Source organism: Bartonella sp. F02 (assembly GCF_026929975.1).
GTDB lineage: Bacteria > Pseudomonadota > Alphaproteobacteria > Rhizobiales > Rhizobiaceae > Bartonella.
The window spans coordinates 1-50,097 of the sequence record NZ_JANHOK010000006.1; the positions used below are offsets into that span (position 1 = coordinate 1).

Below are 50,097 nucleotides of genomic sequence, written 5' to 3' on the forward strand. Positions count from 1 at the left end.
TGATTTTTTAAAAGTGTTGATTGCATCTTTTGTGGCTATGACAGTTAAAAAATCTGTTCCGCTTATATGTTTAAAAGAAAAATAATTGCTTTTATAGAGAGGTTTGAAATGGCAATAATATATTTAGAGAGCTACAGAAAGAAGCGCTAATCATTAAATTTTGTTATGTGTATTAAGCACAAACATGAGGTAAAATTTTCTGGTAAGAGAATGAAAAGAGTTTAAAGCCATTTAAAAAAACATTTGCAATACCAAAAAATCATAAGAGAATTATTAATTGTTTTATGATTTTTTGTGTTTCTGTATTTATAGTTATTGAAGCTATCTGTTTTTGTAAAAAATCGAAAGAAAATACTTCACGAAAAAATGGTGCTCAAAAGAGGCAGTGCGGGCTTTATTAGTAAGAGTCAAATAACATAAAAATGTGCAATAATATATTGATGTCTATAACTGTTTATGTTCCAATAAAGAAATTAAGAATTAAAGAAAAAATCTCAAATCAAAAATCAAAGGTGGTCTAAAAGGTGGACGAGAGGGGCGTTGAGTGAGAGCGATCCATCGGTTTCAGCATCATTCATAAAGTCATCTCCACAGGGTAAATATTGTGATGGGGCAGGTCTGTGGTTAAATGTGCGAAAAGACAATACGCGTTCTTGGTTTTTCCGTTATACGCACCACAATAAGCGCCATGAAATGGGGCTTGGTTCTGTTACGAAACTTTCTTTAAAAGAAGCGCACGAGCTTACTAGGCGTTATAGTAATATTCTTAAAGAAGGCAATGATTCTATTGTTTTTCGACAACAGACTATACATTAAGGCTTTGATTCATTGTGTGCTTGTAGCATACAATAGGTATGTCGGGTGTGGTTATGCTATACAATACTCTTTATGAGAAAAGCGTAACGACGGACTATCGACCGTGTTTCTTAGCGCCCGGCATTTCTTCGGAATGTCAATAAGAAACCTTTAATCGATAGGAGTTCATCATGAACACTTTTATAGAAACTACGGGAATCACTTCTAATAGTGCAGCCGTTCAGACTATGTCTAGCCATGAAATCGCAGAATTGTGCGATAAGAAACATAATCACGTTATGCGCGATATTAGAAATATGTTGACTGAATTAAAGGAGCAAGGAGGTCAATCCAAATTGGGATCGACCTATCTGGATAAGCAAGGGAAGGTTCAAAACTGCTACCATCTACCTAAGCGTGAATGTTTAATTCTTGTCTCAGGTTACAGTACTGTTTTACGAGCCAAAATAGTTGATCGTTGGCAAGAATTAGAATCGCAAATAGCAGCTTCGCGCATTGACTATTCAAGTCCTGAGGCGATGATTGGCTTTTTAATACATTTGCAAGGACAGATTGAACAGAAGGACGCCATCATTGCTGAATTAGAGCCAAAAGCCAAGGCACTTGAAGGTTGAAAGCGTTCTGATGGTTTGTTCGGTTTGATTGAAGCAGCAAAGATGCTTGAAGTACGGCCAAAAGATTTAACTGATTATTTGCGTCAAAATGATTGGGTGTATCGACGTGCTCCAAGCGGTTATTTGTTACCGTATCAAGATAAAATAAAGAAAGGTCTTATGGATTGTCCAGCTATCACTATTCAAAGACCGGATGGAACAGAAAAGGTGCTTCCTTCAACAAAGATTACATCCAGAGGTTTGGCTTGCTTGAGAGAGCAAATCCATGGAGGTACACAATGAACAGAATAGATATTAGGAGCATGGATGCCGAATTTCTGTGTGATTTATGGATGAAACTGTCTCAATTTTCTAATCATGAAAGCATTGGAGAGGAAGAATGCATTATTTTGACAGATATTATGGAGAAAGTAGAGCAGGCTTTAATTGTCAGGCTTCAAAATGAATTCCCAAGTTTTGTGAAGGTTATAACCGTTTTTGCAGATTCTGGAGATTCAGAACTTTCCAAAAGCTTGGATCCATTATTGAAAGATTATGATCTGAGTTTGAAAAGCCCTATTAAGAAGATGGCTTAAATTTATCATGAAGTTTACATCTTTCCATTAGTTAAAGTGGGAAGGTGGTTAAACCGTACATTTAAATTTATTAATTTTAGCAAATTCGTCTGCTTTTTCAGCTTGTAATATACTCACGTCGTAAGCAGCTTGCATGTTAAGCCAAATTCAGCAGTGGTATCAAAAAAATAGGCTAATCTTAGCGCTGTATTGGGAGTTACCGGACTGTTTTCAGCAACAAGACGTTCTATCCTCGTGCGTGGAACATTCAATGCTTTTGCAAGAGCATAAACAGAGAGAGAATATTCTTTTAAATATTCTTCCCGTAAAATTTTTCTCTTAAAGACGATGATAATGTCAATCAATGCATGCTGTTTTTGTGTAACTGTTGTGATCATTATGACGAAAATAACCAAGTCCTATAGTTCTAAATTTACCGCAACTCAGACAAAAATCACATTAAAAATTTAAGTATTCTTTCACGCAGCGAATGTTTTCTCAATTGTAAATTTAAGTACAAAAGAAGAAACTATGTTTTTAAATTATATGCAATGAAATTTTATCCATATAAGTTTTTAAGTGCAATATCTGGAATGATGGTTATGTAAATAAATTATTGTGGTATATATTTTTCTTATTATGGATTTTATAATAAAAACTTCAAAATCCGCTGATCATAAAGCTTTTGTATGAACAGACTCTAGAAAAGTAAAGCATTTTCATAGAAAATAAAGCAAATAGTTACTGTTTCTTGGTTTTTATAAAGAAATAAAGAAATAAAAAATAGACACGATAAGAAGGATTATAGATATTTATAAATACAAAATAAATATTACTAGATTGACAATTATAATGAAATGTGTTTTATTATATTCTGTATGCTAGTGTCCTCTGAGAGGATCATGATCGTATATTTCATTTTAATTTTTATATGAAATGTTATTGTTTTTATAGGAGATGTATATTATGAAACGTATTATTTTAGCTGCGGCTTTATTTTCAATGGTGTCTTCGATGTCAGCTCATGCTCTTCCTAAAGGAAATGCAGGTGGTTGGAATGCAAACTATATAGCGCGAAACCTTGCAGCGAGGGATGGCTTGGATGAATCATTGATTAGTAAAATTGCAGCATTAATTTCTCCTAAAACATTTTACTGGAATCGTTATGATGTAACGCCTTCTGAGCATAATAAATTGAGGGATTTAGGAGTTAAGCCTGTGTGTAATCAGCTTATTGTGCAAAGTAATGGATATGCATACAGAGAGTGTTTCGTAAAATAGTTACATGACACATTAAATAAGTGGGGTTTTTATGCAAATATTGATTGTGTAGCTATTAAGTTGCATCTTTAGTTTTGGCTGCTCTGTAATCTTTGTTCCTAATGTATAACTTTATTTGGTTTTTAATAAAAGGGGCTTCTTCTTAATTCACTTGAAGAATAGAAAGGGTAGATGAGGCATCAAGAAAAATAAAAACCTCCGCTTTATTTGAGTTGTGAAGAAAAACGCCTTATTATGTTCTTCTGTAAGAGATTTACAGTACTTTTGAGGGCGTTTTTTTAGGGATTTATTATGATCATGGACTGACTATTTTTATCTTCTTCTTATTATGTGAAGTGCTCTATCTAAAGTGTGTTATTTGATAGATACTGAAATTCAAGGCGAAAAAGCTGTTAAGTTTATGGTGAGTGGCAAGAAGTTATGTAGAGATACGTAAGCTTATAATTTACGAAATTGCAGATAAGTTTTAGGTTGTTTTTAAGAATATGAGATAGAGTTACTTGAGTTTTATTCAATTGATTCATCACCCTTTGTAATTATATAATAATTCGACTGCATTGATTAGATTATTGTAAAGCGCTTTGGCAATAACTGCTTTGTAGGTTTGTTTTTCAGAGATTTTTTTCTGTGTTTAAGTCTTGCTTTGTCAGTTATTTCGGATGACGCAGTTATGCTAATAGCTGTTTATTTGTCTATTAGGTGTTCTCTTTAATTGCTTGTTGTCGGTGTAAATTGGTGTGGTTTACTTTCGCATAAAAGATACACCACTTTTTGCATCGCTAGATACTCTCATGCAGATCTAGCTTTGCGATCAGGCATTAAGATTGCGGTTATTTTTGTTGATGTAGTGTCTCATTTTCTATAATGAGCTATGCTATCATTTAAATGAAATAATAATCATTGTGTGGCGACCTTTGCTGTTCAAATTATTACCGCATAAGGTCTTATGAGTTGTCCTGCTATTATTATTAAAAGGCCGGATGAAACAGAAAAGGTGCTTCCTTCCACAAAGATCACATCCAGAGGATTGGCTTGCTTGAGAGAGCAAATCCATGGAGGTGCATAATGAACAGAATAGACCCTAAGAACATGGATGCTGAACTTCTGAAAGGTTAGCTTATTTTTTTGATACGACAGCTGAATTTTGGCTTAACATGCAAGCTGCCTATGATGTTCATGTATTACAGATGGAAAAAGCAGAAGAATTTGCCAAAATAAACAAAGTTAAGCATATTCTTGGTTGGATAATGAATGAATAGGAGAAATGCTTTGTTGAAGGCTTATAATTTGATATCAACTGGATATTAAAAAGAATGAAAAGATTTTTTTCTCTTGTTCAGAAAGATAAAGATTCTACTTTTGGTGTTCAGTTTCCTGATTTTGAAGGTCTTTTTTCTGCGGCCGATGAGGAAGAACAGTTAATGGCTAATGCAACGGAAGTATTGTAACTTTATTGTGAAGAAATGCACACAGTGCCTGAACCATTAAAACTTCAAGAAGTTATGCAACAAAAAACTGTTAAAGCGACTTTGTCAGAAGGTAGCTTTTTGATGCAAGTTCCATTGATGGAATAATGAATCAAAAGTTATATTATGCACGATAAAAGCAAGGCTGGAATGGGATTCCGGCCTTTTTTCATATTAGAGCTAATAGAAGTTTCTAGAACTACAGGAGCATTTATGCATTCCAGAGAAACGATAAGAGAGACATTTGTTGAGCTTATAAAATTAGCCAAGACACTTGCTGGCGATAATGTCTTCAATATGCGTGATTTCAATTTTTTCCTTGAGAGAATGCCTGCTATTAACGTCTCAACACAGAGCGAGAATATTGAAGATGCTTATCAGCATGACTATGGGATACGGCGACGCGTTTTAACCGTTGATGTTGAGTGCTATACAACCTGTGAAGATGGGGCACGTTTTGTTGACGAATTAGCGTGGGCTGTTGAAGAGATTTTTCAGGATAACCCAGATTTAAACAATACCGTTGAGACATGCCATTTGCAAAACATTGCTATGGCTTTTGGCGACAATGGTTTTGTGGCACTTCATGGGGCTATTTTAACATTTGAAGTTACTTATGTTGACCAATATTCCGCATCAAGAAGAGCAAGCGTGTATTAAGAATCAAAATTCTCTCTCTCCGCTAGACATCAATAAGAATCTCCAATTCAAATGTTTTCATCACTGTTCACTATTTTGCTATTTCCTCAATATTTTTTACTAACTCCCCAATCTTTTTATAACATCTTCAAGCTTTTATTTCTGAACAAGCGTGAGATATCTAGAATGCTTTCTCGCTGTTTTTTCTTTCAGTGCTTTCTCTCGTGTATTTTCAATCGCTCTACGCACACTTATGACTTTTGAAATAAGGGTATTTTCTATTTTTTGGCAATAAGCTAAAAGTTCTCCGGAGGTTGGCATAAATGTTTTTGACACTCCATTTGCTTGACCAGTTACGATATCTTCAACACCCTTTTTCAAGGTATATGCTGAAATCCGTTCCAGCATCATGCCATAAGACAGTATATTGGCGCAGTAAAAGATACTCGTGCAAAATACCGTTTTGCTTTGTTTTTTCATATTAAAAGTCAAACCGCAACAAATGTTACTATAGAAGTAACACTGTCTCACCCTTCGGGCAATCAAATCTCAACAGAAGGAACATTTTCAATTGATGGGCAAGGTAGCAAAAATCACATTCAATCTGTTGGCTCTACTATCATTTATGCACTCAGATACCTATTAGGCATGTTTCTTAATGTAACAAGTGAGGAAGATGATACAGATGGCAACATGCTCATCGCAGATATCACACCTAAGCAAATGAATGAAATCGAAGAATTAATGGAACAGACACAATCGGAGAAAAACAAAATGCTCTCTTTCATAGGAGTAAAAAATCTAACAGATATGTCTTACTAAACAAGCACAAACTGTTTTGTTTACTTTGAAAAAGAAGCAACGCTCACAAATGGCTAAAGCTCGACAATCTTTATTGCAACAAGAGCAACAAACGACGGTGTAAAATGGAACAACGAACAGCACAATGGTTTTAAGCGCGTTTAGGCAAAGTCACTGCTTCAAACGTTTACAGTGTCGTCAATAGAACGGCTAAAGGATTGCCGACAGGCAAATATGACGAATACAAAATCAAACTCCTTGCAGAATGTTTAACAGGAGAGATAAGCCCACATTATGAAACAGAAGATATGCGACGGGGCATTGAGCATGAAGATGATGCAATCGAAGAATATAGCTTCATTTATGATGCCAATGTAACAAGGTGCGGTTTTGTGCCTCACCCAATAATTGAGATGGCAGGTGCAAGTCCTGATGGTCTCATTGGAGAGTATGGATTAATCGAAGTCAAATGCCCCAAATCAACAACCCACATACGCTTCTTTATCAATCACGAGATCAAGCCTGAATATGTAGCGCAAATGCAATTTCAAATGGCTTGTACAGGACGAAAATGGTGTGATTTTGTAAGCTACGATCCACGATTTACTGGCCAATCGTCGAATTTACGTCTTAAAATATGCCGCATCCACCGTGACGAGGAACAGATTGCACACATCAATAAAGCTGTTGAAGCGTTTTTAGTAGAGATAGAGCAAGATATGAAAAAGATCATGACTGAAGCCGCTTAATTCTATGGGGGTGCTCTCTCTTCCTAGCGTCTCCACCCATTTATAACATAAAAGATAGAAAGATAATGATATGATATTTGATGATGGCGATAGATATGTAACGACACGTGAATGTGCACAACTCTTTAGCGTATCAACAACAACTATTCGCAATTGGGTGATGCAAGGAGCGTTTCCTGAACCTTATAGGCTAGGGAGGGCAGTGAGGTGGAGAAAAAAAGAGATCTTGGCATTTACTCCAAAGAAAAATAAGGAGCAAATAGAAACAATATAGGTAAAGTTGTATAAATTCCAGAAGGTGGTCTAAAAGGTGGTCTTAAAATTGTAAATTATAAAAAAATTCATATATTTCAATAAATTAAAAATGAAAAATGGTGCCCAGACGCGGATTCGAACCACGGACACGCGGATTTTCAGTCCGCTGCTCTACCTACTGAGCTATCTGGGCACGTTTCAATAAAATATGAAACGTTTGGGTTATAACATTAAAATTTTCTCTGTCTAGCCATCAAAATAAAAATAATTGATTTTTTATAATTTTATCTTTATTATTCAATATGTTAAAGATTTTTTATATTTCATAAAATCAATGTGTAAATCTTTGATTATACGCTAAGCATAGTATGAGAGAGAGTTTTTTGTAATAAAAACGAAAAGTAATTGGTTTTTAAGAATCAATTGAAGAGTGTTGTGAATTGTAGTTTTCTTCATAGAATAGCAGTGTATTTATATTCTATAAAATTAAGTGGACATATTTTTTATATTTATAGAAAATAAGCTATTAGCGTGGGTTCTTTCGTACATTGTTTTATTTTTTACTATAAATCATCTTATCTAAAAGGAATAGAATAATGATAGAATTGGAGGCACCGGATAGTCGTCCGAGAAATCCTAATTTTTCTTCAGGTCCTTGCAGTAAGCGACCTGGTTGGACGGTTGAAATTCTTAAAGATGCGTTGCTTGGGCGTTCTCATCGATCTAGACTAGGAAGATTAAAGCTTGCTGAAGCAATTGATTTGACACGTGATGTTCTCGAAGTGCCTCTAGATTATCGTATTGCTATTGTTCCTGCTTCAGATACAGGAGCTGTTGAGATGGCTCTGTGGTCTTTGTTAGGAGAACGGGGTGTGGATGTGGTCGCGTGGGAGAATTTTGGTTCATGTTGGGCCGTAGATGTTATCAATCAATTAAAACTTTCTGATGTGCGTTCGTTAGAAGCATCTTATGGAGAATTACCCGATTTAACACAGATTAATTTTGAACGTGACGTTGTATTTACGTGGAATGGCACAACTTCAGGTGTTCGTGTTCCTAATGCAGATTTTATTCCTGATAATCGTAAAGGCTTAACAATTTGTGATGCTACATCAGCTGTTTTTGCACAAAAGCTTGATTTTTCAAAATTAGATGTTGTTACTTTTTCGTGGCAAAAAGTTTTAGGAGGAGAAGCAGCACATGGAGTTCTTATTCTAAGTCCTCGCGCTGTTAAACGTCTTGAAACTTATGTTCCGATTTGGCCTTTACCAAAAATTTTTCGGATGACACAAGATGGAAAATTGAATGAAAATCTTTTCAGAGGAGAAACGATTAATACGCCTTCTCTGCTTTGTGTTGAAGATTATCTTGATGCATTAAAGTGGGCAAAATCACTTGGTGGTTTGCAAGCATTGATTGCACGAGCTGATAAAAATTTTTCAGTTTTTGATGCTTTTGTTCGTCAATCACCTTGGTTAGAGTATTTAGCAAAAATTCCTCAAACGCGCTCTAATACATCGGTTTGTTTGAAGATTGTAGATCCGGTTATTGTTGCTCTTGATTTTGAAATGCAAGCGTCTTTTGTCCAAGCAATAGTGATGCGTCTTGATAAGTTAGGAGTTGCTTATGATATTGGTGCATATCGAAATGCTCCTCCAGGGTTTCGGATTTGGACAGGGGCAACAATAGAAGCTTCTGATCTTGTGCTGCTAACAAAATGGCTTGAATGGGCTTTTCAGGTTGAGAAAGTTCAGTGTGGTTATTAAAACAGCTTTGATAAGGTTGTTTAAAGTATAATAAAAAAAATGATGATAATAATTTTTATATTTTGAGCGTGTAAAAATTGTGAATGAATACTGCATACTAAAGATATATTTTATATTAAGACAGATTTGTTGTGAGTATTGGGAAATTTAAAGCCGAATAATATAAAAATTTGAAATGAAGAGTCGCACTTACTATAAGGTTCCGTTATAAAGAACCGTTTGTTTTTTAATATGGGTGTTATTTTACCAAATGCAACGGAGAAAATTATGGCCAATGTAGTAGTTGTTGGTACGCAATGGGGTGATGAGGGTAAAGGTAAAATCGTCGATTGGTTGTCTGAACGTGCAGATATTGTCGTGAGATATCAAGGCGGTCACAATGCAGGTCATACATTGGTTATTGATGGAACGAGCTATAAATTATCGCTTCTACCATCTGGTTTAGTCCGTGGAAAATTATCTATTATCGGTAATGGAGTCGTTGTTGATCCTCATCATTTTGTTGCAGAATTAAAAAAATTACGTTCTCAAGGTTTGAAGATTACTCCTGAAATTTTGCGTGTGGCTGAAAATGCTTCTTTAATTCTTTCATTGCATCGTGATCTTGATGCTATTCGAGAAAATAATATTTCGGGTTTAAAAATTGGAACAACACAACGAGGTATTGGACCTGCTTATGAGGATAAAGTAGGGCGTCGGGCTATTCGAGTGATTGATTTGGTAGAAACTGATACGCTTATGGCTAAAATTGAGCGACTCTTAATTCATCATAATTCTATACGCCGTGGAATCGGCGTTGAAGAAATTAATGCGCAAAAGCTTTATGATGAATTAATGCAGGTGGCAGATGAAATTTTACCTTTTGTAGATTGTACGTGGAGTCTTTTGGCAGAGCGTTGTCGAATGGGGCAGCGCATCCTTTTTGAAGGAGCTCAAGGAGCGTGGTTGGATAATGATTTTGGAACTTATCCTTATGTAACATCATCCAATACAATTTCAGGGCAAGCTTTGACGGGTTCAGGTATGGGACTGGGTGCGGTAAATTATGTGCTGGGTATTGCTAAGGCTTATACAACACGTGTAGGAGAAGGGCCATTCCCGACAGAACAGATTAATGATGTTGGAGAGTTTTTAGGAGAACGTGGAAACGAATTTGGTGTTGTAACAGGTCGGAAGCGTCGTTGCGGTTGGTTTGATGCAGTTTTAGTCCGTCAGATGGTGAATGTTTGTGGTATCCGTGGTATTGCATTGACAAAACTTGATGTTTTAGATGGTTTGGATGAAATTAAAATTTGTACTGGCTATGAGCTTGATGGCAAAAAGATTGATTATTTACCTTCTGCTATGGGAGCTCAAGCTCGGGTGAGACCAATTTATGAGGTTTTAGAAGGCTGGAAAGAAATAACTGCATATGCACGAAGCTGGAACGAATTACCAGAGAAAGCTATCAAATATGTGCGCTGTATTGAAAAACTAATTGATGCACCGGTGGCTCTATTATCTACTAGTCCTGAACGTGAAGATACGATTCTTGTAACGGATCCTTTTGCGGATTAATTATTTTCTTTTATTTTTAAATAAAAGTAGATTTTTAGAGTATAACAGAAAATATGCGAAGTAACATTTTGGTATTCGTTGTATGCTATTGCGGTATTTTTGTACAAATACAAATTAATAATTCATTTAGAGAATTAAAATTAAGAATGCAAAAATACTTTATGTTTAAATTTTTTTCTCTAAGTTTGAAAAGATTAAGATAAGATATGGTAGATTTCGTTGGAATCTTGAGAAAAGCAATTGATGCACAAAATAATGCGACATCTCAATTACGTGAACAAATTTATGAGCGTGCTCTTGAAACCTTAGAATATAAATTTGTAGAAGCAAAAATTTCAAAAACATTAGCAGATACACAAAGAAAAGCTTTGGAAGATGCTATTAAAACGGTTGAAGAAGAATATGTTAGGATTGAAAAGAGAAGGCTTTCTTCATTAATTGGCTGGCAATCTGCAGATGAAATGAGCGATAATAAAAGTACGCAAGACTCAATATCGCTGCAAAATAATCATACTTCATTTTTAAGAATAGAAGATAAACAACAATCGTCTACAACTGATAAAACATCGGATACATTGTCTATAAAATCAGATGTTCCAGATGCAGAGTTTGTTAATATGGATAATGTTGTGACTTCTCATTCGTATGATGGACATCATGATGTTGAAAAAAATACATCTGAAAACTCAGAGTCATTTTCTCTCGGACAAGTGGATAGCTCTCATATTGTTTCGCATATTTTTTCTCAAGCTTTGAAAAGAGCTAATCGACCATTTGTACGAAAACGTATTATGATAGGGACTGCAGCTTTTTGTAGTTTCGTTATTTGCCTTATCAGCATTTTTCTTCTTGGTGAGCGTGTATTTTTATCAAATGATAATCAGTTACAAAGAGAAAAAGTTGATGTTTCTGGAATGCCATCAAAAGTATCTATCTCTAATAAAAAGCTGACGCAGCGTTTATTGGAAAATGGAAGTGAAGTTGATGTTGGTTTGGTTGATAATACAGAGTTTGTGAATGATAAAAAAATGTCGACAGCTGTTTCCACTGATTTGAAGACAATTAAATCGCTGGGTGAAGCCATCCTTTATCAATCTCGTACAGATTATGATGAAGAAAAAGTGGCAACGGGAAGTGTACAATGGTCAGTGATAAAGGAAGCTTCTGCTACTCAGGGGAAATCAGTGGAATTAGCGCTACGAGGTGATCTAACGATTCCTGATGAAGGGTTGTCATTACAGATGACTTTCCGACGTAATACTAACGCATCTTTTCCTGCTGCTTATATTATAGATTTTATTTTTATTACTTCTGATCAATTTTCAGGTAAAGCGATAAGCGATATTAAAGCATTAACTTTTAAGGCAAGTGAGCAATCTGTTGGTCAAAGTTTAACGAGAACTGTTTCAGCTAAAATTAATGATGATTTTTTTATTTTTGCACTAAGTGGCAATCCTCCATTTTTTTATCGAAATTTACAGCTAATACGTCAGTTAAATTGGATACGTTTGGTGATGAGTGATAAAAATGGTCGGATACACGAACTTACCTTTGCGAAAGGAGCGGAAGGTGAAGCTATTTTTAATGATGTGATTGGAACGTGGCTTACGCAAAAAAATAAATCAGAAGTTCTCTACTAGAGATAGTAAAGTACTCATACAAAAAAATATAGGGCGATAAATTTGTGATAGTTTTCTTTAACAGACTTAGCGCACAAAAAGAGCATATATGATATATATGCTCTTAGTTTGAATGAGTTTCATAAGTTTGATAGCAGAGTTGATTTTGTGTTTTTTTGTTGCAATGAGATCAACTCGTTCATAGCATTCTGAACTTTTTCAAACGCACGAATTTCAATTTGTCTTATACGTTCTCGGCTAACATTGAATTCGTTTGAAAGTTCTTCTAGTGTTGATGGTTCATCATTCAGACGACGTGCCCAAAATATACGTTTTTCACGCTCATTTAAATTATTTATTGCGTGCATTAACATAGAATGGCGTTTTTTAAATTCATCTTGTTCAATCAAAATTTGCTCTTGACTGCTAGAATCATCAACCAAGCAATCTTGCCATTCACGGCTCTGACCTTCATTGGTTCGTAAAGGTGTACTGAGTGAAGTATCACCGCTCAGTCGATGATCCATTGAGATAACTTCATCTTCTGATACCTTTAAATGCGTAGCAATTTCTTTGATTTGTTCAGGGTTGAGACTATTATTATCAAATGTTTGAAGTTTATTTTTCAATTTACGCAGGTTAAAAAATAAGCGTTTTTGATTCGCGGTCGTTCCTATTTTGACAAGGCTCCAAGAGCGTAAAACATATTCTTGTATTGATGCTTTAATCCACCACATTGCGTAAGTTGCTAAGCGAAATCCTTTTTCTGGTTCGAAGCGTTTTACAGCTTGCATAAGACCAATATTACCTTCCGAAATAACTTCTCCTATAGGTAATCCATAGCCACGATACCCCATTGCAATTTTAGCGACGAGACGGAGGTGACTTGTTACAAGCCTATGCGCAGCTTTAGGGTCGTTATGTTCACGATAACGCTTAGCTAACATATATTCTTCTTTTGGTTTTAGCATTGGGAAACGGCGTATTTCTTCTAAGTAACGATTAAGGCCGCCATCACCTAACGTTACTGATGGTAGACTTACATGGGCCATATAGCACCCTCCTTATTATTTGAATTCCCATAAGGCAAATTCTATTCACGAACATTATATAGGTACTCTTGTTCTTACTTACATTACCATAATTTGAAATTTTGTTCAAAAAGAGATATTTCATTGTAAAGTCATGAAGTGGTTAAAAGTTTCAACAAAGTTTTTTAAAGTGATTTATGAGTTCAGCCATATCTTTTGGTAATGATGAAGAAAAAGACATGACCTCATTTTTAATTGGATGTTCAAAAACAAGACTAGTTGCATGAAGTGCTTGTCGATTGAATTGATCGATTGTATCTTTTATTATAGAATTAAATATATTTGATTTTGTTTTAAAAGCGTTTCCATACACGGTATCACCTATAAGCGGATGTCCGATATGAGCCATATGAATACGGATTTGGTGTGTGCGTCCTGTTTCTAGACGACATTCTAAAAGACTGGCTACAGGTGCTCCGTTTGCACAGGCTCCATATTTTTCAAGCAAAGAAAAATGCGTAATGGCGCGTTTAGCACCGGTATGCTCCTTATGAACGACAATTCGCTTTGTTCGATCATAAGGAGATCGACTGAGGAATGTATCTATTGTTGTTTTATTGTGATGAGGTGATCCCCAAATGAGAGCATGATAACGTCGATCTAAAACACCAGTGCGTCCATGGTCAGCAAATTGTGCGCTGAGACTTTTATGAGCAAAATCACTTTTTGCAATAACCATAACACCGCTTGTATTTTTATCAAGACGATGAACAATACCAGGTCGCTTAACACCACCAATACCCGATAAGCTTTCACCACAATGGTAAATCAGAGCATTCACTAACGTACCGGTCCAGTTGCCATTTCCTGGATGAACAACAAGACCGGCTGGTTTATTAATGACGATAATGTGATCGTCCTCAAATAGGATATCAAGTGCAATGGCTTCACCTACAGGTTTTGCGTCATGAAGAACCGGTATTGTTAATTCAATCAGTTGGTTGGCTTTCAATTTTGTTTTTGGTTCTTTTACTGGATGTCCATCAATTGTAAGGTGACCTTCGCGAATTAGAGTTTGTAAACGTGAGCGTGATAGTTCGTCTGGATATTGTTTAACAAACCACTGATCGATGCGTTGTCCAAAAGCATTTTCATCTGTTCTCTTTTGCACTATTACACAATCCTATTTTTGAGTTGTTTAATGGATTTTACCAATATGAAATTGCTTTTGTATCTAGGAACTCTCTAATTCCCCATTGTCCACCTTCGCGAGCACGTCCAGAAAATTTTACGCCTCCAAAGTAACTTCCATCAGGTAAGCCGTATCCATTAACTTCTATCATCCCAGAACGCAATTGTGTAGCAATACGTTGACATTTGCTTCGATCTTGAGACTGTATATAGTTTGTGAGACCATATGTTGTATTATTGGCTAAAGTAATAGCTTCATTTTCGGTATCAAAAGGAATAATTGAGAGGACTGGACCAAAAATTTCTTCTTGGAAAATGCGCATATCAGGTTTCACATCTGCAAAAACTGTTGGTTGTACATAATAACCATGTTTCATTCCTGTTGGTAAACCACAACCACCTGCAATGAGTGTCGCGCCTTCATCAATTCCGGATTGGATAAGAGCTTGAATTTTGTTATATTGTTGTTGTGATACAACAGGACCGATATGATCTCCTTCTTGATGATTTGAGCCTACTTTTGTGTTTTCAGCAATGTCTTTTGCTATTTTTGTGGCTTTATCATAGATTGAGCGCTCTACGAGCATCCGTGTTGGAGCATTGCAGCTTTGTCCACTATTATAGAAGCAGTGATGGACACCACGTGAAATAGCATCTGCATCGGCATCAGCAAAAATAATATTTGCTCCTTTTCCACCGAGTTCTAAGCAGACTCGTTTTAAGGTATCACTAGCGTTTTTAGAAATAGCTTTTCCTGCTCTTGTTGAACCTGTAAAACTGATCATTTCTAAATCTGGGTGAGTGGATAAATAAGAACCTACATTGGCTCCGTCACCATTAATTAAATTAAAAACGCCAGCAGGAAGAGCGGCTTCATCTAAAATTTCTGCAAAGAGCATAGCAGAAAGAGGAGCAATTTCAGAAGGTTTTAAAACCATTGTACAACCTGCTAATAGCGCAGGAATTACCTTAAGAGTTATTTGGTTCATAGGCCAATTCCATGGGGTAATCAATCCTACAACGCCGATAGGGTCATATTGAAGTATTGCATGGTTATTGTCTTCAATTAAAGATTCTTGAAAAGAAAATTCTTTAAAAGCTTTAATAAAATTGCGAATATGGCGGCTTCCAGTTGCAGTTTGTGCATTGCGTGCCATATCAATAGGAGCTCCCATTTCCATTGAAATGGCTTGAGCCATATCTTCAGAACGTTTTTCATAGATCCCAAGGATTTTCTCGACGAAGGAAAGGCGTTCATGAGGTGTGGTCATTTTCCAGTTTTGAAAAGCTTTTTTAGCTGCAGCAATTGCTTTATCAACATCTGCGGTATCACCAATACTAATAACAGCGCAAACTTCTTCCGTTGATGGGTCAATGACGTGTAGGTCATTTGTTGTGATTGGGTTATCCCACAAGCCATTGATATAAAATTTTCGCTTATTTAGCATAACCTTATTGCTCCTATTTGCATAAATAGTTTTGGTTTTAAAACTGTACTATTTTTAAAACTATATATACTAGTGATTAAAACTGTTGATAGCAACATTCTTTACGAATGATGGGTAGATTTGAGTTGCATTTAAAACGTGCTTTTTAAAGAATCTAAAATGGTGATGTTTACATTGAGAATTATATAATGATGCAAAAAAAACTTTGAAACTAAAAGAGTTAATAATTTTAGCGAGCACATTATAAGATAATTTATTGTTTAATATTTGGTTATATGAAACCTTCATTGAAGGTCACAATGTAGGACATTTCAGAATGTGTAGATTGCTCAGGAAGCTTAATACATTAAATATTGTATTCTTTTGCTTTAGAGAAAAAAGTTAATAAAAATATTTTTTGTTTTAAATTGATTGTTAGCAAAAGGTTATTAACCTTCATGATGTAAGTTCTATGTATCTTGTTTAAAAAATCTTTCCGTTATTATTACATAATGTCATAGGTATCATGCGTAATCTGAATATAAAATCTACTTTTGCGTCTTCTTTTCTTGACAAAAATGCAGAAGGCCAATCAGAACAAACTTCATCTACAGAGGTTGCTGAAATGTTTTCCTATCCAACTGTATGGAAAAAAGCATTTTCTCTTGGACAGAATGTACGTTTCACACGAACGCCAGAAGTTGAAATTTTACGGCGTCGCATAGAAACGGATCCAGTTTTTGCACAACAGTTTCAGGCTTTGTCAGCAAAAGAAAAGAAAAAGCTTACACATGTTCCAACATTTGACAAAGAATCGATCAAATCTCAATTGATTGAAAATGAAGAAGCACTTTATTGCTCAACAGCTTTAGAGCCGGTTTCTCAACAAACTGTTGGTGAGTTAATTGAAAAAGATACAGAGAAAAATTTATCTTCTGTAGAGAATGTAAAACAAAAAATAGAGCCTGTTTTTTATCTTTCTGATAACGCATTTTTTGAATGTGAACCTTTTATGATAGAGCAAGTTAGAGTGAAAAACTCACAAAAAGAAAAAACATGTTGTGATTTAGCAGAAGAAACAGTTTTCCAGAAAAGTGACGATTTATTGGATATTTGTTCTGCTTTTGATGAGTCTATTACTACTCTTTATCGTGTGCTTGAAGGTGGTTCTGCACAATTGTATCATTCAACTGCGTCAGAAGTTTTAGAAGAAAATATTAAGAAAATTTCTGATGCAAATTCTTTAAAAAGCGAAAAATCCGAAGGAGTTTTAGCGCATAACGCTCATTCTATTTTTGAGAAAATTGAAACAAATCAAGAATCCTCTATTTTGAAAAAGTCTGCTCAAGAAACACGTGACTTTTCTAATTGTGTTGTAAGCGATGATTGTAGAACAGTGGATGTTGCAAAGAGTGCAGCTGATTTGTTTGTGAAAAAAACAAAAAAATATTCACAACAAGCTGTTGATATGCCGTTATACAACAATCATTCTGATTTTATGCTAAGAACTCAATTTGCTGAGGATCACGTTTATAATTTTCCATCGATTGATTTATTGCAAGAGCCTATTTCTCACAGTGATACAAGTATTTCACAAGAAACATTAGAACGTAGCGCTGGACTTTTGGAGAGCGTTCTAGAAGATTTTGGGATTAAGGGTGAAATTATTCATGTGCACCCAGGTCCAGTGGTAACAATGTATGAGTTTGAACCTGCTGCTGGGGTAAAATCGTCTCGAGTGATTGGACTTTCTGATGATATTGCTCGTTCTATGTCGGCTATTTCTGCACGTGTTGCCGTTATTCCTGGGCGGAATGTTATTGGCATTGAATTACCAAATGCAGCTCGTGAAACTGTGTATTTACGTGAATTAATACAATCAAGTAGTTTTTGCGATAGTCAATTTAAATTAGCTCTTGCTTTGGGAAAAGGAATTAATGGTGAGCCTGTTATTGCGGAATTAGCGAAGATGCCTCATTTGTTAGTGGCAGGAACAACAGGTTCAGGAAAATCTGTTGCAATTAATACAATGATTTTATCAATTCTGTATCGAATGACTCCAGAGCAATGTCGTTTGATTATGGTTGACCCTAAAATGTTAGAGCTCTCTATTTACGATGGCATTCCACATTTGTTGACACCTGTTGTGACTGATTCAAAAAAAGCTGTAACAGCTTTAAAATGGGCGGTTCGTGAAATGGAAGAACGTTATCGCAAAATGGCTAAATTGGGTGTGCGGAATATTGATGGTTTCAATGCACGGGTTGCACTTGCGGCAGAAAAAGGTGAAACAATTATGTGCACTGTGCAGTCTGGGTTTGATAAAGAAACGGGAGAGATGCTTTATCATGAAGAAGCAATGGATTTAACACAACTTCCTTATATCGTTGTCATTGTTGATGAAATGGCTGATCTTATGATGGTTGCTGGTAAAGAAATAGAAAGTGCCATTCAGCGCTTAGCACAAATGGCACGCGCGGCAGGTATTCATCTTATTATGGCAACGCAACGTCCTTCTGTTGATGTGATTACAGGAACGATTAAGGCAAATTTTCCAACGCGCATTTCTTTTCAAGTAACATCAAAAATTGATAGTCGTACAATCTTGGGAGAACAGGGTGCTGAAACACTTTTGGGACAGGGAGATATGTTGCATATGATTGGTGGTGGGCGGATTATGCGTGTACACGGACCTTTTGTTTCTGATAAAGAAGTAGAATCTGTCGTTGAGCATCTTAAAATGCAAGGAAAGCCTGATTATTTAGCAAAGGTTACAGATAGCGAAGATGATGAGAAGAATAATCAAGAAGCTGACGATTCGGTTTCTGAGTTTGTTGCAGCAGGAAAATCTGGAGGAGAAAGTGAAGAACTCTATGCTCAGGCTGTGAAAATTGTTATGCGTGATAAAAAATGTTCAACGTCTTATATTCAACGTAGACTTTCAATTGGTTATAATAAGGCGGCTTCTCTCGTTGAAAAGATGGAAGAAGAGGGTATTGTCGGCGCTGCTAATCACGTAGGAAAACGGGAAATTTTACTCAGCGGATGTGGTGAATAAAATATCCGAATGGTTAAAAACATACGACAAAAATAATTTGGAAGAGTATAGTGTGGTTGTTTTGTATAAAAGCGGACATTGTTCCGCTTTTTTTATTATGAGCTATTAAGATAGTTTATTTAATAGTGAGCAACATAATTCAAAATGTTACACTCTATGAAAATGATCGGAAGTATCGCTATTAGTGTAATTTTAAACAAGAGAAAGATAAGGAAGTGCCTTTGACATTTTTGGATTATTTGGAATGTAAAGAAATTAAACAAGCCTTTATCCGTGGACAAATGGCGTTTGTTCTTTCATCTGATGGTAAAAATATTCTTTGGTCGAATGGTGCTGCTGCATATTTTTTTGGTTTTTCTTCTGTTGAGGATGCAACTTCACAGCATGGTTTTTTTGATCAAGAAGTCTCTTATAAAATCCTGAAGAGTGCTCAGTCTTCACGTTTTATTATGTTAAACGGTGTGAAGTATTGTGCTGAATTTTCTATTTTTTCAGTTAACATTTCGAGGATTGGTCAAGTATTTTTATTAGAAGCGATCCTTACAGAACACATTTCTATCATTGCCGGTTTAGATAATGCGACAAGGTCTGTGGCTGTAATTGATGCAGATGCAATCATATTGGAATCTTCTTCACATTTTGATTGTGTTGATGAAACGGTTAAAATTCTACTGCAAACTATTAATGATGATTCACCGGTAAAGACTGTCTTATCTGTAGAAAATGGCAATATACACGTTGGTGTTATTCGCTTGGAAGTGAATCCTGAAAATTTTCTTATTTTATGTGTGCAATTAAATAAAGAGCAGTTAATAAAACAAAAGAGATCTTTCAGTTTTTCATCTAAGCTTTTACCAAGGCGTTTTATTTGGACAATGGATGCAGATGGTTATTTTTGTGATGTCTCAGAAGAGTTATATGAAACTGTTGGCCCCATATCTTCTCATATTGTAGGAGCTGATTTTGATCAACTTGCCAAACAATTTAATGATGAGCGTTATCGTACTCTAAGTAGTTTTATTAAGTCGACTATTCCTTGGAGTGCGCAGAAAGTTGAATGGCCTATAGATGGTTGCTCGGACAAACTTGATGTTGAATTATCTGCTTTGCCAATTTTTGATCTTGGACATCGGCTTAAAGGGTTTCGTGGATTTGGTATTTTAAAACTCAGAGAAAAAGTACAAGATACACAAGATGCAAAGCGATCTGTAAACACATCAACTCTTTCGGAAGTTGAATGTTTAGCTTTTCGTGAAATAGCAGAACGATTGCGGAGTGAATTACATTCGTCTTTAGAAGAAGAATCGGTTGTTGAGGATATGTCGGTACAATTACCGCTCACTCAGCCATCAGCTTCTGTTAATGTTATAGAACATGTGTCAATGAAAGAACCTTCGGCAATTTTATCGCTATTAGATACGGTGACAGATGGTGTATTGTGCATTGATGAACAGAGGCTTGTTCAATTTGTGAGCAATTCTGCTTTAGCACTAATGAATTATGAAATAAATGAATTATTAGCACAGCCACTCTTGTCATTCTTTACTGTACAAAGTCGAGTTTTGATTGAAGAATATTTTGAACGAACGCGTGCGACAAGAAAAATCCAGATCTTTAATTGTCATGAAAGCGTTGATTTGGTAACGAAAAATAATGATACTTTAGCGATTTCTATGATGATCGTACCATTGATTCAGCAAGGTCATTACGCTGTTGTTTTGCGCAATATGATGGAGGTTGCTTACTCTTTTGATAATGCAGGAAAAGAAAATAAAATAGCCAGAGCTGTTGATGAAATACAGACATTTTTAAATATGCTCATTGATTTCGCAGAAAATACACGTGATGGTCAGTTTAGTCACGTAAAAAATGAGCGTTATTATGAAGATTTATCTCATATTATTTCATTTGGAAAACAGATATTATCATTGATGTATCAATTATCAGAATATTCTAAAATGAATGATGCTGGTATAAAGAGTCGCGTTAATACCTCTCTTATTACTCAAGAGTTTGATGTGATATCTCATTTACGCACGAATATAGCTTTTTTTGAAACACAAGCTAATCATAATGGTATCATTATGCGCATTGTGGCACCGGTGCATGTTCCATTCATTCGGATATCACCACAAGTGTTTCGGCAAGTTATATGGAGTCTTCTTTTTAATGCAATTCATTTCACTCCCTCGGGAGGACAAATTGTTATCCACGTTTTTTATGGCAAAGGGCAGTGTGTGAAGATTTCTGTTAGCGATAATGGTGTGGGAATGAGTGAAAAGGAAATCGCTTGGATTATGCAACCTTATGATCCGATAGAGTGCACAGATGATCAGTGTTATGAGAGGGTGTTAAAAGAAACTGGTTTGGGATTAGCGATGTGTAAGACGATGGTAGAAGAGAATGGAGGTCAATTTTTATTGTTTTCAAAACCACATCACGGGACAACAGTCGAAATGTTTTTTCCCGTGTTTCGTGAATAAAGCGTTGTGTAAATTTATTTTTTTTCAGCTAAAAGATCTCTAATTTCTGTCAAAAGCTTTTCTTCAGAAGATATTTTTTTGGGTTTTTCTACTTCTTCTTGTTTGTGACGAATTTTATTAATGACTTTAACGAGAATAAATAAAACCCAAGCAATAATGAAAAAGTTTATGAGAATTGTTATAAAATGTCCATAGCTAATGGTCGCTCCAGCTTCTTTCGCAGCACTTAAAATAGCTTTTTTTTCGCCTGAAAGTTGAATAAACATATTAGAGAAATCAATACCACCTGTGATAAAGCCAATGATTGGCATCATAATGTCGTTAACAATTGAATTAACTAAGTTAGAAAAAGCACCTCCTATAATGACACCGATAGCTATATCGATCATATTACCTTTTAAGGCAAATTCTCTGAATTCTTTAAGCATTATATTTCCCTTTTCCGCGTGGTTCTTTACAGTAGTTTTAATTACCGCTTTTTATGAAAAAGAAAAGAGGGATTTTTATTTTTGCGAGAAGTTATATGACAGGCTATTAAAAATATTTTGTAAAGAACATTATAATGCGTAAATTTTAAATGCAGGGTATTAATTGCATATAATGTGATTGTAATTTAGACCAAATTTAGATCATTTTTGATTGATCTAAGCAATTTATTCAATTTTATCTCTTAATAACTCCTAAAATAGTACAAAGTAAGTTTTTTCAAGATGAAAATATTTTTTATAGATACTGTATATCAATCTAAATTGTATTGACAGTTATGGAAGATATTTTTTTGTTTAATGAGGTGGTGTGTTTCTATTTGAAGGCTGTATTTTTTGTGATGGTCTTGGATATTGTAAAGCTTAAATGAGCTGTCAAAAGAATTGTTTTTATTTTATGGAGAAAGAGAAAATGAGTTTCTTTCGTTGTATTGGTCGTTCTGCTTTATTTATGCTTGATCCAGAGCGAGCACATCGCTTGGCAATTGCAGGACTGAAAAGTGGATTAAACAGTTATCAGAAGATTATTGATAAGCGTTTATGTGTGAGCGTTGCAGGTCTTGAATTTGAAAATTTTATTGGTCTTGCTGCAGGGTTTGATAAAAATGCAGAAGTTGTCAATGCTGTTTTACGTTTAGGATTTGGTTTTACTGAAATTGGTACTGTTACACCAAAGCCGCAGGCTGGAAATCCTAAACCAAGACTTTTTCGCTTGATCGAGGATGAGGCGATTATTAATAGAATGGGTTTTAATAATGATGGGCACCAAATTGTTTATGATAGGTTACGTGCATGTAAATTATCCGGTATTGTGGGAATCAATATTGGTGCCAATAAAGATACAGCCAATAAGATTGATGATTATACTGCAGGGATTGCCTGTTTTTATGATGTTGCTGATTATTTCACAGTGAATATTTCTTCACCAAATACACCAGGGTTACGTGATTTACAAACACGAGATAATTTACGGCTTTTAATTAATGCGGTTGCTCGAGCACGCAGTAATCAAAAGAAAAAACATGGATTTTCTATTCCAATTTTTTTAAAAATTGCTCCTGATCTTACGGAAGACGAATTAGATGATATTGCTGAAGAAATAAAGCTTTCTGATTTTGATGGTTTAATTGTTTCTAATACGACGCTTTCTCGTTCTGGTCTTATGAATAAAGCATTTGCTGCTGAAAGCGGTGGGCTATCAGGACAACCGCTATTTGAGCGCTCCACCATTGTGCTTGCAAAAATGCGTCAAAAGCTTGGTAAAGATATTGCGATTATTGGGGTTGGTGGTGTACGGAATGCACAAACTGCTTTAGAGAAAATTAAGGCTGGTGCAGATTTGATACAACTTTATAGCGGAATGGTTTATGAAGGACCGGGTCTTGCAATAAGCATCATAAAAGAAGTTCTACAACTTATGCAGCAAGAGGGTGTTGAGAACATCAAGACTTATCGTGATAAGAATGTTGAGCGTTGGGCAAAATATGCACTTCCTTTGGAATAAAATTGTTGTTTATTGACAAAAATGGTATGATTTTTTTAAATAGACTTGCAAACTCTTTTGATCTTCCGTATGTGACACAGTAGAAGAGTGATTACATATTAAATAGTGAATGATTATTGGAAGATTGACTATTTATTTTATGCGGTTGTAGCTCAGCTGGTTAGAGCGCTGGTTTGTGGCACCAGAGGTCGTAGGTTCAAATCCCACCAACCGTACCAATTTCCCTATTATTTTTTTGTAATAATAAGCATTCTGTAGAAATATCAAAGTACCTTCTATTTTATAAAGGTATCGTATTCTTTAAAAATCAAATATATACAATTTTATGCAGTGCTTATGTAGGAAATGATGCTATAACAAAAAAACGAATTATTTTTTAGTTGGTGTGTTATGGCTATAAAAGATAACAAACAAATGATAAAAAAAAATTGTGAACCTATTTCCGATGTTTTAAAAAAATTACGTGGTGTTGAAAGCTGGGAAGAAGTCTTGCCATGGCTTGCGTTTCGAGATGTGGAGGATATTGAATGTATCACGCCTGATCAGGCTGGGGTGGCGCGTGGAAAGATGATGCTTTCTAAAAAATTTACATCAGGAACATCATTGGCATTACCATCTGCTGTTTTTATGACGACAATTTCAGGAGATTATCCTGAAGATGGTCATGGTTTTGAATATCCAGAAACAGACGGTGATTTACGTCTTGAACCTGATCTTTCTACATTGAGTATTGTTCCATGGGAAGAGGCTCCGACAGCACAAATAATTTGTGATCTTGTATACCAAAATGGGCAATCCGTTGATTATACGCCGCGTAATGTTTTGCGAGCAGTCATTGATTCATATGTGCAAATGGGATTAGAACCAGTTGTTGCGCCAGAAATTGAGTTTTATTTGGTGCAAAAAAATCCTGATCCTGATTATCCTTTAGTGCCTCCAGTTGGTCGTTCTGGTCGTTCGATTGGTGGTGGGCAAGGTTATTCGATTGCGGGTGTTAATGAATTTGATGAGTTTATTGATGATATTTATCATTTTTCAGAAGCACAAGGGTTAGAAATTGATACTCTTATTCACGAAGAAGGAGCGGGTCAGTTTGAAATCAACTTGCGTCATGGTCATCCTATTGAATTAGCAGATCAAGTTTTTATGTTTAAGCGAACCATTCGTGAAGCAGCTCTTAAACATGATATGTACGCGACTTTTATGGCAAAGCCTATTCAGGGGCAACCAGGATCTGCTATGCATATTCATCAATCTGTTCTTGATAAAAAAACAGGTTTGAATCTTTTTACACAAGAAAATGGAGAAGAAAGTATACATTTTCGCCATTTTATTGGTGGATTACAAAAACATATGGCTGGAGCACTTGTTATGCTTGCTCCTTACGTTAATTCTTATCGACGTCTTATGCCAGGTCTTTCAGCGCCGGTTAATTTACGTTGGGGATATGATAATCGTACAACTGCTTTCCGTGTTCCGCGTTCTGTCCCACAGGGGCGGCGTGTTGAAAACAGATTGCCTTCATCTGATGCTAATCCTTATTTAGCACTTGCAGCCTCTTTAGCTTGTGGTCTTATTGGTTTGCAGCAAAAACTTGAACCAGATGAGCCTGCAACAGAGACTGTGAACGCTGATAATATTGAATTGCCACGTGGATTAATTGAAGCGGTTAATTTGTTTGAACAAGATGCAATGTTACGGGCTATTCTAGGAGATGCGTTTGTCAGTACTTATGCCGCTATTAAACGGCAAGAGTTTGAAACTTTTATGGAGGTTATTAGCCCGTGGGAGCGTGAATATCTCTTGCTCAATGTTTAAGTAATGATGACTATGATTGATCATAATGCAATTTCTCCAGGAATCTCTTGGTATGAAGATACTTTAAAAGATCGTCCTTTTTACCCATTTGTTGATGACCAAATACAGTGTGACGTGGTTATTGTTGGAGGCGGTTTTACAGGACTTTCAGCGGCCTATCATCTAGCTAAATCTGGTGTGAGTGTTGTTTTATTTGAAGCTTCGCGTTTTGGAGATGGCGCTTCAGGCCGCAATGGAGGACAATTAGGAACAGGTCACCGACAATGGGTGGAAACATTAGAGAAACAATATGGTTTTGAACGCAGTAAAGTTTTATTTGATTTAGCTGAAGAAGCTAAAAAAGATATCTTATCTTTATGCGCTATGCCCGAGTGTGATGTTGATTTTATGGCAGGTCAGATGTCTGTTTTTCATAAGAAACGTGAAATAACGGCTTATCAACGGCACGTTGAAATGATGCAACGTTATGGTTATCTTGGTCTTACTTTTATGGATAAGGTTGAAGTTACTGAACGACTTGGCTCTTCTTTTTATCATGGAGGTATTTATGATACGGATACGGGGCATATCAATCCTTTAAAGCTTGTTGTCTGGTTAGCAAAAAAAGCAAAAGAAGTGGGTGCTAAACTTTATGAGAAAACACCAGTAACGGCCATAAAGCGTAATAATCACCAATATATTGTAACAACAGAACGATGTAACATAACAACAGAAAATATTTTATTGGCAACCAATGCGTATAATCTTGGACTTCGGAGTTTTGTTGAGAAAAATATAGTTTCCATTCGTTCATATATTGGAGCCACTGAACCGTTACCAACGAATAGTTCCATTCTTCCAGGTGGTGAAGCGGTAGATGATTCTCGTTTTATGGTCCGTTATTTTCGAAAAAGTATAGATAACCGTTTATTGTTCGGTGGTGTTGAAAGTTATGATAATCAGCATCCTGTTAATTTAGATGCACGTATACGACGACAGATTGTTGAAATTTATCCTCATTTACAGGGTATTAACTTAACACATCATTGGGGGGCTACGGTAGCAATTACGGTTGAGCGTATGCCTTATATCCGCCAACTAAAACCAGGTATTATGTATTGTGGTGGATATTCAGGACACGGGGTTATGCTTGCTCCTTTTGTAGGAAAATTATACGCTGAATGGTTTTCTGGAAAACGTGAGCGGTTTAAATATTTTCAAGATTTAAAGATTTCATCTTTTCCAGGAGGAAAAATTTTGCGGTTTCCACTGATATTCTTAGCAATGAATTGGTTTTCTTTATTAGATCATTTTTAATTGGTCAGTTACTCTTTTATTGTCTGCACAATAAATTGTTACGCAATGAACGCATATTCATTTTAAGCATGCTTAAAATGAAAAATTAGATAAGTAAAAGTTATATATTATATATAATGACTAGAAGTTTGGTATAGGGAGCTTATGTGCTCGAGCTGCTGCTTTAAGTGTATTAACCATAAGCATAGCAATAGTCATAGGGCCAACACCGCCTGGAACGGGTGTGATGGCTGCCGCTTTTTCTTTAATTGCTTCAAAGTCAACATCACCAACGAGACGGGTTTTGTTTTTGCCTTTTTCTGGTGCGTCAATTCTATTTATGCCAACGTCAATAACAATAGCTCCATTTTTAACCCAATCTTTTTTAATTAATTTTGGACGACCAACAGCTGCAACTAAGATATCAGCACTGCGGCATACTTCATCAAGATCACGAGTACGGCTATGAGCAATAGTCACTGTGGCATTTGCGGCTGTTAATAGGGCTGCCATTGGTTTTCCAACAATATTAGAACGTCCAACGATAACAGCATCAAGACCGGACAAATCCTGTCCACATTGTTGTTTGATCATCATCATAGCGCCAGCTGGCGTGCAAGGAATGATTGTGTCATCAAATACGTTTGCTGCGAGTTTTCCTACATTGATATAGTGAAAACCATCAACATCTTTTTGCACTGCAACAGCTTGGGTAATTCTAGTGGTGTTGATATGAGCTGGAAGAGGAAGTTGCACTAAGATGCCGTGAATTGTAGGATCAGAATTTAATGTTTCAATGAGTTGAAGGAGTTCTGCTTCTTGAGTTTCTTTGGGAACCATATGTTTGACAGAAAAAAAGCCACATTCTTCCGCTTTTTTGCTTTTTGAGGAGACATAAACTTGACTGGCGGGGTCATCTCCAACAATAATAACAGCAATTCCAGGTTGTATATTGTGGATGTTGCGGAGTTTTTTTGTTTCATCTTTGACTTTAATAATAATATCTTCAGCAAGTTTTTTTCCGTCAATAATGTTATTCATGAAGGAGATCCTTTCAGTAGGGCTATTTGCTTTTTTAAAATATTTTATGACAATAAAATAGAGTTTTATTGCAAAATTGAGAACAAGAAAGTTATTTTAATAGTTTTTACCCATTTTTACTTTTGAAAGTGTAAGAAAATAATAATTTTATAAAACAGGTATTCCATTGTTGTTGTAATAAAGTTTGGGTAAGAAGAATAATGCAGCGATTAAAACTATAAAAGATATATTAAATTATAAAAATTTTCTTAGCAGTAATTTGGTTTAATTGTGAGTTGTTATAAAAACAAAACGTAGAGGAAAATTGTGCGCATTGAAATAATTAATTGTTTGAGTAAGATTTTTATTACAATTATTTTTTTATGTGGATCTGCTGTTATTATTTTACCTTATATTGTATCAACAGATGCAATTCGTGTCCGTTTAGCGCAAGATTTAAGTGCATGGACTGGCTATAATGTGCAATTGCGTGATCTTCCACAGTTAAATATTTTTCCTTATCCCAAAGCCGTTCTTTCAGGTGTTACTTTGACATCAGAGATTGATGATGTCTCACCTTTAATGGAAGCAGAATCAATAGAAGTTGATCTTTCTTTAATCGATCTTCTACGGGGACGTATTTCTTTTTCAGAAACGCGAATTGTTCGTCCACGATTCGTTATGATAAAACCTGTTAAAACAGCTGCAGATTTTTTGGATACATTTTCGCGATCGCAAGGAAGCTTAGGGTTAGCTGTACGCAGGGCCCGTGAAATGGTTCAGAACAATTCTGATCAATCAAATATAGAACATCTTTTAAATCAGCCTTTTGGGCGGATTGTTATCGAAAATGGTGTCCTCATATATCATAATGGTGTTTCTGGAATTGCAGAAAGAGTAACGGGAATAAATGCGACTTTAGATTGGCCAGAATTAACACAAGCAGTGCGGTTTCGTGCAAAAGCTCGTTGGCATGGAGAGTTAACAGAATTATTGATTAATGCTGATCAGGCTTTGTTACTTTTTGCCGGTGGAAAAAGTTCACTGAAGGTGAGTTTCAATTCTATTCGTGGAGGAATAACATTTATAGGACAAGCGCGATTAACAGACCATTATATATTTGATGGAAAGCTATTAATGCGTTCTCCTGGATGGAATCAGACATTAGCGTGGATTGGTCGTAATCTTTGGGGACATCATTTGAAAATACCCATTGTCTGGGAATCTCATTTTTTAGCACAGTCGACGCACATCCGAATGGATAATATTATATTTTCAATAGGTGCAGCAAATGCACGTGGAGCCTTAGAATTAGATTTTCAAAACCATATTCCAACGATTATTGGATCATTAGGTTTTGATAATTTGGATTTTAATTTATTTGAGTCAATATTTTCTTCAATTAAAAACGAAAATAAATTTTTTGATATCATGATTTCTGATCATATCGGATTGGATGTAAGACTTTCAGCAGCACAAGCAAAAATAAAAGACGTTTCACTAGAAAATTTGGCCGCTACAATACAAATTAGAAATGGATATGGTATTTTTGATCTTGGCAATGCTAATGTTTTTGGTGGATCTGTTCAGAGTAACATTCAAATTGCACAAGAAGATGGTGAAAAAATACGTATTGAAGGGCGTGCTTCAGGAACATCTGTTGATATGCAATCTTTGTTAAATTTTTTAGGATTTTCACCATTCATACAAGATAAAACCAACTTTATTGCTACAACAAAAATATTGACAGATTGTTGGCCAAAAAACTTTATGCAGATGCAAGGCCAATTAACATTGAATATATCTTCAGGTCAGTTGTTGGGGTATGATTTAAATGATTTACAGAATAAGCTTTTAGAAAATAAACAGTTTTTTTTAGCCAATAATAATATGACTTCAATAGCTTTTGATCGTTTGAATATTAAAGCAAAATTTGCAAATGGAGCAATAACAGTAAAAGAATTATTTATGCATATGGCGGATTGGAATTTATTGTTGCAGGGGATCATTGCAATTTCTGATACTCAAGGCAAAGAGCATGAATTAACACTACAGGCACGATTACAAAAAAATAATCGCTCAGAAACTTTATGCAAAGACGTTCAATGTCTGACAAATAGTTTGATGCAACCATTTGTTTTTTCTCTTAATTCTACAGGACAAAATATTGGTAATTTTTTTGTTAATCAAGACAAAGAGTACTTTGTGCGCAATGCACAATAATTGTAAAAGAATATGAAATACATTGAATATATTATCTTTGTATAACATACGTGGTATAATATATATGCCAAAATTTAAATGATGTTTGTATGTATTTATTAAGTCTGAGAAAAGATGCCATAACCATCTTCGGAGAATGTACTATTTGTATCTGCTCCAACTGAAGCAATTCCGATAGTTCCAAGAATAAAAGCTAAAATTGTAGTAACTGTCACTATTGTAGCTTTTTTTGCAGACATATTTTTCTCCAATAAGCAAAAAGAGCCATTGAATGTAATGGCAAAGGGTATTCTTATAAGTTTTTATGAAAGCAGAATCATTCTACATTCTATTTGTTCCCTTATATTTCATAAAGGTGAAGAAATTCTATAGTTTTTCATATATTTAATTTTTACGTTTGATTTTTCTTTTGTTTCTCTTGACGATTGCGGTTGGCTTTGGCACAATTTTTTTATGCGTGCAAATTATAAACTTCAAAGATTGTTCATTCGGCATTCTCTTGCTTTAAATGAAGAGATAGTTATAGAAGGGCCTCAGGCTTCTTATCTCGTGCATGTTCTGCGTATGAAAGAAGGAGCTAAAATTTTACTTTTTAATGGGCGCGATGGAGAGTGGCTTGCGAAATTGGTTACTATTAAGAAAAAATATGTTATTGTTCATATTATTCACCAAGAAAGAGTGCAAACATCGTCTTCAGGTCTTATCTATTGTTTTGCTCCCTTAAAGCATGCGCGTTTAGATTATATGATTCAAAAGGCTGTAGAAATGGGAGTATCTGTTTTGCAGCCTGTTATGACACATCATACACAAGTAAGCCGTATCAATATGGCGCGTATAGAGGCTAATATTATTGAAGCTTCTGAACAGTGTGGTATTTTATCTTTACCAAAGTGTGAAACTGCTATATCGTTAGAAGAACTGTTAATGCAATGGGATAAGACGCGTTCTTTATTGTTTTGTGATGAAATGCAAGAAACGTGTAATCCTTTGTCTATTTTAAATAAACACAAAGCTATTCCATTGGGAGTGCTTATTGGGCCAGAAGGTGGATTTAGTGAAAAAGAACGTATCTTTTTAAAAAAACATCCGTTTGTTATTTCTATGTCGCTAGGTTCGCGTATTTTGCGTGCTGATACTGCAGCGGTGGCTGCTTTAGCTATTATTAATGCTGCGGTGGGGAATGAGTCTGTTAATTGAAGGACTTGTAATGTCATTCAAAACGATTCATTTAAAGGGATAGGGTTAGTGATAGGGTAAAATAATTCATGGCGCTTGATACGACTGATGAAAGTAAAATTGATAATCTAGATTCTTTGGTGGGCTATTTTCAAGAAGGCTGTAAAGCAAAAAATGATTGGCGTATTGGTACTGAACATGAAAAGTTTCCATTTTATATAGATGGTTTTCGTCCTGTTCCATATGAAGGAACAAAAGGTATTCGTGTTCTTTTACAAGAAATGCATAAAGCTTTAGGTTGGAAGGCTATTTTAGATGAAGGAAATATTATTGGATTGGTAGGATCAGCTAATCAAGGTGCAATTTCTTTAGAACCTGGTGGGCAGTTTGAGTTATCTGGTGCACTACTGCAGACGATTGATCAGACTTATCATGAGGCAGCAGAACATCTGACTCTTCTTAAGAAAATTGCTAAACCATTGGGGATTGGTTTTCTTGGTATTGGAGCGAGTCCAAAATGGACCTTAGCTGAAACGCCACGTATGCCCAAATCACGTTATCAAATTATGACTAATTACATGCCAAAGGTTGGTCATGAGGGTCTTAATATGATGTATCGAACATCTACGATTCAGGTTAATCTTGATTTTTCCTCTGAAGCGGATATGCGGCGAAAAATGCAAGTGTCGATGAAGTTGCAACCGATTGCAACAGCTTTATTTGCGCGTTCTCCTTTTACAGAAGAGCGTCCAAATGGCTTTTTATCTTGGCGTTCACACATTTGGGCTGATACGGATAATCAGAGAGCAGGGATACTTCCTTTTGTTTTTTCGGAATATTTTGGTTTTTCAGATTATGTTGAATGGGCACTTGATGTTCCAATGTATTTTATTGTCCGTAATGGGCATTATCACGATTGTACACATATAACTTTTCGTCAGTTTTTGAACGGTGCTTTAAAAGAAGAAGTTGCCGATTCAACGCCAAATTTAGGAGATTGGGTGAATCATTTATCAACTTTGTTTCCTGAAGTACGCTTAAAACGCTTTTTGGAAATGAGAGGTGCTGATAGTGGATCTTTGCAACATATTTGTGCTTTATCTGCTTTTTGGGTTGGACTTCTTTATGACAGTGAAGCGCTTAATGAGGCAGAAGCTTTAACGAAAGATTGGTCGTATGAAGAAGTTTTAAATATGCGCCAAGAAGTTCCTCAAAAAGGATTGAAAACGTCTTTTCGTCAAATTTCAATTTTGGAATTAGCACGACAAGCTGTTGCTATTTCACGTAAGGGATTAAATAATCGTAAATTCTATAATGCAAACGGTTTGGATGAAACAAACTTTCTTAATCCTTTGGAAGAGATTATTGCTGCTGGGCAGACGGATGCTGATAAACTTTTATCTTATTACCATTCTATTTGGAATAAATCAGTAGAACCGGTGTTTTCAGAATATGCTTATTAGATTTGAAAGGTAAAAAAATCTTAGAAGTTCTATAGAACAAATATTTTTGCTCATTCTATTTGTATGACAACAAAAGTGAAATTGTCGTATTAATTTATTTCTATTCCTCAAATTAATTTTTGATGTGACTAGAAGTGATTATATAAAGTAATGATTGGATAATTGTTTTATTGTGGATCAATAGAGTTTTGTCAAACAAAGAAAAAGTAGTATATTTTATTTGTTGAATTAACATTGAAAGTTACATATTCATTTACGGAATTGTATATGAAGGAGAGAGTAAGTTTTCCAATAAAATAGAACTTATAGCAGCAGGTGCTGCTTTTTCTATTTTTTAGAAAACTTTCACTGAGTTATTTGATAAATTGAAAATTATATGAATATTAAAAACGAGAATACCTCTCATTTATTATAAATGCATTTTTATTAATATTCATACATAAAAAATAATTACTTTTATAACATTCATCACACAATGAAGAATAACTATTTTATAAAAGTAATATAAAAACACTTCTGCTCTCTTAATCCAAAATAGAAAGACAGAAATTTATACTTTATTGGATATTATTTGTATGATGTAAAAACAAATACATTATCTCATAGCAACAGAGCGGCCATTGCTGACAAGACCTTCTCTTTGAGCACGTTTACGCGCTAACTTGCGTGTACGACGAATAGCTTCTGCTTTTTCACGAGCACGCTTTTCTGATGGTTTTTCATAAAACCCACGCATTTTCATTTCACGAAAAATACCTTCACGTTGCATTTTCTTCTTTAATGCACGAAGCGCTTGATCAACATTGTTATCACGAACGAGTACTTGCACGACTGATCCTATTTTTAGTATCATAGATAAACAAACAAAAACTAATTTTTTAAACATAAAGTTCAAAAAACACACAGGACGCTATATATCATATAAATGAGGTATTTGTCTATAATTGCTTTTAAAAAACTTTATTCTTTTTTCTACAAATAATTTTTTAAAGCTTTACATAGATATGGTCTGATTAAAAGGTTTAGATTTTATTGCTTGGATTAAGATAATTATTTTATGATGATATTTTTCATAAGTAGTCGCAATAAAGTTCAGACTCTTACTGAAAAATAAACTGTTTGCTTAGGATTTTAAAAACTTAGATACGACATTCATTAATTAGAGTATACGTCGATATGAGTTCCATATCAAATTTTGCGCACTGCGTTTCACGAAATACAGAAAAATCACATTATCGCATTAATGCATTTAGGAAAGATGATTTGATATCGTAATATAAAGAAACACCATGTGGCGCACCCGAAGAGATTCGAACTCCTGACCCCCAGATTCGTAGTCTGGTGCTCTATCCAGCTGAGCTACGGGTGCTCACGCTCACTTTATACAATTAAGATAAAGGGGTTCCTAATTGTTTTAACAATGAATTGCAAGTGAAACTTTAGGAAAAATAAAAAATTATCTGTTTGTATGAGATTTGTTCTTGTATAGAAATTATAATCCTTATCAGTTTATAAGATTTTTGTATGGTTTTTCTTTTGTTGCATTAGTTGCATTAACAGTAAAAGTTCAATATGAATGATAATTAACTTGACGATTTTATGAGTGAGAGATAGTCAGGGCGCGATGAGATATGTTCTTGCGGTGGGGGTTTTCAATACACTATCTGCAATGTTGCTTTGTGTGGAATTCAAATATTCCGGTCGAAGACTATTTCATGACAGTTTTCATAATTGATGACGAAGTAAGGATAGATGTATGAGATTATTAAAAAAGATCTTTCCATGGGTGCTTTTTGTTGTCGTTTTATCGATAATTTATTGGGGGATAAAACACAAATCAAAATCTGTTCTTATATCAGAGCAAAACAAAAATGCGGTGCATAAAACTTCAAAGACTTCAGGAGGTAGGCCTCCGATGAGTGTTGTCGTTGACTCCGTTAAAGTTCAAAGTTTTTATGAGCAATTGAATGCAGTGGGAAGTGGACGGGCTATTGCAGAAGTAGAATTAACACCTTGGTCAGCAGGTGTTATTGATAAGTTTTTTGTATCCGCTGGAGTAGAAGTAAAAGCTGGTGATTTAATTGCAAAGCTTGATTCTCAAAAAGAAGAAATAGCTGTTGCAAAAGCTAAAGTGAAACGAGACAATAGCGCATTAACGCTTGCGCGTATTATGAAATTACGTGCTACTAAGACAGCTACAGAAGTGCAAGAAACTTCTGCGCGTTTAGAATTAGATAATGCAGATTTAGTTTTACGTGATGCTGAGTTAGCGCTTGATCGACGTACAATTCGCGCTCCGATAAGTGGAACTGTTGGTATTTTACCTATTAATGCAGGAAATACTGTAACGCTCAATACTGTCATAGGTCGGATTGAAAATAGAGAGCGTATTTTGATTGATATATGGGTTCCTGAACGATACGCATCATACCTTCATAAGGGAGATGAAGTTGTTGCGACTTTAACAGACGATTCAAATAAGACTTTTGTTGGTCATATTTACGCACTTGATAATGTTGTTGATGAAGCAAGTCGCACACTTCACGTTCAAGTTGAAATTCAGAATAAAGAAAATACGCTTATGTCTGGCATGTCTTTTTCTGTTATGTTGAAATTTTATGGTGGTTTTTTTCCTGTTGTCGACCCTCTTGCTATTCAATGGAATAGCAGAGGATCATTCGTGTGGCGTGTGAAAGAGGGGAAAGTGGAGTATGTTCCTGTTTCGATTATTAAGCGCTACGCAGATTATATTGTCGTGAAGGCGCCTTTAGAAAATAATGATAAAATAGTTATTCAAGGTGTACAAATGCTTTATCCAGGTAGTCGTGTTGTCTTTGATCAATCAAAAAATTCATCAACAACAAATATCAGCCACTAAGATAATTAAGGTATGCAATGAGCCAAGAATTTGAGGGGAAACAGCTTGTGGCGCAATCAGAGTCAAGTGGTATGATAGCGTTATTTATTCGTAGGCCAGTTTTTACTTTTGTTGTAAATGCGATGATTGTGATTGCGGGATTTGCAGCATGGATGAATGTTGATGTCCGTGAGTTGCCAGATGTTGATAATCCTGTAACGACGATTATGACGATTTTTTCTGGTGCGTCGGCAGAAACAATTGATCGTGAGATCACAAAAGTTATAGAGGACGCTGTTTCTCATGTCTCTGGGATCAAAACAATTTCTTCTACATCTTCTTTCGGTCGCTCTCGTGTGGTTGTAAATTTTAATGTTGGTGTTGATTTGAATATTGCTGCATCTGATATTCGTGATGCTATTTCTCGTATTTCGCGTTCTTTACCAAAAGATGCAGACCAACCTCTTATTATTAAAGCAGATTCAAATGCTGCAGCAATGATGTACCTTGTTGTAACTTCTCCAACGATGAGTATTGAGGATCTGACAACAATTGTAAATGATCAAATTGTTGATGTGCTTTCTTCTATTGATGGTGTTGGGGATGTTCAGATTGATAGTGCTCATACGAAGATTTTTCAGGTTGATATTGATCAAATAAAACTTGCTAGCTATGGATTAACCGTTGCAGATATTTCACGTGTTCTCTCTGATATGAATACTGATATACCTGTGGGTTCATTAGATAATTTTAAGCAAACTTTAATTGTACGTGCTACGGCGCGTTTGACAACTCCAGAAGATTTTGAACAAATTATTTTAAAACCTCATGTTCATGTTGGTGATGTTGCCCAAGTTACTTTGTCTCCTGATATAGAAAAAGTTATTCTTCGTGTTAATGGCAAAACAGGGATTGGGTTAGGAATTGTGCGTAAAGCGCAATCTAATACTCTTGATATTTCCAAAGGAGTTCGAACGGCTCTTGATAATCTCAAAACTATTTTGCCTTCATCTGTTCATGTTGGTATTATTAGTGATGACGCTATTTTTATTAAGAGTGCTCTTCATGAAGTTGAAATTGCTTTAGTTATTGCTGTTCTTAGTGTGGTCTTGGTTATTTTCCTTTTCCTTAAAGATTTCCGTGTGACGCTCATTCCTGCTTTATCTATTCCTGTTGCTTTGATTGGAACAATCGCAGCCATTTACCTTATAGGATTTTCATTGAATGTTCTCACGTTTTTAGGACTTGTTTTGGCAACAGGTCTTGTTGTGGATGATGCAATTGTTGTCTTGGAAAATATTGTTCGATGGCGCAATATGGGATCTAATCCTCGGCAGGCTTCGATATTAGGGACACAAGAGGTTTTTTTTGCTGTCTTGGCAACAACGTTGACTTTGATTACTGTTTTTATTCCTATCTCTTTTCTTCCTGGGCAAGTTGGAAGACTTTTTAGAGAATTTGGCTTTGTGTTAGCTGTTGCTGTTTTTCTTTCTTCAATTGTTGCATTAACTCTTTGTCCTATGTTAGCTGCATCCTTTCTTAAGGAACATAGCGAAGATAGTGAAGAGAAGGATTATCGTTTTTCTTTTTTGTATAAGTTAGGCGCTTTTTTAAGCAAAAACTATTCTTATAGCTTGCATAAATGTTTAGAGCGGCCTTGGACTGTTGTATTGGTTTCGATTGCTTTTTTCTGTCTTTGTGTTGGTGGTTATATGAAATTGCAACACGAATTAACGCCAGAAGAAGATAGAGCTGCGATTGCTTTAATCGTTAGTGGGCCACAAGGGATTTCAACGAAATATTTGAATGAACAAGTGGAGAAAATTGAAGAAAGTTTAAAACCATTGCGAGATTCTGGTGAAATTGTTAATAGTTATTCTATTGCAGGAATAGGAGGGTCATCCAATAACGCTTTCCTTATTTTATTGCTTTCACCTTGGGATAAGCGTTCACGGAGTCAACAAGAAATTGTAAAAGATATTAATGCAAAAATTAGATCTTTTTCAGCAGTGTTGGCGTTTGTCGCCCAAGGTAATTCTTTAGGCATCCGAGGAACTAGTCAAGGGTTACAATTTGCAATTCTTGGTGACAGTTATGCGAAATTGCAATCAACAGCCGATGAACTCGTACGTGCATTGAAAGCTAATTCGCATTTTGTTCGTCCACGATTGACTAGTGATGCAACACAACCGCAATTTTTTATTGATATTAATCGAGAAAAAGCTTCCGATTTAGGGATTGATATCACTAATTTAGGCAATACATTGCAAGCAATGTTAGATGGCAGGAAAATAGGTTCTGTTTATATTAATGATCATTCTTATGACGTTAAACTGACATCGCGTAACAATCCTATTCGTGATTCTGCTGATTTGGGAAATATTGTTTTAAAAAGCAAGGACAATAAATATGTTCCCCTCTCGGTTATTGCAGAATTACATGAAAAAGCTATTGCGCCTCAATTAAACAGAGAACAGCGCATGCATGCTGTTGTTTTGAGTGCAAATCTTGCTCCGGGAGTTACTTTAGGAACAGCTTATCAAACGATGCAAAAAATTGCCTCTCCTTTGTTACCTGAAGGAAATTACATTATTCCTTTGGGAGAAGCGGCGACTCTTGGTGAGACATCTTCGAGTATAATGGTTGTTTTTGGAGTTGCTTTTGTTATTATTTTATTAGTTTTAGCTGCTCAGTTTGAAAGTTTTATTTCAGGCTTTATTATAATAGCTACTGTTCCATTAGGGCTTGGTTGCGCTGTTGTTGCGATGCTTTTAAGCGGTGTAAGCCTTAATATTTATAGTCAAATTGGCTTAATTTTATTAATTGGTATTATGGCGAAAAATGGTATTTTAATTGTTGAGTTTGCAGATCAACTGCGTGCTCAAGGGAAAAATGTACGTGAAGCTATAGAAGAAGCGGCGATTATTCGTCTTCGTCCTGTCTGTATGACAATGCTTTGTGCCATTTTAGGAGGTATTCCATTGGTGTTAGCAAAAGGTGCTGGTGCAGAAGCGCGGATAGCTTTAGGCTGGGTTATCGTTGGAGGTTTGGGGTTAGCAACCATCTTCACTCTTTACGTCACGCCAGTTGTTTATCTCTTTTTAGGGCGTTTTGTAAAACCGAAGGTAGCAGAAATTACGCTCTGAATGGAAAGGTTTAATCAAATCTAGTGATAAAATAGAAGAGTATAATTGTTTCAACTGCTGTTAAACAGAATATTTGTGGGATCGTTTTTGTAGTTTCTCTCTTTATTTTTACTATTTTATCGTATGTACGACTAGTAAAACATATTTGGAATAAAAGTCGCTTTTTACTGTGTCATCCTTGATGTTTAAATTTTATTGTTAATGATTATTGATTATTGATTATTGAGGATAATTTATGGTTCGTAATAAAAAGGTCTTTGAAGCAACTTTGAAGGCTTTAAAAGCGCATGCTATACAAGATGGGGTTTATGACATTCGCCGACATTTTGTAGAAGATGAACAGCGCTTTTCCAAATTTTCTTTAAGACTTGATGATTTTCTTCTCGACTTTTCAAAGTGTGGTGTGACATTTCATACGTTAAAACTTTTAGATAATTTGGCAATTGCAGCAGATGTATTAGGCAGGCGTGAAGAGATGTTTGCCGGTAAACCTATTAATACAATTGAAAAACGTTCTGTTCTTCATGTTGCATTGCGTTTATCTGCAGATGAAGTTTTTATGTTGGGTGAGCGTAATATTGTTCAAGATATTCAAGCTGTCCTTGCTCATATGGAAAATTTTTCTGAAATGGTTCGTCATGGTAATTATAAGGGACATAGTGGTCAACGGATTACTGATATTGTCAATGTTGGTATTGGTGGTTCGGATCTTGGACCTGCGATGGTTACAAGTGCTTTAAAATCTTATCATGATGGTCCACGTTGTTATTTTGTTTCTAATGTAGACAGTGCCCATATTTCTGATATTCTCGCAAATTTAAATCCAGAAACGACACTTTTTATCATTTCTTCTAAAACTTTTACAACGGCAGAGACTATGACGAACGCTTTGGTTGCTCGTCAATGGATTCATTCAAGTTTAGGAGAGGAGGCTATTAGTACACATTTTGTTGCTGTTTCAAGTGCAATTGATAAAGCATTAGAGTTTGGTATAAGCTCTTCAAAAGTTTTTAAATTATGGGATTGGATAGGAGGCCGTTATTCAATTTGGTCAGCAATCGGTCTTGCTGTTATGTTAGCGATTGGTAGCAAAAATTTCCGCTTGTTTCTTGAGGGTGCTCAGAAAATGGATCAACATTTTAAAAATGCACCTTTGCATGAAAATATTCCTATCCGACTAGCACTTTTAGGTTTTTGGCATCGTGTTATTTGTGGTTATTCATCACGTGCTGTTATTCCTTATGCCCAGCGTTTAATTCGCTTTCCTTCTTATTTGCAACAACTTGATATGGAGTCCAATGGTAAACAAGTTTCGTTAGATGGTAAACCAATTACATTTTCTAGTTGTCCAGTTGTTTGGGGAGACACAGGAACAAATGGACAGCATGCTTTCTTTCAACTTTTACATCAAGGAACAGACATTATTCCTGTAGAATTTATTGTATTTGTAAAAGGACATGAACAAAATTTACATCATATGCATGATATGCTAGTAGCTAATTGTTTGGCACAGTCAAGGGCTTTGATGACAGGTCGTAATTTTGAAGATGTGCAACGTATTATCATCAAAAATGGAATGAATAAAAATGAAGCGAGTAATTTAGCGCTTCATAAAAGTTTTCAAGGAAATCGGCCTAATATTATTCTTATTCAGGATTTGTTGACCCCTTTTTCTCTTGGTCGTTTAATTGCACTTTATGAGCACAGAGTTTTTGTTGAAGGTGTCTTGATGAATATTAATTCGTTTGATCAATGGGGTGTTGAGCTTGGTAAAGAATTAGCAGATGAATTATTATTAGCCATACATAGAAAAAATAAAAAGAATAATTATGATAGTTCAACATTGGGGTTATTAGAGCATATTCAGGAAAGGCGTATGAAATAAAAATATTCTTATCATATTATTTTCATTGAAATTTTGGCGGAGAGAGAGGGATTTGAACCCCCGATAGAGTTTCCTCTATGCCGCATTTCGAGTGCGGTGCTTTCAACCACTCAGCCATCTCTCCTTATATAAAAAGTACAATAAATTTTTTTACTCTTTGAATACATTATTGCGGCTAGATACTCTTCAATTGCTTTGAGTACAATACTTTTTTCATTATTTGTTGGATTTTATTGACAGAGGATAGAAATTTCGTCATACACGTAATTTATAAGCGCGGATAGATCTAGCGCATATTTTTGTTTGGGGAGATGTTTTCTAACTTCTTTTAAATTTGTTACGACTGATAAAAAGCAGCCTATTTTTCTTTAAAACAAAAGTTGAATAAGAGCTGGATCGAATGAAAGGATAAAAAATGTTCGCAGTCATTAAAACAGGTGGTAAGCAATATCGTGTTGTTGCAGATCAGTTGCTAAAAGTCGAAAAAATAGTTGGCAATACCGGTGATGTTGTTGAGTTCAGTGATGTATTGATGATTGGAGAAGGAGATAATACGGTTGTTGGTACACCCGTTGTTTCTGATGCCTTAGTTACAGCTGAAATTGTAGGACAGGGGCGTGCACGTAAGGTTATCGCGTTTAAAAAACGTCGCCGTCAAAATTCAAAACGTACGCGTGGCCATCGTCAAGAAATAACGACACTGCGTATTTTAGAAGTTTTAACAGGTGGTAAAAAGCCTAAAAAAGCAGTAGGACAAAAGGAAATAAAAGAAACTCCTTCTCTTAAGAGAACTACTGTAAAAACTTCTGAAAAAAATGAAGAAAAAATTGAGTCGTAAAAAGAATAACTGTGACGTTAGAGAGTCAGAAAAATTAAAGGAGAACATCCATGGCACATAAAAAAGCTGGTGGTTCCTCACGGAATGGACGTGATTCGGAATCGAAACGTCTTGGTGTAAAGAAATTTGGTGGTGAAGCTGTTATCGCTGGAAATATCATTGTTCGTCAGCGGGGAACGCGTTGGCATCCTGGAAACAATGTTGGTATTGGAAAAGATCATACTCTTTTTGCACTTTCTGCAGGCACGGTTTCTTTTTATAGAAAGGAGAGAAATCGCTCTTATGTTGCAGTTATTCCTACAGAGGAAGCAGCGAAGTAAGATAGATATTTGAGAAAAATAAAGCTCTATGATATCTAGGTTTTGAAGTTTTTTGTATTCAAAAAGAAAGATAGGGATCTGTCTTTCTTTTTTCTTTTTGAAAAGAAGATAATAGATATTCAGAATATTGTGTAAATACATGAATTTTAGATTGTATGTTTTAAATAATCTAACATTTATCATCAATTTTCTTTATACTAAGTCGGTATAATAGTGGTTTTGTCAGAAATTGCGATATTACAGAATAATCGCAATGTTATGGAAAAAGGAAAAGAGTTTTTTATACGTGAAAATTTATGAAGTGTATTCTTCAGTGCATTGATGCAACGTTTTTACGGCATTTATAAGTGATTACTTTGAGCGTAAATTATGAATTGATTAGTGCTGACTATAGTTTATAATGATTATGATCTATTTTTTTTGATACTTGAGTGATATTCAATAAGTTCATTTTGATGTTTGAAGATATCAAATAAAATTTTAAAAGATTTGAAAAGGTTATTTTAATTTTTGGTTCTGTTTACAAAGAAAATTGTTTTTTGAGTTTTTAATTGTAGAATTTAAACTTGCTTGTTGTCTTTTTCTGCGTATAGTGTGAGAACTTTCTTGGAGAGGTGGCCGAGTGGTTGAAGGCGCACGCCTGGAACGCGTGTATACAGGAAACTGTATCGAGGGTTCGAATCCCTCTCTCTCCGCCATAGACTTTTTCATATGCCCCAGATGGCATAACGCCATAACGCTAGAAGATTAGCCTTTACAGTCTTTGTGGTATTTGTAATTGACTTGCTCTCTATAAAAAACCTCGTTTTTCTCTAATTTTTCCCTATATATGGCTTTTTTCTGAAAAACGCCGTACTTGGAAAAGTGAAGTACGGCGTTTTTAGTCATGGAAATTCAATGAGTTAAAAATTGACCGGTTCGCACTAGTCTATGCTTGGTATTGTTTACTGCTTAATACCATCGATCCAACTATTAAAATCACAATTTGTATCTTGGCTGATCATTAAAATTGGCTGATATTCACGTGTTTTGTTCTTGTAAAGAATTGTTTTCTTCAAGATCGAAACACTGCTTAAGTGGCTTACTTAGCAAAGTCGCTTATTTTTATCTTTTTCTAACAGAAAAGAGATGTTTAGAGTCACTTATGAAAATATGTCAATAATTATATGGAATATCTTATCAAGAAGATCATATTTGTTGAAAATATACCCGACAATTATCCAGATAATTGGCATGACAATTTTCGAGAAAAATAACTTTAGGGCTGAAACAATTATATCAACAATAATTTTGAAATATGTTTTTTTAAGCTTGGTAGATTTTGATATAGCTATTTCAGACCAGTCAGTAATGATGGTTTTGGCACTATCTTTGGTTATGGCTTTACCTGTAGCGTCAACACTGAGTACATCATTAATCTCCAAGAGTTTATATTGATGTTTGTTGCTCGTATTATAACTGTTTTGATTGATTATGCTTTTGGTGGGTACAATCAAAACAAAAGGGTTCTCCTCTGTCATACGGAGATGATTGACGATTTTCTCAAGTTGAGAAGAGTCGTTCCCCAAGAAACAATAAACCGAGAATTTGTACGCAGCGTGTGGATTTAAGGAGCCTAACTTCCAAAGAGAAAATTGTTCTTTGATCTGTTCAAGTTGTTCTGTGAAACCAATGGATGCAGCAATTTTTGTTGCCAGTTCTTTATGATTAATTTGATATATCGCTAGCTCAGATATATGCAGTTTGCGTTTGTCGCATGCTCCTATTTCCGATGTGCAAACTCCGACAATATCTTGAGTGCTATGATGCACGACCTTCATATAATTACTACATTGATTGCATGGAATGTTTTCTGCTTGTTTGGTGGTCTGTTCGAGTAGATTTTCCGGAAAGTTCTGCCATTCGGCCTTTACTCCCTTTCCATTAGGTAGTTGGGTTAATCTATACCATGGTGACATTTGAGACAGCGTCATGGTTTTCTTTATGTGTTACGGGTGGATTACTCTCTTCTTCTTGCTGTTTGTTAACAAAGCCGCACTTACGCAGCCATGTTTCAATCAAGTGAGAATCCTCCTTTCGATCAAAGCTAGCCACATTGGGTGGTCGCACCTTGACTGTGCGTGGACGCTTAGCATTATCAAATTTTACAGAAAAGCTAGCCGATACAAGTTCGCCAAAAGTTGGAAAACTTTTTCCTTTATCTGATAGTGACGCAAAAATATCGCTTGAGCGCAGCGTATTTTTATCATTATAGCGCCCACGGAACTGCAGCTGAATTTCAATGAGCTTAATAGTTTCTATACCATCAATATCTATGCAAGCCAAGGCATTCTCACCTTTATCAATAAGTGGTTGTAGAGTGTATTTCTCTTTATTTGGAAAATATTTTTTTTGTCCAAACAGATGTTGACTGAATAAATCGAGATACATCATACGCTCTTTTTTCGCGCCAGATTTATTAAAGACTGCTAACTCATTATGAACGCAGTCGTAGACAATCACATCATGAAATTCAGGGCGATAGAGGATCGTTTGAGATTTTCCGGATTCAATTTTTCCCTCACGTTTCAACGGCATGCCATGACGAATGAGAAAATAAGTTTTGTTTTCATCTTCAGCTTTGCCAGTGATGATACGGCAGCCAGTTCCGCGTTTTTTTTCATAAAACCAAGCATCCATAGACTTTTCAAGAGTTCTGATTACTTCATCTTTTGGTAAGGGGAAAATATCAGATGATTTTTGATCTGACTGGAAATATATGAATGACTTTGGCTTTAAAATTATGACTTCAGCATGTAGACGCTTCAAGATCTCGGGGTTATGCAGCCAAAGCGCTAAGGCTAAATCAGCCGTTGTTGAGTTCTCAGGGATGTTAAGATTATTGGCTATAGCTTGTTCGCTAAGTTCTTCAAAATGTTTACTATCAGACATTTCTTGAATAAAGAATAACGCGTCAACAAGGTCGAGATCCATATTTTCTGTTGGGTTCAGCAAAATTTCGCAGAGGGTTTCATAGTCCAGTTCATTATCTGCATTCAGATTAAAATTAAATCCACGCTCGGTTAGGTAATTTTCATATAGCTCCAGGAAGGTAATGAGGTTATCTTTATGGATGTTTTTCAAAACATCAGGTTGAGCAAAACGTCGTAAATTATAAGCACTCATTGTGGGTTATCCTCCTTGAAGTTTGTTTAGGAGGTCCTCGGTGTTAGCATTCAAATAGATATTGTAAGACCTTCCAACTTATTTAAGTTTATCCTGTTGTTTTATAATGATGGATTTTTGTTTCGAATTTTCCGGACAAAACTCAACATGCCCTCTTGCACAATACTCAGTTGCTTGAGTTTCTCAAACATATTAGATTCTTTCACACTCAATCCTACAAAAACCCATGTATCGTAGGTGACATACCTACAGCCTGTTTCAGGTGTGCAATAGTCTGCCAAAGTGTATTTTGTGCGTTTGCCAGTTGTTGCATAGCGTCTCTTTTTTAATTTTTGCTAATAGCCTAATTAAATGAAGTTTATGAAATGTACAAGCTTAATTTGATACAATGTATGCAACATTGATTGAATTCATAGTTTTCTACTCATTTTAGTAAGTAACTCTTTGAGTGGCGCAATAACTTTTAAAGAAGCTTGCTATCTCTAAAACATTATACATGAGCGAGATCGTTGCATTAAGATAGCCTGTTTATCAGTACTAGGTATTTTCCTTGCTTAGACACGTCGCGTATGTACCCAAGTATCTGTCAATTTATTTCTAATGCTTGCTTGACGGCTTTCGAAAGTATTGTTGAGTGTAGTTTGAACTTGCAAAGCGTTAATTTGCCCAATGAAGGTATTGTGATGATCCCTGTTATACATGAAGGCCGCTCACAAAAAAGTATCGAGGAAGGTGAAGTGATTAAAGCCCAATATCAAGCTTTGTTTGGGCAAGAGTTCACAGATCATCATGATGGCAAAACGCGTCCAATTGCGCAAGATGATATTTTTGTCGTCACTCCGTATAATGTGCAGGTCAACTATTTGCGTTCTATCTTCCCAAACAAGGCAAGAGTTTGCACTGTTGATAAGTTTCAAGGACAAGAAGCTCCTATTGTGTTAATTTCTATGGTGAACATCTAGTGCTGAGGATATGCAGTGCACCATAGAGTTTCTTTATAGCAAAAATCGTCTGAATGTTGCAATCTCACGTGCCCAATGTTTGGCTGTTGTAGTTATAAATTCTAAGTTACTAGAAATTTTATGCAGCACAGTTGAACAGATGAAGCTAGTCAATACATTTTGCAGGCTGGATGAGTATTCAAAAAAGATAAAATAAAGAAATAAGTAACATTTTTTAATCAATTGATATAAACAAATATCAGAAAAGAATTAGGTGGTGATGTAAAAATGAAGCGAGCATGATGTTGTTCTAATTGAAAATTCTTAGCTTTATGGTATATTCGTGGTATTTGAAATTGTTGAGCTTACACAAGAGGAATTCGCAAAAAAAACACGCAAAAAGTACCATGTTTGAACCATTGCATTGATCCGATTAAGAATAAGTGAGAGTTTTAAAATATAATAAAATTTTCTAGTATTTTGTTTTTCACTGAAACATTTTTTTGAATGTTGAAATGTTTCTTGTTAGTGAGTGCATGCTGCTTATATCAATGTCAAAAGTTTTCTAGAAAATATTCAATTTTATCTGGATTTATTATTTCAAATACTGCAACTAACACAAGTTTGATGCTTGGAAATAATTTTCAAAATAGTTGGATATTTTCAAGTAAGTATAATGCGAAGTATTATTAACAGGTTTATGAGAGTGCAATAAGAAAGTTTTTTAAAAGGATAGTTTTATAATATTGATCTTCGTAAACTGTATCTTAATCAACACTAAAATACACTTTTTTAAAATAAATCAAAAATTTATTAATTTGTGTACTTGCCATTTCATTGATGCGCTTTATCTGAACAATAGTTGAGTTTCAATTGAGACCGTTTTTATCAAAAAACGAAAACTATTGTTTTATGGAGACATTAAAAAGGTGTGTGATTTTTTCTAAAATTTTTGGAGATAAGAGTGTGTACTCTTCTCTTGAGGCGCGTATTTTCTCAAAAATTTTAAGATGATACAGTAGTAGCTCTCGGTTTCAAGCAGTTTCCTTTATATTTTTTAGTGATGCGCAAGGGTAATTTTTGCGAGGGGTGGTTTAGTGTTGCAATTTTTACCCTATTGTAAGTGTTTGCATTGAGGGTTTTTGATGAAAAAAACTTTTTTAACATCGAAAAAAAATGATTGTACATGTTCCTTTTATTGTCGATTTTTAATTAAAGCAATTTCTTTTAAAATTGCGGGTGTTGTGCTTTTATCCAGCAGTTCTCTTGTTTTTGCTTATGATGCAAAGATAGTTCGTTATGCAAATGTTAGATTCTATAACTCAGGACCTCCTTCTTTAGAATATTTTGACCTAGGATTTGCAGAATATTTGGAATATTCTCTCCCAATATTTCAAGGATATTGGGTTCCTGATATGACAATAGGCGATATATTAACGCCTCCATCAAATAGCAGCGAGCTTAAACCCAAGTATAAATTTCATCATAATGTTGCTTCTGCTTTGCAGGCCATTGGTGAAAACAGTGTAAAAATGCAATCTGCTGTGGGATACCTGAAGAGAGATATAGATGAAAAAGAAATGGAATTTTATAAAAAGATTTATGAGATTTCTAAAAAAACTTTGTCATGGGATGCTGGTAAAAAAGCATTTGCGGCAAATAGAGAAGGGCAGAATCGCAAAATCACGGATATTGCGAAGGGCAATATTACAAAACATTCAAGTGATGCCATCACAGGTCAGCAACTTTATTCTATGGGGAATAAGCTTGCGCGCTTTTTAGGAGGTAATTCTCAATATACAGATGGACAATGGACTGCACCTACTTTTAAAGTTACACGATTTAATTCGAATGGCTCTTCTACTGGCTTATCTACCCATAGTGTTGGCAAAGCTTTCCGTATTGTTAATGGCAGTATGTCAAATATAAATAGTCGTGTAAACAATGTTAAGGAAGCAATTCAAACCGTAGAATATAAAGCAGTGAGTTATGACATAAATGATGCTGGCAAAAAAACAAACAAAATCACTTTAACAGGCGGCGATGAAAGTGAACCTGTCTTGCTGGATAATGTTGCAGATGGCCAAGTCAATGAAAATTCGAAACAAGCTGTAAATGGGCGGCAATTACATCAAAACATGGCTATTACTCTCAAGCAGGCAAACGACTACACAAATCAAAAAGCTCACTACGCTGCAATCGAAAACACCAAAAACATTTTAAATTTAAGTTACAATGTTAATCATGTGCGTAAAGAAGCCCAACAAGCTGCTGCCATTAGCTTAGCAGTCTCTAACCTTCGCTACAACGATACGCCTGGAAAACTTAGTATCGCATTTAGTAGTGGATTCTGGCGCAACCAATCTGCTATTGCCGTAGGTATTGGATATACATCTGAAAACGGAAAAACCCGCTCTAACATATCTCTAAGCGGCGCCGGAGGACACTTCGGAATAGGTGGCGGTTTTAATCTGACTCTAAATTAGTCAAAAAGAAACCCTCTTCATCTTACCCATCCCACTCCAACCTTGTCTCACAACAGGGATGAAAACTTCACCAACATAAAATAATCTTTTATAAAAAACAATAACTTACCTCTAGATTCATAATAGAACCACAAAAAAAACACATTTCACTCTTGAATCTTTTATTATTACACTATAAGAAGGGGGCTTTTAAGAGAATAATAACCTAAATTAAAATGTACCACAGACCAAAATTACCTTAATTCACCCCTCTCAACTCTCTTGAGCACTCTTAAATCAGAGATTTTTTGTTGTGTCTTCTAAGTTTTATTCACAAAATATGTCTTCGTTTATGTTTTAAATACACCTTCATTATTACAAAATGACCTACTTTACTTTCAAATTTTTAATAACGCTCAAATGCATTCACATTTCAAAATTAATCCGCACTACTTTCTATCTACAATCTACCTAAAATAATAACGCTTCTTTGCAAAACAAAAACTCTGCAAGCGATTTTATAAATCCCTCAGAGTAAGAAGCGTCTCTTAGTTTATTTTCATATTCCTACAAGAAACCACCAGCTTTTTCTAATGTCAGAATATGTCTTTTTTATGTTTTAAATATGTTTTTTTATCATTGGGAGCTTTTTATGAAAGAATTATATTCAACTTCAAAGGGGAGTGATTTGAATTATAACTATTCATTTTTACGTATATCTTCAATTAAGGCAGTTTCTTTAGGGGTAACAGCAGCCATACTTTTATCAAGTGTTTCTTCGGTTTCGGCCGCTAATCTTGCGATAGCAGCAGCGAATAGTTATAGTACAGTTGGGGGTTCTGTGAAATATGAATATGGTTCGCAGGCAAGTGTTGTTATATCTGGTGACAATAATCACTGTGGTGCAGACCGTGTGATTGGCCGTGGTGGTCCAGACAGAGAGCAGGAGGGTGCGATTACTGCAGCGGCACAATATGATCGATTTGTAAAAGATACAAGATTTGATGGTGATCGTAATATTTATGGTACTAATACCAGTAGTGTTGCTTATTCTGGTATTGGTAGAGTAGATAAGACTAGTGGTTATATGTCGGAGCATACGGGTGGTGATAATAATGTTATGCCTATCGCTTACGGTGTCTATTCTTTTGTGACAGGCTGTGGAGCTTATGCTTCAGGAAATTATTCAACAGCATTTGGATCGGGCGCAACAGCATTGTCTGGGGGAGCAATGTCCTTTGGTGTTTCTTCACTTGCTTCTGGAAGAGTGAGTGTTGCTATGGGAGTAGGATCTGAAGCAACAGCTGTATCAGCATCTGCTTTTGGTGGACTTGCTCGTGCGGCGGGTGAGCAAAGTTCTGCTTTTGGTTTTAAAGCATATGCAAAAACTAAAAATGCACTCGCTATGGGGTCTGAGGCACGTGCTGAAGGAGACGTTGCAATTGCTGTTGGTCGACTTGCAAGTGCAAAAGGCCCTGATAGTGTTGCTTTTGGGGTTAGTGCACTTGCTGCAATGAAGAGTTCTATTGCATTGGGTTCTAACTCTAATGCTGGTGGAGACTCTTCAATTGCTATTGGAGATAATGCACAAACAACTGTTAGTGATGGGGTTGCAATAGGTTCAGGTAGTGCGTCTGTTACTGCAGCTGGTGTTGTTGGTCGCTATGCGGGGGATGCAGAGAATCCATACCAGGATAGCTCTCTATGGGTTAGTACGAAAGGTGCGGTTAGTATTGGTGATTTCAGCAAGGGCATCACACGACAGCTTAAAGGAGTTGCTGCTGGGACTAAACATGACGATGCAGTCAACGTTGCGCAACTGATTGCAACAGAGAACTGGGCTCGTAGACAATTAAAAAGTGCAAAAGAATGGGTGAAAGATGGCTTCACAACTATCATAGGCGTTGATGGTTCTCCCGATAAAGAGACATGGACTGCTCCTACTTTTCAAATTACTCAGTTTGATTCTAAAGGTGCTGCCAATAAAAAACAATATAAAAATATTGTTGAGGCGTTTAAAGGTACAGATACTGCTTTGGTCTCTCTGAATACAAATATTAATACGATAAAAAAAGATTTTTTGACTACTTCTGAAAATGTAGCAAAAGCTTTAGGTGGCGGTGCTGCGTATAGCAATGGCAAGTGGACAGAACCGAGTTTTGGTCTTGTTCAAATCACATCTGGTGGAAAGGTTTCTGAAAAACAGAAT

At 35.5% G+C, this 50,097-nt stretch carries 32 protein-coding genes, 5 tRNA genes and 7 pseudogenes; 30 read left to right on the top strand and 14 right to left on the bottom strand.

Annotation, left to right across the window (positions count from 1 at the left end; all coding sequences use genetic code 11):
- Positions 1–544: 544 nt before the first annotated feature.
- From NPY00_RS05495 to NPY00_RS05505, 3 genes and pseudogenes are all read left to right on the top strand, one after another.
- Positions 545–810 (top strand): annotated as a pseudogene (locus tag NPY00_RS05495) (Arm DNA-binding domain-containing protein); the annotation flags it as partial.
- Positions 811–986: 176 nt separating this feature from the next.
- Positions 987–1,712 (top strand): annotated as a pseudogene (locus NPY00_RS05500) (Rha family transcriptional regulator).
- Positions 1,709–2,005 (top strand): hypothetical protein, encoded by a 297-nt coding sequence (locus NPY00_RS05505; RefSeq protein WP_269021079.1) that lies wholly within the window; start codon positions 1,709–1,711, stop codon positions 2,003–2,005. Before NPY00_RS05500 ends, NPY00_RS05505 begins: the two are co-directional and overlap by 4 nt.
- Before the next feature lie 48 nt (positions 2,006–2,053).
- On the opposite strand, the pseudogene NPY00_RS05510 reads toward NPY00_RS05505, so the two are convergent.
- Positions 2,054–2,349 (bottom strand): annotated as a pseudogene (locus NPY00_RS05510) (HigA family addiction module antitoxin).
- A 601-nt stretch (positions 2,350–2,950) separates the two neighbouring features.
- On the opposite strand from NPY00_RS05510, the gene NPY00_RS05515 reads away from it, so the two are divergent.
- The 3 genes and pseudogenes from NPY00_RS05515 to NPY00_RS05525 form a co-directional block, all read left to right on the top strand.
- Positions 2,951–3,265, top strand: coding sequence for a hypothetical protein (locus tag NPY00_RS05515; RefSeq protein ID WP_269021080.1), 315 nt, complete (start codon positions 2,951–2,953; stop codon positions 3,263–3,265).
- A gap of 1,313 nt (positions 3,266–4,578) precedes the next feature.
- A complete protein-coding gene (locus tag NPY00_RS05520; RefSeq protein ID WP_269021081.1) occupies positions 4,579–4,713 on the top strand; it encodes a type II toxin-antitoxin system HicB family antitoxin in 135 nt (44 codons plus the stop codon).
- A gap of 231 nt (positions 4,714–4,944) precedes the next feature.
- Positions 4,945–5,380: pseudogene (locus NPY00_RS05525) on the top strand (hypothetical protein); the annotation flags it as partial.
- Positions 5,381–5,526: 146 nt separating this feature from the next.
- On the opposite strand, the gene NPY00_RS05530 reads toward NPY00_RS05525, so the two are convergent.
- Positions 5,527–5,850, bottom strand: coding sequence for a hypothetical protein (locus NPY00_RS05530; RefSeq protein ID WP_269021083.1), 324 nt, complete (start codon positions 5,848–5,850; stop codon positions 5,527–5,529).
- On the opposite strand from NPY00_RS05530, the gene NPY00_RS05535 reads away from it, so the two are divergent.
- The 3 genes and pseudogenes from NPY00_RS05535 to NPY00_RS05545 all read left to right on the top strand — a co-directional run bounded on the left by NPY00_RS05535 (position 5,839) and on the right by NPY00_RS05545 (position 7,194).
- Positions 5,839–6,192, top strand: a complete 354-nt coding sequence (locus NPY00_RS05535) for an ERF family protein (RefSeq protein ID WP_442864035.1) — start codon at positions 5,839–5,841, stop codon at positions 6,190–6,192. The genes NPY00_RS05530 and NPY00_RS05535 overlap by 12 nt on opposite strands.
- A gap of 104 nt (positions 6,193–6,296) precedes the next feature.
- Positions 6,297–6,920, top strand: a pseudogene (locus tag NPY00_RS05540) (lambda exonuclease family protein).
- Positions 6,921–6,990: 70 nt separating this feature from the next.
- On the top strand, positions 6,991–7,194 hold the full coding sequence (locus NPY00_RS05545; protein ID WP_269021084.1) for a helix-turn-helix transcriptional regulator: 204 nt from the start codon (positions 6,991–6,993) through the stop codon (positions 7,192–7,194).
- Between the two features lie 98 nt (positions 7,195–7,292).
- Here the strand turns inward: NPY00_RS05545 and NPY00_RS05550 are convergent.
- Positions 7,293–7,368 (bottom strand) — tRNA-Phe (locus tag NPY00_RS05550).
- 403 nt (positions 7,369–7,771) lie between these two features.
- Between NPY00_RS05550 and NPY00_RS05555 the strand changes: the two genes are divergently transcribed.
- The 3 genes from NPY00_RS05555 to NPY00_RS05565 all read left to right on the top strand — a co-directional run bounded on the left by NPY00_RS05555 (position 7,772) and on the right by NPY00_RS05565 (position 12,138).
- Entirely contained in the window at positions 7,772–8,941 is a 1,170-nt protein-coding gene (locus tag NPY00_RS05555) for a phosphoserine transaminase (RefSeq protein WP_269021085.1), read from the top strand.
- A 267-nt stretch (positions 8,942–9,208) separates the two neighbouring features.
- Complete coding sequence (locus tag NPY00_RS05560) at positions 9,209–10,498, top strand: adenylosuccinate synthase (protein WP_269021086.1); 1,290 nt, start codon at positions 9,209–9,211, stop codon at positions 10,496–10,498.
- A gap of 206 nt (positions 10,499–10,704) precedes the next feature.
- Entirely contained in the window at positions 10,705–12,138 is a 1,434-nt protein-coding gene (locus NPY00_RS05565) for a hypothetical protein (protein ID WP_269021087.1), read from the top strand.
- Between the two features lie 119 nt (positions 12,139–12,257).
- Here NPY00_RS05565 and rpoH read toward each other — a convergent pair whose 3' ends face one another.
- The 3 genes from rpoH to NPY00_RS05580 form a co-directional block, all read right to left on the bottom strand.
- On the bottom strand, positions 12,258–13,169 hold the full coding sequence (rpoH, locus tag NPY00_RS05570) for an RNA polymerase sigma factor RpoH (RefSeq protein WP_269021088.1): 912 nt from the start codon (positions 13,167–13,169) through the stop codon (positions 12,258–12,260).
- A 151-nt stretch (positions 13,170–13,320) separates the two neighbouring features.
- Positions 13,321–14,322, bottom strand: coding sequence for an RluA family pseudouridine synthase (locus NPY00_RS05575; RefSeq protein WP_269021115.1), 1,002 nt, complete (start codon positions 14,320–14,322; stop codon positions 13,321–13,323).
- Positions 14,323–14,356: 34 nt separating this feature from the next.
- On the bottom strand, positions 14,357–15,787 hold the full coding sequence (locus NPY00_RS05580) for an aldehyde dehydrogenase family protein (protein ID WP_269021089.1): 1,431 nt from the start codon (positions 15,785–15,787) through the stop codon (positions 14,357–14,359).
- A gap of 505 nt (positions 15,788–16,292) precedes the next feature.
- Here NPY00_RS05580 and NPY00_RS05585 point away from each other — a divergent pair.
- Both NPY00_RS05585 and NPY00_RS05590 read left to right on the top strand, forming a co-directional pair.
- Complete coding sequence (locus NPY00_RS05585; RefSeq protein WP_269021091.1) at positions 16,293–18,824, top strand: DNA translocase FtsK; 2,532 nt, start codon at positions 16,293–16,295, stop codon at positions 18,822–18,824.
- 215 nt (positions 18,825–19,039) lie between these two features.
- Entirely contained in the window at positions 19,040–21,307 is a 2,268-nt protein-coding gene (locus NPY00_RS05590) for a PAS domain-containing sensor histidine kinase (RefSeq protein ID WP_269021092.1), read from the top strand.
- 14 nt (positions 21,308–21,321) lie between these two features.
- Here the strand turns inward: NPY00_RS05590 and mscL are convergent, their stop codons facing one another.
- Complete coding sequence (gene mscL, locus NPY00_RS05595; protein WP_269021093.1) at positions 21,322–21,735, bottom strand: large conductance mechanosensitive channel protein MscL; 414 nt, start codon at positions 21,733–21,735, stop codon at positions 21,322–21,324.
- 469 nt (positions 21,736–22,204) lie between these two features.
- Between mscL and NPY00_RS05600 the strand changes: the two genes are divergently transcribed.
- The 4 genes from NPY00_RS05600 to NPY00_RS05615 all read left to right on the top strand — a co-directional run bounded on the left by NPY00_RS05600 (position 22,205) and on the right by NPY00_RS05615 (position 26,410).
- On the top strand, positions 22,205–23,296 hold the full coding sequence (locus NPY00_RS05600; RefSeq protein ID WP_269021094.1) for a quinone-dependent dihydroorotate dehydrogenase: 1,092 nt from the start codon (positions 22,205–22,207) through the stop codon (positions 23,294–23,296).
- 141 nt (positions 23,297–23,437) lie between these two features.
- Positions 23,438–23,514: transfer RNA gene (locus tag NPY00_RS05605), tRNA-His, on the top strand.
- Positions 23,515–23,686: 172 nt separating this feature from the next.
- Positions 23,687–25,114: a glutamine synthetase family protein gene (locus NPY00_RS05610; RefSeq protein WP_269021095.1), complete on the top strand. Its 1,428-nt coding sequence runs from the start codon at positions 23,687–23,689 to the stop codon at positions 25,112–25,114.
- 12 nt (positions 25,115–25,126) lie between these two features.
- Positions 25,127–26,410 (top strand): NAD(P)/FAD-dependent oxidoreductase, encoded by a 1,284-nt coding sequence (locus NPY00_RS05615; protein ID WP_269021096.1) that lies wholly within the window; start codon positions 25,127–25,129, stop codon positions 26,408–26,410.
- A 120-nt stretch (positions 26,411–26,530) separates the two neighbouring features.
- Here NPY00_RS05615 and folD read toward each other — a convergent pair whose 3' ends face one another.
- The gene (gene folD / locus NPY00_RS05620) at positions 26,531–27,430 is read right to left on the bottom strand and encodes a bifunctional methylenetetrahydrofolate dehydrogenase/methenyltetrahydrofolate cyclohydrolase FolD (protein WP_269021098.1); all 900 of its coding nucleotides are present in this window, start codon (positions 27,428–27,430) and stop codon (positions 26,531–26,533) included.
- A 306-nt stretch (positions 27,431–27,736) separates the two neighbouring features.
- Here folD and NPY00_RS05625 point away from each other — a divergent pair, with 306 nt between their 5' ends.
- Entirely contained in the window at positions 27,737–29,632 is a 1,896-nt protein-coding gene (locus NPY00_RS05625; RefSeq protein WP_269021099.1) for an AsmA family protein, read from the top strand.
- Positions 29,633–29,730: 98 nt separating this feature from the next.
- Here NPY00_RS05625 and NPY00_RS05630 read toward each other — a convergent pair whose 3' ends face one another.
- Positions 29,731–29,871 (bottom strand): hypothetical protein, encoded by a 141-nt coding sequence (locus NPY00_RS05630; protein WP_269021101.1) that lies wholly within the window; start codon positions 29,869–29,871, stop codon positions 29,731–29,733.
- A 214-nt stretch (positions 29,872–30,085) separates the two neighbouring features.
- Between NPY00_RS05630 and NPY00_RS05635 the strand changes: the two genes are divergently transcribed.
- The gene (locus NPY00_RS05635; protein WP_269021102.1) at positions 30,086–30,829 is read left to right on the top strand and encodes a 16S rRNA (uracil(1498)-N(3))-methyltransferase; all 744 of its coding nucleotides are present in this window, start codon (positions 30,086–30,088) and stop codon (positions 30,827–30,829) included.
- Between the two features lie 68 nt (positions 30,830–30,897).
- Positions 30,898–32,271, top strand: coding sequence for a glutamate--cysteine ligase (locus NPY00_RS05640; protein WP_269021103.1), 1,374 nt, complete (start codon positions 30,898–30,900; stop codon positions 32,269–32,271).
- Positions 32,272–32,866: 595 nt separating this feature from the next.
- On the opposite strand, the gene rpsU is transcribed toward NPY00_RS05640, so the two are convergent.
- Both rpsU and NPY00_RS05650 read right to left on the bottom strand, forming a co-directional pair.
- Positions 32,867–33,100: a 30S ribosomal protein S21 gene (gene rpsU, locus NPY00_RS05645; RefSeq protein ID WP_269021104.1), complete on the bottom strand. Its 234-nt coding sequence runs from the start codon at positions 33,098–33,100 to the stop codon at positions 32,867–32,869.
- Between the two features lie 463 nt (positions 33,101–33,563).
- Positions 33,564–33,640, bottom strand: a tRNA-Arg gene (locus tag NPY00_RS05650).
- A gap of 387 nt (positions 33,641–34,027) precedes the next feature.
- Between NPY00_RS05650 and NPY00_RS05655 the strand changes: the two are divergent.
- From NPY00_RS05655 to pgi, 3 genes and pseudogenes are all read left to right on the top strand, one after another.
- Positions 34,028–35,183, top strand: a pseudogene (locus tag NPY00_RS05655) (efflux RND transporter periplasmic adaptor subunit).
- On the top strand, positions 35,167–38,274 hold the full coding sequence (locus tag NPY00_RS05660; protein ID WP_269021106.1) for an efflux RND transporter permease subunit: 3,108 nt from the start codon (positions 35,167–35,169) through the stop codon (positions 38,272–38,274). The pseudogene NPY00_RS05655 and the gene NPY00_RS05660 overlap by 17 nt, the downstream one beginning before the upstream one ends.
- A gap of 235 nt (positions 38,275–38,509) precedes the next feature.
- Positions 38,510–40,159, top strand: a complete 1,650-nt coding sequence (gene pgi / locus NPY00_RS05665) for a glucose-6-phosphate isomerase (RefSeq protein ID WP_269021107.1) — start codon at positions 38,510–38,512, stop codon at positions 40,157–40,159.
- Between the two features lie 34 nt (positions 40,160–40,193).
- On the opposite strand, the gene NPY00_RS05670 is transcribed toward pgi, so the two are convergent.
- Positions 40,194–40,283 (bottom strand) — tRNA-Ser (locus tag NPY00_RS05670).
- A gap of 291 nt (positions 40,284–40,574) precedes the next feature.
- Here NPY00_RS05670 and rplU point away from each other — a divergent pair.
- From rplU to NPY00_RS05685, 3 genes are all read left to right on the top strand, one after another.
- Complete coding sequence (gene rplU / locus NPY00_RS05675; protein ID WP_269021108.1) at positions 40,575–40,997, top strand: 50S ribosomal protein L21; 423 nt, start codon at positions 40,575–40,577, stop codon at positions 40,995–40,997.
- A 50-nt stretch (positions 40,998–41,047) separates the two neighbouring features.
- Positions 41,048–41,317, top strand: a complete 270-nt coding sequence (gene rpmA / locus NPY00_RS05680) for a 50S ribosomal protein L27 (protein ID WP_269021109.1) — start codon at positions 41,048–41,050, stop codon at positions 41,315–41,317.
- A gap of 608 nt (positions 41,318–41,925) precedes the next feature.
- Positions 41,926–42,015 (top strand) — tRNA-Ser (locus tag NPY00_RS05685).
- Between the two features lie 444 nt (positions 42,016–42,459).
- Here the strand turns inward: NPY00_RS05685 and NPY00_RS05690 are convergent.
- Together NPY00_RS05690 and NPY00_RS05695 are read right to left on the bottom strand one after the other, a co-directional pair.
- Positions 42,460–43,290, bottom strand: a complete 831-nt coding sequence (locus NPY00_RS05690; protein WP_269021111.1) for a hypothetical protein — start codon at positions 43,288–43,290, stop codon at positions 42,460–42,462.
- Positions 43,259–44,482, bottom strand: a complete 1,224-nt coding sequence (locus NPY00_RS05695) for a hypothetical protein (protein WP_269021112.1) — start codon at positions 44,480–44,482, stop codon at positions 43,259–43,261. The genes NPY00_RS05690 and NPY00_RS05695 overlap by 32 nt, the downstream gene beginning before the upstream one ends.
- A gap of 569 nt (positions 44,483–45,051) precedes the next feature.
- Here NPY00_RS05695 and NPY00_RS05700 point away from each other — a divergent pair.
- The 3 genes and pseudogenes from NPY00_RS05700 to NPY00_RS05710 all read left to right on the top strand — a co-directional run.
- A complete protein-coding gene (locus tag NPY00_RS05700) occupies positions 45,052–45,444 on the top strand; it encodes an AAA domain-containing protein (RefSeq protein ID WP_269021113.1) in 393 nt (130 codons plus the stop codon).
- Positions 45,445–46,568: 1,124 nt separating this feature from the next.
- Complete coding sequence (locus NPY00_RS05705; RefSeq protein ID WP_269021114.1) at positions 46,569–47,909, top strand: YadA-like family protein; 1,341 nt, start codon at positions 46,569–46,571, stop codon at positions 47,907–47,909.
- A 631-nt stretch (positions 47,910–48,540) separates the two neighbouring features.
- Positions 48,541–50,097 (top strand): annotated as a pseudogene (locus NPY00_RS05710) (hypothetical protein); the annotation flags it as partial.

Coding starts and splice junctions, on each gene's coding strand:
- NPY00_RS05505 (WP_269021079.1), top strand. CDS start 1,709: ATGAACAGAATAGATATTAGGAGCATGGATGCCGAATTTCTGTGTGAT.
- NPY00_RS05515 (WP_269021080.1), top strand. CDS start 2,951: ATGAAACGTATTATTTTAGCTGCGGCTTTATTTTCAATGGTGTCTTCG.
- NPY00_RS05520 (WP_269021081.1), top strand. CDS start 4,579: ATGAAAAGATTTTTTTCTCTTGTTCAGAAAGATAAAGATTCTACTTTT.
- NPY00_RS05530 (WP_269021083.1), bottom strand. CDS start 5,850: ATGAAAAAACAAAGCAAAACGGTATTTTGCACGAGTATCTTTTACTGC.
- NPY00_RS05545 (WP_269021084.1), top strand. CDS start 6,991: ATGATATTTGATGATGGCGATAGATATGTAACGACACGTGAATGTGCA.
- NPY00_RS05555 (WP_269021085.1), top strand. CDS start 7,772: ATGATAGAATTGGAGGCACCGGATAGTCGTCCGAGAAATCCTAATTTT.
- NPY00_RS05560 (WP_269021086.1), top strand. CDS start 9,209: ATGGCCAATGTAGTAGTTGTTGGTACGCAATGGGGTGATGAGGGTAAA.
- NPY00_RS05565 (WP_269021087.1), top strand. CDS start 10,705: ATGGTAGATTTCGTTGGAATCTTGAGAAAAGCAATTGATGCACAAAAT.
- rpoH (WP_269021088.1), bottom strand. CDS start 13,169: ATGGCCCATGTAAGTCTACCATCAGTAACGTTAGGTGATGGCGGCCTT.
- NPY00_RS05580 (WP_269021089.1), bottom strand. CDS start 15,787: ATGCTAAATAAGCGAAAATTTTATATCAATGGCTTGTGGGATAACCCA.
- NPY00_RS05585 (WP_269021091.1), top strand. CDS start 16,293: ATGCGTAATCTGAATATAAAATCTACTTTTGCGTCTTCTTTTCTTGAC.
- mscL (WP_269021093.1), bottom strand. CDS start 21,735: ATGCTTAAAGAATTCAGAGAATTTGCCTTAAAAGGTAATATGATCGAT.
- NPY00_RS05600 (WP_269021094.1), top strand. CDS start 22,205: ATGAGTTTCTTTCGTTGTATTGGTCGTTCTGCTTTATTTATGCTTGAT.
- NPY00_RS05610 (WP_269021095.1), top strand. CDS start 23,687: ATGGCTATAAAAGATAACAAACAAATGATAAAAAAAAATTGTGAACCT.
- NPY00_RS05615 (WP_269021096.1), top strand. CDS start 25,127: ATGATTGATCATAATGCAATTTCTCCAGGAATCTCTTGGTATGAAGAT.
- folD (WP_269021098.1), bottom strand. CDS start 27,430: ATGAATAACATTATTGACGGAAAAAAACTTGCTGAAGATATTATTATT.
- NPY00_RS05630 (WP_269021101.1), bottom strand. CDS start 29,871: ATGTCTGCAAAAAAAGCTACAATAGTGACAGTTACTACAATTTTAGCT.
- NPY00_RS05635 (WP_269021102.1), top strand. CDS start 30,086: ATGCGTGCAAATTATAAACTTCAAAGATTGTTCATTCGGCATTCTCTT.
- NPY00_RS05640 (WP_269021103.1), top strand. CDS start 30,898: ATGGCGCTTGATACGACTGATGAAAGTAAAATTGATAATCTAGATTCT.
- NPY00_RS05660 (WP_269021106.1), top strand. CDS start 35,167: ATGAGCCAAGAATTTGAGGGGAAACAGCTTGTGGCGCAATCAGAGTCA.
- pgi (WP_269021107.1), top strand. CDS start 38,510: ATGGTTCGTAATAAAAAGGTCTTTGAAGCAACTTTGAAGGCTTTAAAA.
- rplU (WP_269021108.1), top strand. CDS start 40,575: ATGTTCGCAGTCATTAAAACAGGTGGTAAGCAATATCGTGTTGTTGCA.
- rpmA (WP_269021109.1), top strand. CDS start 41,048: ATGGCACATAAAAAAGCTGGTGGTTCCTCACGGAATGGACGTGATTCG.
- NPY00_RS05690 (WP_269021111.1), bottom strand. CDS start 43,290: ATGACGCTGTCTCAAATGTCACCATGGTATAGATTAACCCAACTACCT.
- NPY00_RS05695 (WP_269021112.1), bottom strand. CDS start 44,482: ATGAGTGCTTATAATTTACGACGTTTTGCTCAACCTGATGTTTTGAAA.
- NPY00_RS05700 (WP_269021113.1), top strand. CDS start 45,052: ATGTACCCAAGTATCTGTCAATTTATTTCTAATGCTTGCTTGACGGCT.
- NPY00_RS05705 (WP_269021114.1), top strand. CDS start 46,569: ATGAAAAAAACTTTTTTAACATCGAAAAAAAATGATTGTACATGTTCC.